Below are 53,094 nucleotides of genomic sequence, written 5' to 3' on the forward strand. Positions count from 1 at the left end.
AGAAAGGAAATTATTGAGTCCTTCAGGGCGGTTGACGGAGTGGTTATAACAAAACATCGCAGAAACCCACAAGACATGAGCGTTTGCGAAGCTTTAAAAACAGTCAGGCCGGATGTTTTTGCAAACGGCGGAGACAGAGACAAAGCGGACGCCCATAGGAAAAGTTCTTCTCTTAATCCCGAGCAGGCCCTTTGTCGGAGAATTGGCATAAAAATGGTTTTTAATGTCGGCAGGGGCGGAAAAGTTCAATCCAGTTCTTGGCTTCTAAACGGGCATGAAAACAAAATTCAAAAATTAAGGCATTTTTCTAAATAATTTTGTAACCCCTCTCATTCTTATTCTCCCTTTCGTAAAGGGAGTACCCGAGTCAGCGAGGGGGAGGGATTTTTAAATCCTCCGTCACATAAGAATGTGCCACCTCCTTTAAAAAGGAGGAATAAAGCCATTTTTCTGCAGTGTGAGGGGTTGCATAATTCCCTCTTTTCTTAAAACTTGACTGATGTTATAATTTTTTTATGCAAACAAGCCATAGAGTTCAAGCATCGTTTTACGTCGTAGTTTTGGTGGCGATGCTTATTATCGCTTATTTTATATTCAAGCCGTATTTTTCGGCTATGTTTTTGGCCCTCATATTGGCGGTGGTTTTTCGTTCAATGCATGACCGTATTTTCTTCGCGATGGGGCGCCACCGCGCCACCTCGGCGGTACTGACGCTCGGTGTCGTAGTGGCAATAATACTTTTGCCCATAGCGGGCGTCAGTTTTCTGATTTTCCAAGAAGCCGAATCGGTTCTTCAAGGCAATCAATTTGATTTTGGGGCGGTGAGAAATGTTTCTTTCTATGTTGAAAATGCCATAAACCAGTTTGTTCCTTTTGAGGCGGAGGTTGACTTTGAAAAGATGTTAAGGCAGGGGGCGGCTATTGTGGTTGAAAACCTTGGAAATATATTTACGCAGATTTTCCACGTGATATTCCTTCTGTTTATCATGCTCTTGTCTCTTTTCTACTTTTTCAGAGACGGCGACTATTTTAAGGAAAAATTTATCTGGCTTTCGCCTTTTTCCGATGAGTACGACAGGAATATAATCGGAAGATTTGAAACGGCCGTGAATTCGGTGGTGCGAGGAGTCATCTTCATAGCTATAATTCAAGGCATTGTTTCGGGAATAGGTTTTTGGATTTTTGGAGTTCCAAATCCGGTGTTATGGGGGACAGCTGCCGGTTTCTCGGCTCTTATTCCTTTTGTCGGCACGACCTTGGTAACCCTTCCTGCAATTATTTATTTACTGCTGACAAAAGGGGTCTTGATGACCATCGGACTTGTTTTGTGGTCGGCTATCGCGGTCGGTCTTATTGATAATATTTTCGGGCCTATCCTTATGAAGAGGAGCGGACTTGAAATCCACCCTCTGCTTATACTTATCTCCGTCTTGGGAGGTATAGCTTTTTTTGGTCCCGTCGGGATTTTGGCCGGACCCATAGCTCTTGCCCTTCTTATCGCTCTTTTTGACTTGTTTCCGGCGGTGGTGAAGTAACATAATCTCAAATGCGAGCTTCCAATGCAAGAGTGAATGCCTAAAATTTCTCTCCCAAAACATCGGTCGTTTTATTTAGCTTTGGCAGTTTTGGTCGTGTATGTCGCTCTTACGATAGTCATTGCTTTACATCCGTCCTTGGCCGGATATTTACAGGGGGTCATATCTGACAACTCGTTTGCGAGCGCGGTGATTTTTATCGGTCTTGTGATTTTCGGCATCGTGTTCGCGCCGGTAGCCGTTTGGCCTCTTATACCGGTCGCCGCGGTCTTGTTCGGTCCTTTTTGGACGGCGGTTTACAATATAATAGGGTGGACTATAGGCGCCGTCATCGCCTTTTGGTTTGCCAGAAAATTCGGCAAGCCGGTTCTCAAACATTTTGTTTCGCTTGAAAAAATAGAAAGGTTTGAGGCGTATCTGCCGAGAAAATCGCATTTTTGGACCATGGTTTTTTTGCGGATTGTTTTGCCTGTGGATGTTTTGAGTTACGCAGTCGGACTTCTTAGCAATGTTACTTACCCTGTTTATATTTTTTCAACTTTTTTGGGTGTTTCGCCTTTTTCTTTCATTTTCGCTTACGGCGGAGAAGCTTTTTTGACAGGCAGGGCGGGCGTGTTTGTTGTTGCCGGCTTTATCGGGGCCGTCGTGTTTGCCGTGGTGCTATTTGCCCTTCTAAAGAGGAAAGGATATACTCGCCCTATGAAGAAGACCATTGTCACTCATAGCGGTACTTTTCACGCCGATGATGTTTTTGCTTGCGCCGCCATTTTACGGCTTTTCGGCGATGCTGAAATTATCCGCACCAGAGAGGAAGAAAAAATAGAGAAAGGAGACATTGTTTTTGACGTTGGTTCGGAATATGACGCGGGCAGGTCGCGTTTTGACCACCATCAAGAGGGGGGAGCGGGAGTGAGAGCAAACGGTATACCCTACGCCTCTTTCGGTCTGGTTTGGAAACATTTTGGAAAAGAAATATGCGGAAACGACGAGGTGGTCGCTAAAAAAATAGACGAAGAATTGGTGGCTCCCATTGACGCGGAAGACAACGGCTTTGGCGAAAGAAGGCCTTTTTCAGGGGAAACATTTCCGTATTTAATACAAGATGCCGTTTCAAGTTTTAATCCGACATGGAAGGAAAAAGAAAACAGCGAAGGAGCGGACGAAAAGTTCAAGGAAGCCGTATTGTTCGCCGGACAGGTTTTAGACAGAATGATTTTTCGGCAAAAACACAAAGAGGAAGCGCGAGGTTTGGTGGAACAGGCATACAATGACTCCGCGGATAAACGTATTGTGATTTTGGACAAAGAGTACTCTTGGCAGGATGTAGTGGCAGAATTTCCAGAGCCACTTTTTGTCATAAGGCCGGACATTTCAAGTGGCAACTGGATAGTGTCTGCCGTCAGAAAAACCAGGCATTCTTTTGAAAGCCGAAAAAAACTGCCGGCCGAATGGGCGGGAAAAAGGAGTAAAGAACTTGTGGCGACTACGGGAGTAGAAGACGCGGTCTTCTGTCATAACGGCAGGTTTATAGCTGTGGCGGGAAGCAGGGAGGGGGCGACAAAGCTTGCAAAGCAAGCTATTAAGTAGAAAGTTCATCAAGTTCATAAAGTTTATCAAGTAAGATGGGGGAAGGAAGAAGTAGAAAGTTCATAAAGTTCATAAAGTTTATAAAGTTAGGATAGGTAAAAGAGTAGAAAGTGAAGAGTATAATAAGTATGAGAATAGAAAAATTTGAGGACATATTGTCTTGGCAAAAAGCGGTAAAGTTGGCTGTTTTTGTCTATAAAGTTTTTGAAAAAAATCGGGACTATGGATTTAAGGATCAAGTACAAAGAGCCGTATTAAGCATTTCCAACAATATCGCGGAAGGTTATGAACGAAGAAGCAATAAAGAATTCAAGCAGTTCTTGTATATTGCAAAAGGTTCTTGCGGTGAAGTCCGTTCCATGGCGTATGTTGCTTTAGATATGAAATACTTAAACAAAAACGATTTTGACAAAATGTATTCGGATTCGTCGGAAATATCCAGACTTCTTTCCGGACTTATTAAAACTCTTTAGTTGTTTTTACTTGATGGACTTGATAAACTCTTCTCCGTTCTTACTTGATAAACTTGTAACTTGATTAACTCGATAAACTCTTCTCTGTTCTTACTTGATGAACTTTATGAACTTTATGAACTTGATAAACTTAATTATATGCTTATTGACGAATTAAATTTGCGATTATCGGCCGGTCGCGGAGGCGACGGTGTTGTGCGCTGGTTGCACCTTAAAGGTAAAGAGTTTTCCGGTCCCGCGGGCGGAGATGGCGGTCGTGGCGCCGATGTCTATGTTTTAGGTGTTCGCGACATAGGCAAACTTTCTGACTATAGGAATAAAAAAGAATTCTTGGCTGAAGACGGCGGTAACGGGAAAAACAAAAGCCAAAAGGGAGCGAACGGCAAGGACTTGGTAATCAGCATGCCGGTCGGTTCGGTGATAACTGATATGGAGACGGGAAAAACCTGCGAGCTTTTACAAGAGGGCGAGAAAATTTTACTGCTCAAAGGAGGAAACGGCGGATATGGCAACGAGCATTTTAAGGGTTCTGTAAATCAAAGGCCGAAGGAGTGGACTGCCGGCAAAGAGGGTGAAAAAGGTAATTTTTATATAGAGCTTCGACTTATCGCGGACGCCGGATTTGTAGGACTTCCAAACGCCGGCAAGACCTCTCTTTTGAATGAGCTGACTCGCGCCGGAGCAAAAGTCGGAGCATATCAGTTTACGACATTGGAGCCAAACCTCGGCGCGTTTTACGGTTTTGTTTTAGCCGATATTCCGGGACTTATTGAAGGGGCGGCAGAGGGCAAAGGTTTAGGACACAAGTTCTTGCGCCATGTCAGGCGCACCAAGGTTATCTTGCACTGCGTTTCTTTGGAAAATGAGGACCTGCTTGAAACTTACGATGCTGTGCGCGATGAACTCTTGGCTTACGCTTCGGAACTTATGGAAAAGAAAGAAATTATCATTTTGACGAAAACAGACACAAAAACGCCGAGCGAAATAAAAAAAGCAGTCAGAATGATGAAGAAAAAGGCGAAGACCGTTCTCACTGTTTCTATTTTAAACGATGATGAACTAAAAAACTTTAAGGATGAACTTACAAAAATCTTGCGCTCCGATTGACTCGTATCAATACCTTGTATTGATACGGACGGCGGTGTTTTGTAAAAAAAACCAAAAAAAGATAGAATACAGCTCATGACTGACACTTCAAAATACAAGCCGACTATAGGTTTGGAAATACCCTCCTTCGCTAAAGCTACGGACGGGCAAGCACGCTTATGAAAACTTATTACCCAACAATTGGACTTGAAATACATGCCGAACTCAAAACAAAGACGAAAATGTTTTGCGATTCCAAAAACGATCCGGATGAAACAGTGCCCAATGTCAATGTGTGTCCGGTTTGTGTGGGTCATCCGGGAACGTTGCCGACAATAAACAAGCAGGCCGTCAAGCATGTTTTGAAATTCGGAGTGGCTGTCGGCGGAAAACTGGCGAACTTCTGTGAATTTGATCGTAAAAATTATTTTTATCCGGACATTCCCAAAGGTTATCAGATAAGCCAGTATAAATATCCGTTGGTTTCCGGAGGGGAACTGGCCGGAATAAAACTCACTCGCGTGCATTTGGAGGAAGACACCGGAACATCTATTCATGACAGGGGTGACCACACCCTGCTTGACTTCAACAGGGCGGGTTTGCCTCTTATGGAGCTTGTGACAGAGCCGGTTATGCATTCAGCAAAAGAAGCGGGCGATTTTGCCCGTGAACTTCGGCTTTTACTGCGTGTTTTGGATGTGGCGGAAGCAAATATGGAAAAAGGAGAGATGAGAGTGGAAGCGAATATAAGCGTAAAGTGTGATGCAAGAAGTGAAAAGACGGAAAATGAAGAAAAAGAAGAAGAACTGGGGACGAAAGTGGAAGTAAAAAATTTAAACTCCTTTCGCGCGGTTGAAAGGGCCGTTGAATACGAGATAAAAAGACAGACGGAAGTTTTGGAAAAAGGGGAAAAGGTTACCCAAGAAACGCGCGGTTGGGATGAGAACAAAGGAGTAACGTTTAGCCAGAGAAGCAAAGAAGAAGCCCGTGACTACAGATATTTTCCAGAACCCGATTTACCAAAACTTTTTATAAATGAAATTCCCGAATTTGGGGAGGATAACCTGCGGAAAGAACTGCCGGAATTGCCTTGGCAAAAAAGACAAAGGTACAAAGATGACTTCGGTTTAAACGATGAACAGACGGAGTTTTTCGTAACTAATGAAAGCTTTGCCGAATTTTTTGAAAATACGGCGAAAGAGCTAAATGATGTCCAAAAAGTCAAAATAGCCGCCAACTACATAATTTCCGATATTGCGGGACTTGTTAAAGCCACTTCAAAACCGTCAGGGCTTCCGTTCTCTCCTTTACAGTTTTCTTTACTGGTATCAATGATATTTTCGGCCGAAATTTCTTCACGTGGCGCGAAAGATATATTGGCTATAATGTATAAAGAGGGAGGAGATCCAAGGGCTATCGCAAAAGAAAAAAACCTTATTCAACAGTCAGACGAGAGTTCGGTCAGTAAAATGGCCGAAGAGATTATTTCAGAAAATCCAAAGGTGGTGTCGGAATACAAAGCCGGTAAAGAAGCGTCTATGCAATTTCTCATAGGTCAGGGTATGAAAAAGAGCAAGGGAAGTATAAATCCGGAAATGCTGAAAAAAATACTGGTAGAAATCTTAAAAAAATAAAGAACTCGTCTTGTATTATTTCTTCGGTTTACTCATTAGAAGCTTGAATTACGAAATACAGCAGGCGCCCCCACGAGGAAAGTCACAAAAAAGTGACCTGAGCCCAGGGCAAGCGCCCTTGGAGCGGTCACTTTTTTGGGAGCTTTCCCTCGTGGGGGGGGGAGCAGGTGTTTCGTAATTCGCAATACATAACGCTCGCTAATGAGGCAAAATTGAAAATTCCCGTATTTATTTGGGTACTCGTGTATCTTTGAGCGACATTCCGCTTATGTATTTAATCTTTTATTGACCTTATGGTCAGCTTCCGCATTTTTGGCTTCCGGCGAACCTTTATCTCTCCCGTGCCATTTTCTATTTCGGTCAAAAGCGTCTGGAGGGAGTCATATTTATAGAGGCGATAGTTGCTCATCGGGTGTCGTACCGGCTTTAGCTTGCCGGCCTTGTCCCAATTACGCAGGGTAAGGGGAGTAACTCCTAAAAACTGCGAGGCCTCTTTTATTGTCAAAAATTTAGACATAAGGCAATTATACCATCTATCAATCTTTATAAATGTTGCAAACTGGGGAAAACTCCAAACGTCTCCCTTTACGACATACACCTATTTTGGACGGCCGTCGCTAATTAGTGTATGTCGCGAGGGGTACCTGTTGAAAACTCTGTTTTTTTTGAGGTATAATGGTAAGGAGTTGTTAATAACAATAGATTATTTATGAAAAACATAAAGGTTGCCATAAACGGCTTTGGCCGTATCGGGCGGGCGTTTTTCAGGAGCGCAGAGCGGTATCCTGAAATCGCAATCATCGCGGTAAATGATTTGGCGGATAAGGAAAATATGGAGTATCTTCTGAAGTTTGATTCCGTATATGGAAAAAGCGGACTTACCTTGGATGGAGTACAATATTTGAGCGAAAAAGATCCGACCAAATTGCCATGGAAAGATTTAGATATTGACGTGGTTGTGGAATCCACGGGCTTTTTCACGAGCGCGGAGAAAGCGAGGGCGCATATTGACGCCGGAGCAAAACGTGTCGTCATAAGCGCGCCGATAAAAGACGGGGAGACGGTACTCATGGGACTGAATGAAGAAAATCTTGGCAAAGCGGAAATTACTTCTAACGCGTCTTGCACCACAAACGCCGCAAGCCCTGTCATTGCGATTTTGGATGAAGCCATCGGTGTTGAAAAAGCCGTTCTAAATACCGTGCATGCCTACACGGCAACTCAGTCACTCGTAGATGGACCGGCTGGAAAAAAAGGTCTGAGGGAAGGACGCGCGGCCGCCATAAATATTATTCCGTCTTCAACCGGAGCGGCCATCGCCGTTACCAAGGCCTACCCATCCCTTGAAGGTAAATTTGATGGAATCTCGCTTCGTGTACCGGTTCCGTCCGGATCCATCGCCGATATTACTTTCATTGCAAAGCGCGATACGAGCGTGGAAGAGGTCAATGATATTTTGCGTAAAGCGGGGGGAGAGGTCCGCTGGAAAGGAATTTTTGTTGCCTCCGATCAAGAGCTCGTCTCAAGCGATATTGTGGGAGCGAGCGAGGGTGCCATAGCCGAACTGTCCATGACGCGGGTGGTTGGAGGCAATTTGGTGAAGGTTTTGGCATGGTATGATAATGAAATGGGGTATACGAATACACTGGTCAAACATGTTTTGGAAGCAGGAAAACATGTTTGACGAGAAGGTTGAAATTATGAAAAAAGGGTTTACTCTAATTGAACTTTTGGTAGTTATCGCCCTGATCGGACTGCTTTCTTCGGTGGTTTTTGCTTCCTTAAACAGCGCGAGGGCAAAGGCGAGGGATGCGAAAAAGATCATCGATTTTAAGGAAGTGTCAAAGGCTCTTTTGTTGTATGCAGATAAATATGGAAATGTGCCCATTATAAATAACGGCAATTGCTGTTCTGGTGATCATGTAACTAAATTTAACAATATGGCACAACTTTTGGTAAATGAAGGATTTTTACCGTCAATTCCACAAGCTCCTTCTGGTAATTATCAGTATTATTATTATGGCGGCACTATCATTGGTGGGATAATAGTTACAAGTCTTGAAGCAATAGATTCAACAACTGTTCCACCGTACGGTTCCTGTAGGCCTTTTACCAACAACTGGTGTAGTTCAACCATATCTAGTAAACAGTATTGTGTTTGTCATCCGTATCAATTTTGATTTTTTGAAATGCGCATTTTTAGAGCAGTAAAATTGTTATGAAAATCTTCGTCGCCACAGACCACGCCGGGTTTGAATTAAAGCAAGCATTAACGCCTTTTTTGAAAGGGTTGGGTTATGACGTGGAAGATTGCGGGGCCTATGAGTTAAATCCTGCTGATGATTATCCGGAATTTATTAAAAAAGCGGCAAAGGGAGTTTCAAGTGATCCGGAAAATACAAAGGCGATAATTTTAGGCGGTTCGGGGCAGGGCGAGGATATGGTCGCGGATAAGTTTCCGCGTGTCCGATCGGCTGAATATTACGGAGGCAATTTGGGAATCGTAAAATTGGCCCGTGAACACAACGATGCCAATATTCTGTCTTTGGGAGCGCGATTTTTAAGCGAACAAGAAGCAAAGGAAGCTGTAAAAATGTTTCTGGAAACGGACTTTTCGGAGGAAGAGAGGCATAAAAGACGAATTGAAAAGATATGATTAAAATAATACCGGCAATTTTAGAAGAAGATTTTAAGGAAATTGAAGATAAACTCTCAAAAGTGGCGGGACTGGTTTCGTCCGTGCAGATAGATGTTTGTGATGGCAAATTCGTACCGAGAAGCTCTTGGCCTTTTGCTCTAAATAGCGGAGATTTTGAAAAGTTTAAAGAAGAGAAAAGAGAGTTGCCGTATCTTGGTGAAATGGACTTTGAGTTTGACCTTATGATAAAAGAGCCGGAGAAATCGGTTGGTGATTTTGTAAAAATCGGGGCAAGTAGGATAGTTGTACATCTGAAAAGTACCGACAATTTTCCGCAAATTTTGAAAGAGTGGGGAGATAAGGTGGAGGTGGTGGCCGCAATCTCTTCCTCCGTCGCGGCGGAAGAGATTGCGGCCCTTGAATCCCTTTCCGGCAAATTATCCGCCGTTCAAGTAATGGGAATAGAAAAAATCGGATTTCAAGGGCAGCCCTTTGACGAGTGCGCCCTTGACACGATATCCAATTTACGTGAAAAATTTCCTTCTCTCGTCATCTCTGTTGACGGCGGTGTGTCTTTGGAAACGGCGTCTCGTCTTGTTTTTGCCGGAGCGAACCGCCTTGTCGCCGGCTCGGCTGTTTTTAGCTCAAGTAATACCAAAAAAACGATTGAGGAACTTGAAAATGCGGGGTAAAATTATTTTGTGAAATATGTCCTGTTGCGCAGGTACGGAAGGGCATCTTCTATCCCGCGGCGGGATACAAAGGAATAGGAACTTTGGAGCTTGGCTCCCTAGTTCACCCTTTTCTCTGTCTACAGCACCTTAGGCGCTGTAGACACTTTAGGAAAAAGAAGAAGCGATGCAGAGATAGTGGGAGATAATGAAAGAATGGTGACTAACCACTTTATTTTATCCTGTAATCTTGTTTTTACGGATAAATACGATCACCGATAAGTACACCACTTATTACCGCCCAATCCGATTGATTTATAACACCGTTTTGGTCTACGTCATAAGCGGACTCAAAATTTGAATCGCCCTGAAGAGAACCGTATCTGCTCGCTATATCCGATTGAAATACCGTGTACACCGAATTAAATGCATCGTATGATGCCGTATATATCAAACGTACCATATTGACATCCGTAGAATTGACAAGAGTATCTCCATTAAAATCATAAGGACTGCAATTAGGGTTGATGCTGAAACAGGGGTGAGTTCGGACTAAATTTATAAGACCGTCCCAAATTTCTTGATTACTTTTTACAGCCGGATTACTTACAGCCGGACCGGCCACTGCAAAATTACTGACACAATAATTCATCCGAGAAGATGGCGGAGACGAAGTGTTGTAGTTGTCATAGTTGTCAAGATTACAGGTATTTTGTGTCTGCATCTTAGCGGTATCGGGATTTTCTAAATTGGCCCAAATGGTATATCTATCATCGGTGACGGCAATCATATATCCTGACTGATCAATACCGTTTGATGTTATCTGCCCCGATGGATCAATAAATTTAGTGCTGGCAACTCCATTATCAATAAGGCCTTGAGCTATTGAACCGGCACTGTCGGGATATGGATAAGCGAGCCAACCGGAACCTTCGGAACCATACGCCGTACCGGTACAGTTTTGTCTGACAATATAGGTACCACATTTGTCGTAATATAATTCTATTGCTTTTTGGGTCTGATTCAAATTGGAGATTCTCACAGTGTCTCTCGTCTTTTGCCTCGCCGAATTGAGCGACGCCAAAACCACCGACGACAAAAGGCCTATTATGGAGATGACCACTAGGAGTTCTATTAATGTAAACCCTCGCGTACCGTGAATAGATTTAAACACATAGTTATTATACGTCAGTTCGTAAAGGATACAAATTGTGCTTCTCACGGTGTTGTTAGGGTTTCAAGTTTTACACTGGTGTTATAATAAATAGTGTTATAATAAAATCACTGCAGAAAGTTCGTTTGAGCTTGCTAAAAGTTAAAGAAAATTGAAGTATGAAAAAAGTTACTGACGTAAACGAATTGCAAAAAATCGCGAATGAAATACGGCTTACAACAGTAGAGGCCCTTATTGAAGCGGGAAGTGGGCATACGGCGGGGCCACTCGGCATGGCGGATATTTTTACTGCCCTGTATTTTAATTTACTTAATCACGACTCTGAAAATCCACAATGGGAAAAACGCGATCGCGTTGTTCTTTCAAACGGTCATATCTGTCCCGGACTTTACGCCACAATGGCGCATGCCGGGTATTTTCCGGTAGATGATTTTAAAAAACGACTGCGCAAGTTCGGCTCGCCGTACCAGGGCCACCCACATAGAGAATGGCTTCCGGGGATTGAAACGTCTTCAGGACCATTGGGAAGCGGGCTGTCTCAAGCGGCAGGCATGGCGCTCGCGGAACGCATAGATGGAGGTAAAACCTCCGGAAAGCAGATTTACTGCCTTATGTCGGACGGCGAATTGGACGCGGGGAACTCGTGGGAGGGGGCGATGATTGCGGGAAAAGAGAAACTCCAAAATCTCACGGCCATCATAGACCGCAACAATATCCAAATAGAGGGTTTTACCGAGGACGTCATGCCGTTAGAGCCCCTCTCTGATAAATGGCGCGCGTTCAATTGGCATGTACAAGAAATTGACGGGCATAACATGAGTGAAATTTTGCGAGCGGTCCAGCAAGCGCAAGCAGAGTTTAGCAAACCATCTGTCATAATAGCCAACACAATACCGAGCAAGGGTATTCCCGAGTTTGAAAGGATGTTTGAATGGCACGGAAAACCTCCAAAGACAGATGAGGAGAAAAAAACCGCGCTTGACGCGCTAAGAACATTGGGTGGGAAGATTAAAAGCGAGCATCAATAAAACAGAATTTTAAATTTTATAATTTACAATTTTAAATTGCCTACATGATTAATCCATCCGTAAAACTAAATCCAAAACTTTTTGACGCCGATGTTGAGCAAAATCCTATCCGAAAAGGTTTCGGCGAGGGACTTTTGGCGGCGGCAGAAGCGGACGAACGCGTAGTGGGACTATGCGCGGATTTGACAGAATCAACCCAAATGCATCTTTTCGCCAAAAAGTTTCCTGAAAGGTTCGTGCAAATAGGCGTGGCGGAACAGAATTTGGCGACAGTGGCCTCCGGTATGGCATCAATGGGGAAAATCCCTTTTATTTCCTCTTATTCAATGTTTAGCCCGGGACGCAACTGGGAGCAGATAAGGACGACTGTCTGTTATAACGACCAGCCGGTGAAAATCGCCGGAAGCCACGCGGGTGTTTCCGTGGGGCCGGACGGCGGTACGCATCAGGCAATAGAAGATATGGCGATAATGCGGGTAATACCGCGTATGGTTGTGATTTCTCCTTGTGATTCAATTGAAGCGAAAAAAGCCACCATGGCGGTAGCAAAGACAAAAAATCCGACTTATATTCGTCTGGCCAGAGAAAAAACGCCAGTCATGACAACCGAAGATTCGCCTTTTGAGATAGGGAAGGCCCAAGTGTTTTACAAATCAGAGAACATGAATTCCAAGCAAAAAGTCGGGATTGTGGCGACCGGAGCTTTAGTTTATAAGGCCATCATGGCGGCCAAAAAACTTGAGGAGGAGGGGATTGAGGTAACGGTTTTAAATCTTTCAACCATTAAACCGCTTGATGAGACGATGGTTTTGGCGCTCGCAAAGCAAACAGAGGCGCTTGTAACGGTGGAGGAGCATCAAATCGCCGGAGGTGTGGGTAGCGCTGTAGCTGAATTTTTGTCGCAAAATCATCCTGTCCCGATTGAGTTCGTGGGAGTAAGGGACGAGTTTGGACAAACCGGCACTCCCGAAGAACTTATAGAACACTACGGAATGGGAGCTACTCACATAGTCGCCGCTGTAAAACACGCTTTGAGAAGGAAATAACGATAGAGAATATTCGGGTTTTTTTAACGTATTATCTTGGCAACATTTCAAAGATACTACTATACTATATAGTATAGTAGTAAAGTAAAATGCCACTTTCTTAACAAAAAGTATTTTTCAAAGCAAAAAAACAAAATATGCCGAGAAAACAACCCAAACACATAGAGCCGGCGGTTAAGGAAAAGTTACTGGATGACTTTTGGACAATGATTTCTCTTCTAAAAACAAAAGACGAAGTCAGAAACTTCTTTAAAGATTTGTTAAGCGAGACAGAGGCCATCATGCTATCAAGAAGAATTGAAATAGCGAAACGGCTTTTGAGCGGTCAGAGTTATGGGGAAATATGCAGGGAAATAAGCACAAGTCCAAATACCGTGGCTTCAGTGCACGGATGGTTACAGAGCGGTTTTGGAGGTTATGAAAAGTTAATTCCGCGATTGGATAACAAGGTTGTTAAACAAAGAGGTGGGGAAAGAAGTGTGAGAACATACAGAGAACCGTTCAGCTGGCCTTGGATTCGCAAAAAGTACCCTCTCCATTTTCTTTTAGTTAACATGCTTTTAGGGGATGACCTTGTTAAACCAATAGAAAAAGGAAAAACTGAAAAAAAGAAAAGGTTTTAATGGACATTGACCATGAAGGTTCACCCTCACCTTTTTCTTGATTTTGGCAATTTTTGAGACGAATTTAAATACTACTATACTATATAGTATGATAGTATTTAAATTCTTTGAGAAAGTGAACTAAAGTTTAAATGTAATATAAAAGTTTAATAGAAACAATTCCCCGTAAGCTTGCTTCGGGGTAAGATTGGGGAATGGTTGACCACATAAATAGATTTATACGATACTCAAGAAAAAATGAACTCAGGGAAATAACTCATGAAAAAAAGAACTCAGGAAAAAATGACTCAAGAGAAAATGGTTAGATAACAAACCCGTGAAAAATTAGTCAGAGAAAAATCAGTTAGATATCAGCGCGTTCTCTTTTTCTCGGCAAAGTCAGAGTTTTCTTGGCCTATAGTCAGCCGGAGCATTTGAGAGAAATTCCAAAAGCTTTTTTCGTGAAAGAAGGCCTTTTTGGGCGCCTATTTCTTGCACAACCGACATGGAATTTATCGGGCCCCAAGAAAGAGCGGTGGGAATGTCAAATCCAAGCGCCAGAGCCGCCGTGAATGTGCTTGAAAAAGAATCACCAGCGCCGGTTCTGTCAACCGGCGGCGCCGGATCGGGATACATTGGCATACTCCAGAATTCTTTGCCGTCATAAGCATAAGCGCCGTTTGGGCCGTCTGTGATAACCACTTTTTTCGGTCCCAGTCCGTGCATGTTTTCAATGAGACGCTTTATATTGTCTTCGGTTGAATTCAAAATTTTCTGGGCCTCTTGTTTGTTGCAAAAGAAAAGTTCTGAAGAGGCGTATAGCCGTTTCAATTTTTCATAACCGAGTTTTATCTGAAAAGTCCCCGGTTGAAAAGCCAGTTTACACTGCGGATTTTTTTCCAAATAGGTCGCGATTTTCTCGTGATAAGGAAAAGAATTTTCAGACAAAGAGGACAAGTAAACCCATTTGGGAGCAGGGTTTATTTCAGGCATTTCATAAGGGTATTCGTGGTGTTTTACCAGAATTGTCCGTTCTTCTTTGAATCGTAATACAAAATGGTAATTTGACCCGATATTTTTATGGACACGTGCGTATTCGTCTGAAACACCCTCTTTTTTAAGAGAGGTAAGCATCTCTTTTCCGTAGTCGTCATCTCCGAGGTCGGTCAGTACGGCCGATTTTAAACCCAGCCGAAAAGCGGAAACGGCGGCGTTGGGACTGTTTCCCACAGCCGGAATTACAACGACGTCGCGATAAGGAATTTTATCTCCAAAACGCATGCATAGTTCTTTTGTCTTTTGGGGATTGTCGTCTTCTACCCAAGCGTCTTCAAGCTCTATAAAAGCGTCGGTAACTATGTCGCCTATGGCGAGGAAATCCAATTGGTTTGACATGGTTGTTATTGTAACAGTAGAGATGTTATTATGTACAGTGGATTCTGCATTATTACTAATTATGTAACATGGAACTTGTAACATAGAACACAGGGGAGAGAATCCTCTCTTTCTTGTATTTTAGGTTGTTACATGTTTCGTGTTCCATGTTCCATTGTGTATGCCAAAAATTTACATCACTCGAAAAATTCCTGAATCTGGCACGAAAATGCTCAAAGAAAAAGGCTACGAGGTTGACGTGAGCCAAAAGGACGGCGTGCTTACCAAAGACGAGCTTAAAGATGCTTTGTCAAAAAAGCCATATGACGGAGTTTTGTGTCTTTTGACCGATACTATAGACGCCGAAATTTTTGACGCGTCGGAGGCGACGAAAATATTTGCTAACTATGCCGTCGGTTTTAACAACATTGACGTTGATGAGGCGAAAAAAAGAAATATAGTTGTTACAAATACTCCCGGCGTGCTTACGAATACGGTGGCGGAGCATGCTTTCGCGTTGATTTTGTCTATGGCGCATAGAATTGCCGAGTCCGACGCTTTTACCCGCGCGGGTAAATACGTGGGCTGGGCGCCGGAGCTTTTCTTGGGTACGGATGTCAAAGGCAAGACACTCGGGATTTTGGGCGCTGGCAGAATAGGAAACAGGGTCGCTGAGCAGGGCAAAAAAGGTTTTGATATGCCCATCATATATTACGACATCAAGCAAAATGACGACATTGAAAAGGTGTGCGACGCAAAGTTTAAGGCCACTCCGGAAGAGGTGATGAAAGAGGCCGATTTCGTTTCCGTCCACGTGCCACTTCTTGATTCTACGAAACATTTGATAAACAAAGAGATGCTCGCGCTTATGAAGCCGACGGCCTATCTTGTAAACACTTCTCGCGGGCCGGTTGTGGACGAAGAGGCGCTGGTGGAGGCATTGAAAAACGGTGTGATAAAAGGGGCGGCGATTGATGTTTTTGAGAACGAGCCGGCTCTCGCTTCGGGCCTTGCCGAACTGCCTAATGTCATACTTACGCCTCATACGGCATCCGCTACCATAGAGACCAGACAGGCAATGTCTAAAATCGCGGCTCAAAACCTGATTGATTTTTTTGAAGGAAAGGAACCGCCGAATAAGATATAGTCCGTCAGTGTCGGTGTGGAAAACGTGGCCACCACCTTTTTCTGGTGATTTTTGTGGTGTGATTTCTATAAGAAAACACGGGCTACCACCAACTTCAAAACAAATTGTGAGCACGGCGCTAAACGGCTAATACTGGTAGTGTTAGCCGTTTTAAAGTCCAGTACATTCATTGTGGGCATTGATGCTCTGTATTCTTTGACTTTTTCGTCCTTTTATATATAATTCAGGACTATGTTATCGTTAAATATTGAAAAACGCGCTCCGGGAATAAAGGCGAGTTCTTTGAGAAGGCAAGGGAAAATGCCGGCTGTTTTCTATGGGCGCAAACGCGCTTCCACGCCAATCACAGTAAGCGAAAAGGATTTCATAAAAATATGGAAACAGGCGGGAGAATCCACCATCGTGATATTGAAAGACGGCAAGGAAGAAGTAGAGTCGCTGGTGTATAGCACACAGAGAGACCCTGTGACAGAGAGGCCTATACACGCGGATTTTTATACTTTTGACAAAGGCCAGAAAATGAAGGTTGGCGTACCGATTGAATTTACGGGAGAATCGCCAGCGGTGAAGAACCTCGGCGGGGTACTGGTCAAGGTATTTCACGAAGTTGAAATAGAAGCGGAACCGAAAAATTTGCCACCCTCTCTTGTTTTGGACATTTCGTCGCTTGAAACTTTTGACAGCGTGGTTCTTGCAAAAGACATAAAACTACCGGAAGGAGTCACTCTCGTGACCGACGGTGAAGAAGTGGCCGCGTCCGTGTACGAGCCGAAAGAAGAAGAGGAAGAACCGGTGGCGGCAGAGTTTGACCCGAACGCCATAGAGGTGGAAAAGAAAGGCAAGGAAGAAATCGCCGAAGGAGAGCAGACGGGAGAGGATAAAAAAGAAGATAAATCCGACAATCAAAAATAGCAAATTTCGCGTCCACGCGTACGAAAAACACGTTCTTTTAAAGAACGTGTTTTTCGTAATAAGTAGAGGAGTTTTTCCGTCTTCATATATGATTTGCTTGTGGGCGTGGTATAATTTACTCAACTAATGAATCTTAAAAGTATAAAAGTTCAACTTTTCGTCTTTGCCGTTTTGTCGCCTGTTTTGGTTCTTTTTTCTTACGTTTCCGCTCAAACAGCGCAGGAGGCGGTTTTGGAGCGTGAAGCAGAGCTCAGAGAGGAGTTGGCGAAATTGGAGGCGGAAATTCTGGAACAACAGGAAATCTTAAAAGCCAAACAAAGAGAATCTGTTTCTTTGGAGCGGGATATCGCTATTTTAAATGCCCGCATTAAAGAAGCGCGACTTACCATTCAGGCAAAAAACATACGCATAAACAACCTTGCGGGAGATATTTCCGTAAAAACAAAAACCATCGGAGAATTGGAGGAGACGATAGACAGAAGCAAAGAGTCATTGGCCCAGCTTATCAGAAAAGCCGACGAACTTGACACTTACAGTATTCAGGAGCTTGTGTTAAGCAGTCAGGATGTTTCCGATTTTTTCTCGGACGTTGACTCTTTCGCTTCCATTAAAATGTCTTTACAAGTGCTGTTTGAAGATTTAAGAAGCACCAAGAACAAAACGGAAAGCGAACGCACCGTTTTGGACCATACCCGTAAATCCGAAATAGACGCTCGCGTGGATGTTGAAAGAGAAAAAAGAATAATAGAAAAAAGCGAAGCTGAAAAGAAGAAACTTCTGGCTTTAAGCAGAAATCAGGAAAAAGAGTACGAGTCAGTCCTCAAAGAAAGAGAGAAAAAAGCGGCAGATATAAGAAGCGCTCTTTTTGCATTGCGTGACACGGCGGCCATTCCCTTCGGAACGGCTTTTGATTTAGCCACAAAGGCCTCGGAGAAAACCGGTGTGCGTCCGGCTTTTATATTGGCGATACTTACTCAAGAATCAAACATGGGAGCAAATGTTGGAACCTGCAACCGCCCTCAGGATACAAAAAAATGGAATGACATAATGCCGGGGCCAAATGATAACTCTTGGAGAGACGACCAGACCGTTTTCTTGCGTCTTATGGACGAACTCGGATTTAACCCCGAAGGTATGCCTCTCTCGTGTCCGATAGGTGGCGGTTGGGGAGGGGCGATGGGTCCGTCTCAATTTATCCCGACAACATGGGAGTCCTACAAAAACCGCATTGGAAACGTTACCGGCAACAATCCGCCGAACCCATGGAATCCCGAAGACGCCATTACTGCCACATCGCTTTTTCTTAAGGACTTGGGCGCCGCGGGCGGAGGGTATAGCGCCGAACTTGAAGCGGCTCTCCGCTACTACGCGGGTTCAAATTGGAAAAAGCCGCAAAACGCTTTTTATGGTCGGCAGGTTTTGGCCCATGCTCAAAATATACAGGAAAACATGATAGATCCGCTGAATTTTTAGCTTGGAACATGGAACAGTAATACAGATTCGGGGTTCAAAGTGTTTCATGTTACAAGTTGTATGTTACATGTCGCATAAGCAGAATGCTGTTGCAAAAAACGGAAAATCTGTTATATTAACCGCATTATGAAGAAAGATATTCACCCTCAATACCACCCGGCCGCCAAGGTAACTTGCGGTTGTGGCAACAAGTTTACCGTTGGTTCCACGCTGTCTGAAATCAGCGTGGAAATTTGCAGTTCCTGCCACCCTTTTTACACGGGTACGGAAAAAGTTTTGGACGCCGCCGGACGAGTGGAACGATTTAAGGCAAAACAAGCAAAAGCCGTTTCTAAAAAAGGAGGAGTTAAAAAGTAGCTTTGTCGGTACGGCAAAGTCGGGGCAGAACGCTCCGGCTTTTTAAACTTTGAGTTTTACCGGTGTATAATGGCATTATGGATTTAACCAAGTACAAATCAAATACAAAGACCCAATACCTTGCCGAAAGCTACGATAGATTGATTAAAGAAGAGTCGGAAATAAACGCCATGAGGGCGAGCGACCCGTCTTTTGAAGAACTTTCCAAAGACGAGCTCGTATCCATTGCTACTCAAAAAGAGGCCATAGAGAAACAGATGGAGGATATTTTGACGGAAGAAAAACAAGAAGAGCTTTTTCCAAATGAGCTTGTTTTGGAAGTGAGAGCCGGAGTGGGAGGAGAAGAGGCATCTCTTTTCGCGGAAGAGCTTGCCAATATGTACGGCAGATATGCCACTAAAAAGGGCTGGCAATTCCGCTCTTTAAACGAATCCCAAAGCTCGCTTGGCGGATATAAAGAAGCGGCGTTTGAAATAAAAGGTAAAGACGTTTTTAAAAAACTCCGCTTTGAAACCGGAGTTCATAGGATACAGCGAGTTCCCGCTACGGAAAAATCAGGTAGAGTTCACACGTCTACCGCTTCCATCGCTATTTTACCGATAAGAAAGAAAACAAACTTTGAAATAAATCCAGCCGATATTGAAGTGGAATTTTCACGTTCCGGTGGCGCCGGCGGGCAAAATGTAAACAAGGTGGAAACGGCGGTTCGGCTTGTACATAGACCGACAGGTATTGATGTCCGATGTACGTCCGAACGCAATCAGCTTAAAAACAGGGAAAAGGCCTTTGCCATACTTAGCGCCAAACTTGAACAGTTAAAAGAAGAAGAGGAAGCCAAAAAGTTTGCTTCAGAACGAAAAGGGCAAATAGGCACGGCCGACAGGTCGGAAAAAATCCGAACTTACAACATTCTGCAGGACAGAATTACCGACCATAGAGTCAAAGAGTCCTGGCATAATATTGACAAAATATTTCAAGGAGAGCTTGACCCGATAATTGAATCAATGGAGGAGAGAAGCGGGGAGTAAATTTTCAAACATGCTCTAATCTTTTAAGGGCCTTGAGCAGTGGAGGTTTAGGGGAAGTCGGCGATTCAGATTTGACGGTTGTATTTTTAATGGCCGTATGCTAAAATCCTCTTTTATATGACGGAAGAAACCGTAAAAGAAAAGACGCCTGTTATTGACCGCATGTTTGCGGCCGGAGCGCATTTCGGTTTTGGCAAGTCACGCCGACACCCGAGCGCCAAATCCTATATTTTCGGAAGTAAAAACCGAACTGAAATTTTTGACTTGGAAAAAACAAGCGAGCTTTTGGAAAAAGCCAAATTCGGCATTTCCTCATTTGGGAAGGAGGGCAAAACGGTTCTTTTTGTCAGCGGAAAAAACGAAGCTAAAGAGGCAGTCAAGTCGGCGGCGGAAAGTTTAGGCATGCCCTATGTCGCGGGCAGATGGATAGGCGGAACAATCACCAATTTTTCCATTATCCGTTCCAGAGTTGAAAAATACTTGGAACTGGTGTCGGCTCGGGAAAAAGGAGAGCTCGCGAAATATACGAAAAAAGAGCGTCTTCTTATAGACAGGGAAATAGACCGCCTGCAAAATCTTTTTGGCGGACTTGTGCTTTTGACGAAAAAACCTGACGCGCTGTTTGTTATTGACGCCAAACAAGAATACACCGCCGTAAACGAAGCAAGGCGAATGGGAATACCCGTGGTGGCGCTTTTAAGTTCGGACGGCGATTCTTCCAGAGTCACTTATCCTGTTTTTGGCAACGATTCGGCAAAAAAAAGCATAGAGTTTTTTGTGAATGAAATGAAAGAAGCGTATGAAGAGGGCAAAAAAGCCCAGAAAATCGCGTAGCATCCGGCTAATTTGTAAAAATCATGGCGGAAATAACCACTGACCAAATAAAACAACTGCGCGACCAGACCGGCATCTCTGTAATGCAGTGCAAGAAAGCGCTTGAAGAGGCGCGTGGAGATATGGAAAAGGCCGCTATAATTCTCCGAAAGCAGGGGGCCAAAGTGGCAGAAAAGAAGAGTGACAGGACTTTGGGTTCCGGCGTTGTGCAAGCGTACATTCATGGCGGAGGGAACGTCGGGGCAATGGTGGAGATCGCGTGCGAGACGGACTTTGTCGCTAAAAATGATGAGTTTAAAAAATTAGCTTACGATATTGCCATGCATGTGGCGGCCATGTCTCCGAAGTATTTGAAAATTGAAGATGTCTCCGAAAGTGACAGACAAAAGGCCTCGGATGTTTTTCGCGCCGAAGTCAAAGACAAGCCGGAAAATATTCAAGACAAAATACTGGAAGGCAAGCTCAACTCGCATTTTAAGGAAATGGTCCTTCTTGAACAGTCGTTTATAAAGAACCCGGAACTGACCATTAAGGACCTTGTGCAGGAGGCGGTTTTTAAATTCGGCGAAAAGGCCGAGCTTGTAAGGTTTGTAAGGTTTGAAATTCTGAAATAATTCCACGTAAACATTCGCAAAACCAGTGCGAGGATTTGTTTGGTTTGCTTTGAAATCTTGTGGTAATATATTGGAATGAATCTTGCAATAATTTTATTTGCCGTTTCCTTGTCCGGTATGGCGGTTCTCGTAATTTTAAAAATGCGGTCGCTGTCCGCCGGCAGAGTCGGGATTTTTTCCGGAACGGAGAAAGTTGAAAAAAACATAGAGACCTTTTTAAAGTCGTACCGTTTGTTTGTCAGCCGTCTTAGGCAGGGTATTAGACACCTTTTTACATCTGTAAAAGAAGTGGCTATTGCCAAAACTGGGGAAGCGCGGAATAAAGGAAAGAGCATGATGATACCTTCTGTTTCAAAAAGACGCAGATATTCAAGAAAGAGAGGGGCGGTATCTTTCTTTCTCAAGGACGTGGCCGAGTACAAAAAAGAGATAAGTGGCAAAGAAAACCGTAGCCACTGATTTTGTTTTAAGGTCATTTTCTTTAGTTTGCGTGACAGGTTCTATTTAGTTTAGTGCCGATGTAGCTCAGTTGGCTAGAGCAGCCGTTTTGTAAACGGCAGGTCGTCGGTTCGAACCCGACCATCGGCTCCAAGATTAGACGTTTTGGTTTTTGACCAACGGAAGCATGGGCGGCGCACAGCGTCGCCCTCAAAGTTTTCGGGCAGAGTGGCGGGTCTTGAAGAAAAAATTTAGGCACACTGTTTGAGAAATGTTAAAATCAGAGAATGAATCGAGTTCAAAACCACGAAGACGGTTATTTCACGATATTCTATTTACCGACCATTACTATATTTCTAATTGTCGTGAATGTGTTAATTTTTCTGATTATTCAAAATCAAACAGTTATTCATCCTCAATCTGATAAAAATATATATCAATGTATTGTACAGAAATTTCCAGAATGCTTGGTGCGAGAAAAAGATCAGAACAAATATTTTGATTGTGCTACTTCTCAAATTCAAAGAGGTGATGTCCGGCCCGAAGTCTGTTTGTATAACATAAGGGAAAGTTGTTTGAATAACCGCGAATTTTTGACACAATGTTTCCCTTATGATGCTGAGATATCACGCCATTTTGGATTCGTGCCAAATAATCTAAGGAACAATCAAAATATTTTTTCCATTTTGACCTCTGTCTTTCTTCACGGCAACTGGGCGCATTTGATCAATAATATGATCTCATTGCTTCTGGTGGGAGTATTTGTTGAAACTAGATTGGGTAAAACTAAATACATAGCGCTTTATCTCTTTGCTGGCATATTTGCAAACCTATTCTTTTATTTTTTCAATTCAGGCAGTATTACACCCCTGATCGGAGCTTCTGGAGCAATATTCGGTTTGATGGGGGCAAATTTAATTCTTAATTTTTATAAGTCGAAAAGCAATCTTGTACCGCATATTTTCGGAATCGATTTTTACGGGCTTCCTTCCCGCTACCTCATAGTTGCTTTTCTGTTGCAATTTATGTATACGCTATTCAGTGGTGAATCAGCGATAGCTTTTAGCGCTCACATTGGAGGATTTATCGCCGGAATAATATTGATTCTTTTTCTAAAAAACAAAAGTGAAAGTTATACACCTACACCTGTAAATTAGGTCATTCTATCCATTTTGTGTTATAATGTAAAACATGACCACTTCTGGAATGATAAATTTCATATTAGTTGCGCCCAAATTTTTTCTCCAAGCCCCGCCATCACCCTCGTTTGCATGGCGTCCGACCCTGCCCGCTATCACCAATCTTTAGATTTGGCAGGTGAAGCGAAGATGAAACAAAGAGGCAAATACCATTTTATTTTCTTCTTAATGAAAACTTCATAATAGTCAAACTATAATTACGATAAAATAAAATTACGCTACGACATTCAACTCTGAAGAAAATAGCGGGAGCGTTTGAAATAAGTTCAGACGATTAGACGAATAGAGTAATTAGCATTATGCACTCCTATGCCCGGAAGCAAAAATCAAAAAAATAGTAAAAAATCGGCGCGAAAAAATACGAGAGGGGAAAAGAGTCAAAATGCTAAAGGCGATTTTTACGTCGTGGGGGTGGGAGGGTCTGCAGGTGGCTTACCCGCGTTCATTGAGCTTTTACAGAACATACCCACTGACGCGGGCATGGCTTTTGTGATAGTTCAGCACCTTCTCGCCGATGCTAAAAGCAACTTAAGCGAAATTCTTTCTGTTAACACAGAACTACCTGTCAAAGAGGTTTTGGGTGATACGCCCGTTCTACCTAATCATGTATATGTTATTCCTCCCAATAAAAATATTGTCCTTAAAGATAATAAGCTCCATCTTTCACCTCGGGCGCGTGGAGGGCTTAATTTATCAATTGATGAATTTTTTGTTTCTTTGGCAAAAGGCAAAAAGCAAAATTCTATCGGAGTAATTCTCTCCGGAACCGGCTCGGATGGCACTCTCGGCATGAAGGCGATACGAGAAGTCGGGGGTATTGCTTTTGTACAAGACAAAAGCGCGGCATTTCCCGCCATGCCCCAGAGTGTAGTGGCGGCCGGTTTTGCCGATTATATTTTAAATCCGACAAAAATCGCGGAAAAACTGGTAATCATCGCGAGCGATTCGGCTTATTATTTTGGAAGAGGAGATGAAAAGGACTCTTATATATCAAAACCGGAGGAGAAGGATTTCTCTAAAATCCTAAAACTGTTACTGGATTCAAGCGATGTGGATTTTACTTATTACAAACAAGGAACACTCAAAAGGCGTATCATGAGGCGCATGAGTTTAAAAGACATCGCGAACTTTACCGAATATGTGGAGTATCTTCAAAAAAATCCCAAAGAAGTGGAGTCGCTTTATCAGGATATTCTCATAAAAGTAACTAACTTTTTCCGTGACCAAAGCGTATTTAACTTTTTAAAACTTAAAATCTTGCCCGAAATTTTTAAACATGAACCGCAGTCCGTGAGGGTATGGGTACCGGGCTGTTCAACAGGGGAGGAGGTGTATTCGTTGGCGATAACTCTCACTGAATTCATGGAGAAACAAAATAGGAGTGTTCCCGTACAGATATTCGGTACCGACCTTAGCGAGACCGCCCTAAACACCGCTCGTAGCGCCTTCTACCCCAAGAGCATTGAATCAAACGTGCCATCAAGACATTTAGATAAGTTTTTTACCAAAAGGAAAGATGGCTATGAGGTTAACGCGAGTGTCAGGGCAATGTGTATTTTTTCCAAGCATAATGTCGTTAGAGACATCCCGTTTACCAAAATGGATATCGTCAGTTGTAGAAACGTGCTGATCTACTTGGACTCCATGTTGCAGAAGAAAGCATTCCCTATTTTCCACTATGCTCTAAAGCCAAAAGGATTTCTTATTTTAGGCACAGCCGAAACCGTCGCGACATTTCGTGACCTTTTTTCAGAAGTGGACAGAAAACAGAAAGTATACTCAAAAAAAACGACGCCTTCTCCTCCCCTCATAGATTTTTCCCTTCCCAATCCTCCAACATCAAAAGAAATAAAAAGTCCTGAAATAGAATTGATAAGCATAGAGAACAAAGCGGACAAAATTGTGTTGTCGCGACACGCACCCGCGGGTGTCATAGTCAATGACGACTTGGCGATAGTTCAATTCCGGGGAGACGTGAGCCGGTATCTTAAACACCCTTCGGGACGGGCTACTCTTGATCTTATTAAGATGGTTCATCGGACACTGCTCGCGAAATTATTGGACATGATTGAAAAGGTTAGAAAAAACGGAATCACAGTCAAAAGCGCGCATTCGGGCCTCAAGGTAAACGTTGAGGTTATACCGCTTGGCGGTCATTCAACCCAAGAAAAGCATTACCTCATTTTATTTGAAGAAACCGGTACGTTGAAAGGGCTTAAAGATGATAGGGCAGGGAAAGGTGACGAAAGAGCCATGGGGGTTTTACAAGCAGACGAGGAACTTTCTTCCACTATTGATCAGCTTCAGTCGCTCATAGAAACGCGCGATACGGCAAACGAAGAGTTACGTTCCGCCCACGAAGAAGTCATGTCAGCCAATGAAGAGCTTCAGAGTACGAACGAAGAACTGGAAACCACGAAAGAAGAATTGCAGTCAACCAACGAGGAACTGGCGACGTTAAATTCCGAACTTCAGCATCGAAATAGCGCTTTGCTTAAGGTTGAGGAGTCCCACAAAAAAATGGCTCCGCGGTACAAGGTGCGCGGAGAAGAACTTCGCCGTAAAGACGAATTTATTTCAATATTGGGACATGAACTGCGTAACCCTCTCGCTCCGATCATAAATTCTTTGGAGCTCGCTAATCTGCACGGTATAAAAGACCCGGAACTCAAGCATCTAATAGGGGTGATAGAGCGTCACGCAAAACTGCTCAATAATATTGTCAACGGCCTGTTAGACGCGGCGCGCGCCATGAGTGGCAAAATTGAGCTCCGACTGGAGCATGTTGATTTCAACACCGTCGTAAAAAACGCGATTGAAACCACTGAAGTCGCGGTCAAAGCTCGTGAGCACAGATTAGAATTTTTTCCTTCTAAAAAACCGATTCGCATGGCTTTGGATCCGTTGCGCGTGGAGCAGATTATCATAAATCTAATAGATAATGCCACTAAGTACACACTGCATCGCGGTGAGATTAATATCAAAGTCACGCAAGAAGACGACAAAGTCGCGCTAAGCGTAAAAGATAATGGCATAGGCATTTCCGAAGAAATGCTTCCAAAAGTTTTTGGATTATTTTCACAATCTGCTCAGCCACTGAATGATTTTAAGGGAGGACTGGGGGTAGGACTCATGCTCGCGAGAACTCTATCAGAGCTTCATGACGGGTCTTTGACGGCGTCAAGTTCCGGTCTCGGCAAGGGAAGTGAATTTATTTTAGAGCTTCCCATTAAAGAGGACGCGGATAATCTGCACGAGCCGGCGGAAGAACGCAATCTGCGGAATGGAAAACTTAAGAAAATGAAAATTATCGTGGTGGATGATAATGCCGCGCTGGCGGATCTTATTGGGAAAGTACTCACTATATTAAATCAAGATGTAACAGTGACGTATGACGGCCCTTCCGCTATTGCAGTAGCGAAAGTTGATAAACCAAACATTGTTTTTATAGATATTTCCATGCCGGCTATGAGTGGTTATGAACTCATTAAAATTCTCCGAAAAGATCTCGGCCTGAAAAAAACTAAAATGATAGCGTTTAGCGGATTTGGAGAGGAGTACGGAGAAAGAACAAAGGACGCGGGATTTGATGGTCACCTAACAAAACCTGTAAGCATTAAAGATATGCAAAAACTTTTGGCGAAGTTGGGAAAAGAAGTTTAGCCCTCTCCATCCATATTCGGCGAATCCGCAAACCCAAAAGAGGGGATGGCGGAAGGAAGTGTTTTTAGAATGTGAATTACTAAACACCTGTTTTACCTACCCCACAAGGGAGAGCTCCCCAAAAAGTGACCGCTCCAAGGGCGCTTGCCCGGTCTTAGTCACTTTTTTGGGAGCTCTCCCTTGTGGGGGGCGACTGCCGTATTTCGTAATTCAAGATTTTAGAATAAAACCGACGCGGGATATTTTTGCTGGAAAAAATGCCGGTTTTGGAGTATATTGTTGTTGCCAATGGAATACACAAAGACCCCTTATTTTCATGTCGGATACGCGAGAGACCTTTCGGGTACAGACAGATGGATTTATCGCGCTCTTGAAATTCTTCCCGGGGTGCTATCCTGGGGAACAATCATTGCCGCGGTTGTTTTATCGCGATTCACGCCTGTCGTGGCGGCGATTTTTATTATCGCCTTTGACGTTTACTGGCTTTTGAAGACCATATACCTTTCCGCCCACCTGCGACAAAATTTTAAAAGGATGAAATACCATCTGTCTTTGGACTGGCAAAAAATGTTATCTTCGCTTCGGTATGAAGATATTGTCCAAATGGTCATATTTCCATACTACAAAGAAAATCGCGACGTGGTTGAAAAAGCCATTCTGTCGCTGACTTTGTCAAAATGGCCCAGTAAAAAAATAATTGTCGTGCTTTCGGGGGAGGAAAGGGCGGGACGCGAAGCTTTTCTTTTGGGGGAGGAGTTGATGTCTAAATACGGAGGCAGTTTTATGGACTTTTTACACGTTACTCATCCGAAAGATGTGGCCGGTGAAATGCCGGGCAAGGGTTCAAACATTTCTTTCGCGGCCAAAAAAGTCAAAGAGGATGTGTTGGACAAAAAAGGCATATCATATGAAAACGTTTTGGTGTCGGCTTTTGACATAGACACTATTCCGTACCCTCAATATTTTCACTGTCTGACTTGGCATTTTCTGACCGCGCCGGATAGATTTCGTTGCTCTTTTCAGCCGGTGCCGGTATACGACAATAACATATGGGACGCGCCGGCTCTTTCTCGTGTTTCCGCTTTGTCCGCCACTTTCTGGCAGATGATACAGCAGGAGAGGCCGGAAAAACTTTCCACTTTTTCTTCTCACGCGGTAAGTTTTAAGGTGCTTGAACAAATCGGCTATTGGCAGAGGAACATGGTTTCGGAGGACTCGCGTATTTTCTGGAATGCTTACTTGGCCTATGACGGTGATTACAGGGTGGTACCTATTTCCTATCCGGTATCCATGGATGCCAATCTCGCGCCTTCTTTTTTCCATACAGTTAAAAATATATATAAGCAACAGAGGCGCTGGAGTTTTGGAGTTGAAAACGTTCCCTACGTCATTTTTGGATTTATAAAAAACAAAAAAATCGGTTTATTGAAAAAAATCAAGATGAGTTTCGCGCAAGTGGAGGGGTTTTGGTCGTTGGCCACCAATCCTCTCATAATATTTTTCTTGGGATGGCTTCCGATATTTTTGGGCGGGCATGATTTCAACGCCACCATACTTTCTTACAACTTACCCGCGATTACCAGAAACCTGATGACTCTTGCCATGTTTGGGCTTGTGCTATCGGCTGTTATTTCCTGGAAACTTTTGCCACCGGCGCCTAAAACGGTCGGGTTTTGGAAACGAGTGTCCATGATTTTGCAGTGGGTTTTGGTTCCTTTTACTCTTATAATATTCGGTTCACTGCCGGGACTTGATGCCCAGACACGACTTATGTTGGGGAAGTATCTGGGCTTTTGGGTAACGCCCAAACATCGTAAATCCTGAATCATCTGATTTTCTTTTTCTTGAAGGACGATTTACCATATGTATTATATAAATGGTCAATATTCACCCGTTTTAATGACGTATTCCTATATTCATAGATGTGATGTATAATCAAGGTTTATGGAGCCGATGTCCAAAAAACGCAGGTTTGTTTACTTGTCGCTGTGCTGGGCGTTCTTTTTTGCCTTGCTTCCCTTGGTTTCGCTTTACGCCAGTGGCTATCGTTTAGGGGAAGGTTTCTCCATTACGAGAACTGGCGGAATATATATACACGCGAGAACCATGGGCGCTGTTTTAAGTATAGACGGCAGTCCTGTAAAAACATTAGGCGCTCTTGACCGCGGTTTCTTTGTTCAAAACTTAAAACCAAAAATCTACGAAATAGAGGTCGCCAAAGAGGGTTTTGTCACATGGAAAAAAAAGGTCTTTGTTGAAGAAGGTATTGTCACGGAAAATTCCTCATCACTTTATCCAGACAGGATAACGTTGCGGGATATCCCAAAAATTATAACGGAAAATTCCAAAGGGCAGAGTCGAGAGAATCCAGAGTATATTAAATTAATCGCTCTTTTTGAAGAAAAAGAAAACGATTCTACCGAGCCCGAAGTTTCTAAAGAAAAGTTTTCCGCGAACTTTCCGCTCCAGTCCGGAGACGTATCCATTTGGCAGGAAAACGGAGAAGTCATCGCCAGATTTAAAGACCGAGACATGAGTAACATTCCGTACTTTTTCTGCAGTTACGGAGAGTGTAAGAGTGAAATTTCTGTTTTTTCAATCTCCGGAGTCGTAAAGCACGCTGATTTTTACCCAGGCAAATCCGATACGGTCATCTTCACTCTGCCTGAGGGGGTCTACATAGTGGGGCTCGACATTACGTCGCCTCAATTCACCATGCCTCTTTACGAGGGAGAAGATGCGGACTTCAGGGTGGACAACGGTTTAATATATTTGAAGGACAAAGATGTAATAAGCAGAGTAGAGATGTGACATCGAAATTGGCTCAAGACCCGTCTCGTACCCTCAAGTGCGCTACCAAACCGCGTATCGGCGACGTCATTTTTAAAGACGCAATATGTTACCTGAAATGAAAAATACGAAAAACCTTCATCCCATAACGCAAATAATTTTAAAGTCGGCCAGCATATTTGAAGAGTTGGGGTTTACTGTTGCCGAAGGTCCGGAAGTGGAAAGTGACTGGTATAATTTTGAGGCATTGAATTTTCCCAAAGACCACCCTGCGCGCGATATGCAGGACACTTTCTGGTTGAAGCAACCAGAAAGTGAACCAGAGGCAGATTCCTTGAGTAAAGGATTAAAGATTAAGGATAAAGGATTATTATTAAGAACTCATACAAGTCCTGTTCAGATACGTTATATTGAACAGAAATTGAAAGAAGGAATAGAACCACCGTATAGAATTATCGTGCCGGGAAAGGTTTTCAGAAATGAAGCCACGGACGCAACTCACGAAGCCCAGTTTCATCAGATAGAGGGGCTTTACGTTGATAAAAATGTGTCACTGGCGCACCTTAAAGGAACTCTCGCTTTTTGGTTTCGCAAGCTCTTCGGAGACAAAGTGGAAATTCGTTTTAGACCGAGTTTTTTCCCTTTTACCGAACCGTCCATGGAAGTGGATGCCAAAATCGGAAACAAATGGGTGGAAATGGGAGGTTCCGGCCTTGTCCATCCGAACGTTTTAAGGAACGCGGGTCTTGACCCGAAAAAATGGCAAGGTTTCGCTTTTGGAGTGGGAGACCGGCTGGCTATGGTCAAATGGGGTATACCGGATATCCGGCTTTTTTACGGCGGAGATTTGAGGTTTTTGAAACAGTTTTAAGACGCAGACAGGACGCCGACTTCACGCGGACAAAACGCTGAAAGTAAAATTTGGATTAAAAACAAGCCGGCACCGAGATTTTTTTGTTTCTGATTTTATCGAAATATGAATAAAAATTTTCAAGAATGGAATAGTAGAAAAGATGACTTTGGATATTTAAAGAAAAAATTCAAGGCTCTTTTGCCTTGAATTTTTGTTTTTTTACCTCTGCCTTGTGGCAGAGTCGGGCCGAAGCCGTTTGTGCTAATATAGTATCAAATGGGGAGTGAAAGTCAAATGAAGGTGGGTACGCTTAACGAATAGCGCGCACGAATTAGGGACAAATTAGAGTTCTTAAATTAGAGATTGATTAGAGATTATGCTTATATCTTATAATTGGCTACAAAATTATTTTGACGAAAAATTGCCGGAGCCCCAAAAGCTCGCGGAGATTTTGACGTTTAGCGCTTTTGAAATAGAAGGAATCACCCCCCTAAGTCCCCCCTCAAAGAGGGGGGAAGGAGAGGGGAGTGCTGGCGATACTGTTTTGGATGTAAAGGTATTGCCGGACAGGGCATGCTACGCTTTATCTCACAGAGGTGTCGCGTACGAAGTTTCGGCAATTACCGGACTCAAGCAAAAAGAGATGAGGTGGCCGCAGCCGGAAATTTCAGAAGTGAGACCTCTTGAAGTAAAGGTGGAAGCGCCACAGTTTTGTAATCGCTATACGGCGCGGGTTATTGAAGGTGTAAAACAAAAAGAACAGCCGTGGGTCAAAGGACATCTGGAAGCGATAGGACAGCGTTCCATAAATCCGATAGTGGATGGGGCGAATATCGTGATGTTTGACATGGGACAGCCACTGCACGCCTTTGATGCCGATAAAGTCAAAGGGGGAATTACCGTGCGTATGGCGCGAGGGGATGAAAAGATAACGACGTTGGATAATAAAGAAATCAATCTTAATGATTCCATACTCGTAATAGCAGACGATGAAGGGCCTCTGGCGCTTGCGGGTATTAAGGGGGGCAAGAAAGCGGAGGTCACGAACGAAACCAAGAATATTATTTTGGAATCGGCGAATTTTGACGCTTCCTATATCAGAAAAACCTCGGAGAAACTCGGCATAAAAACCGATTCTTCCAAGAGATTTGAAAACAACTTGACGCCGGAATTTGCGGGGAGAGGCATGGCTGATTTTAGCACCTATCTGTATGAAATGGACAAAGGCATAAAAGTCGGGGAAATATTTGATTCACGTCCGGCCGACAGCGAAACGAAAAGCGGAAAATGCAAAGTGGAAATGGCGTTTCTTGAGGTCAAGCTCGGGGTTTTTATTTCCCCGAAAGAGGTTGAGGACATATTTGCCCGTCTTGAATTAAAGTTTGAAAAAGAAGGAAACGGCTGGATTGTTTCACCTCCCGTTTTTCGACGGGACTTAATCATAGCTGAAGATATAGCGGAAGAAGTGGCGCGTTTGTACGGTTATGAGAAGGTGCCTGAATCCTTGCCTCCATCCGCAAAAGCAAAAGAAAATAACCGTTTTTTTGCCGCTAAAATGCTCGCCAAGAAGGTTTTGACCAATCAGGGCTTTTCTGAAATTTACGGATATACTTTTAAGCCGGAAGGGGACTTGGAAATTGCAAAGCCACTTTCGGCAGACAAGGCGTTTTTACGCACCGAACTTTTTGGCGGTCTTAAGGAAGCTCTTTCTAAGAATCTTGAGCATGTTCTTTTGGACGCCGAACCTGTCGCTTTGTTTGAGCTGGGAGACGTCTTTACAGTAGAGGGCGAGAAAACATTTCTTGCCGTCGGCATAAAATACAAAAAGAAAAAATTTAACAAAAGCCAAGAAGTCATAGCGCACGCTTTAGGCAATGTTTTTCAGACGGTGGGGATTTATGAAAAATGGAATGATTTTGTAACATCCAAAACCCACGAAACAATGACCAAAATAGAGGAAGATGAAACCGGAATGTTGGTGGAAATGGACTTCGGAAAACTCTTTGAACTGTCCGATAAAAACTGGCCGATTGAGATTCCCGATTTTAAAATTTCGGAAGGCGGGTATAAACCGATTTCCGCTTATCCTCGGATTGTCAGAGATGTCGCGCTTTTTGTGCCGTCCGATTGCACGGCGGAGGAAGTGTCTGCTGTCATAAAAGATAACGCCACAAATCTTCTTTCCGAAGGGCCTGTGATTTTTGACCAGTTTGAAAAAAACGGCAAAAAATCGTTGGCTTTCCGTTTCGCCTTTCAGGCATTTGATAGGACACTTTCGGACGACGAAGTAAACAAAGTGGTTGAGAAAATTCATCTTTCGCTCCAAAAAAGAGGGTGGGAAGTAAGATAGAGTTTAAAGTGAAAAGTCAAAAGTGTAAAGGTTGGGAAGTTAAAAAACGGCTAAATTTAATTTAGCCGTTTAGCGTCTCTGTTTCCGTGGGTGAAAGAGCGTACACGCATATACAAGCAAGTACAAGCAAAACTCAAGCACATACACAGATTTTTCCTATAGGAAAAATCTGTGTATGGGTGAAGTGGGAGAAGAGGGAAAGGCAAGTGGGGGCATGGGTGGCGGGAATTTTGGAAAAACTTTTTCTCAACATACACAAATTATAAGCGACCGCCACAAATAGGTGTATGGAGCAGACATAGGGTTTACTCTCCGCCGGATCAAAGAATGCAACATCAAGCCGCCGAAAGGCGGCTTTTGTGGCTCAAAAGATGGAATTTTGATGAAAAAAGTGGTATTATGTAAGTGAAAAGTAAAAAGTGGAAAGTTATAAAGTGTATGAAATTAAAGGATTTGCCGGATTTTGACCGGCCGAGAGAGAAACTCATAAATAAAGGACCGCAAGCGTTGAAAAAAGAAGAGCTCTTGGCGATTTTATTGCGGACAGGTGTTAAAGGCAAGAATGTTTTGGAAGTGGCCAATGATATTTTGAAGAAATATGGCAATAAGAAATTATTAGACGCTTCATATGAAGAACTTCGAAATATGCACGGCGTGGGCTCAACCAAAGCTGTGCATATTTTAGCCGCGCTGGAACTCGGCAAGCGACTCTACAAAGAAAAGCAGGAAAAGGAAGTTTACATAAATTCGCCGGAAGATGTGGTCAAGGAAGTGGAACACATTAGAGAAAACAAAAAAGAGAATTTTGTTGCTCTCTATTTAGACGCTCGCAATCGTCTCATTCACAAAGAAACGATTTCTATAGGCACGCTAAATGCCTCTCTCGTCCATCCACGTGAGGTCTTTGAACCGGCCATCCTCCACCACGCCGTTTCAATCATAGTCGCCCACAACCACCCTTCCGGAAATCCCGAACCGTCCAAAGACGATAGGGAAATCACCGACCGTCTCAAAAAAGCCGGCGAATTGCTCGGTATTTCGCTGGAAGACCATATAATCACTGCGAGGAACGACATTTTTAGCTTTAGAGATAAAAATATTTTGTAAACTTGCTTTTTATGAGGTGTACGCTATAATGTACACATGAAGTCAAAGACAACAATTTCAATTTCAGAGGCGAGGAAAAAGATTTTTGATATAGCGGAATATGTGCAGAAGCCGAATAACTATTACACCCTAACAGAAAAGGGCAGACCAAAAGCGGTGCTGATGTCCGTACGTGATTTTGAAGATATTATGGAAGACTTGGAAGTGTTGAGCGATCCAGGATTGATTCAGCGGATAAAAGAAGCCGAGGACGAGATCAAAGCCGGCGATTATGTGACATTGGATGAGCTTGAAGAACAGTTTCAGTATAAGCCAAAAGGAAATCATTCGTTAGTTGCAGATAAAGGAGGAAAAAATTATCAGCCAACCAAAAACACCCGGCATATTAAAAAGAAAAAATAACATGCCGTATAGTGTATACATAGCAAATAACGCCAAGAAGGAGTTGAAAAAAATTCCACTGCCGTGGAGAGATAGGATTATTGAAGTGTTAAGAATAATCGCTAAAAATCCGCTTGCAGGTATTCCAATGACAGGAGAATTAAAAGGGAAAAGAAAGGTGAGAGTATGGCCGTACAGGATAATTTATGAATTTGATAAGAAAGAAAAAATTGTAAACGTATTGGAAATCGGCCATCGCGGCGGAATGTCGTATAAATAAAAATATAAAGCAAAACAATGCCCGAGGATATCAAAAAACTGGAACAGAGATTGTGGAGCGCGGCGGATCATCTGCGTGCCAATTCTTCACTGTGGCTTAACGAATCAGCTCAATCTGCAAATGTCTCCCCAAGCATCATCGCCGGTCGAGCTTGTAATCATGTGGATCATAAAGGAGCCTGGCGACTTTTCAGTAAATACTGTCCGGTTATCAATGTCAAAATATCGGCGGAGTAGGAATAGAGAATAAACAGAATAACCTTTTAGAAAGTACGCAGAAGGTTGCAAGGATGTTAAGTATAGAAATGATCTCATTTAAGATATATGTTTGATTATAAAAAATTGAAAGAAGTTGATATTGGAACTCTTAATCGACAAGAATTAGGGGTAGATTTGAACTTCAATGCAATCATCCCGAATTTAGAGAGAATTAAGAGCTATCTTCTTTTCTTTGAGGGAAGGGAAAACTCCTTGGATAAGGATATAGAAAAACCGTCAATAGTGGACATTTTTAATAAGCTAACCGAACTGATTAATCTTGTTAAGACTTTTTCTGTGGATCCAAATGAGAGTCATGAGCAGACGCGCGCAAAGAGAACAAATATTTTGAAAAAGATTAGAGCATTACATAGTTTATCTAATGAAAAATTGCTCCCCTTAATTACACATCTGAAGTTTAACGACACTAAAATACAGGAAACAATATTAAGCACACAAAATAAACTTACTCAAATTGATAATCAATTCACCTCTAAATTGGAGAATTTTGATAACAAAGTAAAACAAAAGATATCTGAATTTGATGCTAATATAGCAAAAGCTAATGGTGCTGTGAGAGAGGCTAATCGAATAAAACAGGAAGCAGAAAATTTTACTGTAGACAAATTAGTTGCAAAATATGGGGAGATTTTTTCGGATCAGGCAACAAAGAATAAGATCACGGCCTTTATAAGCTTGTTTATATTTATTCTATCATTATTGGCTCTGCTATTTTTTACTAATTGGCTTTTTGATCACCTGCTGGAGCTGATTGCAGAGAATGGATTTGAAACTAAATACGTTGTGGTCAATACGATATTTCGTCTAACATTAATAGGACTGGCCTCAATTATAGTGAAAGAAAGTCTCAAGAGTTTCAACATAAATATGAATCTTTACAATTTGAATTTACATAGACAAAACTCCCTTCAATCTTTTGAGATTTTGATTGCGAATACAAGGAACTCTGAAACACGCGATTTCATTATTAGAGAAATCGCCAAAACAATTTATTCTAATCAGGAAAGTGGATATTTACAAAAAGACAAGAAAATTAATATTTCTGATATGGGTGAGTTAATTAAATCAGTAAAATAATATGCCCCTATTTACTTGGATAGGAAAAGATAAGGTAGTAAATCACGATAAGGATGTGCCTTTTAGGCTACTCAAGAAAAACAAGGGGCTGTCGCTGGGAGAGAGAAGTGAAAACCTAATCGTGGAGGGGGATAATCTGGAGGCGCTTAAAGCGCTCCTACCTTTCTATTACGGACAAGTTAAGTGTGTTTACATTGACCCACCATATAATACTGGAAATGAAAAATGGGTTTATAACGATAAGGTTAATTCGCCAGCTATTCAAAAATGGTTAAAGAAAACTGTTGGGCAAGAAGGGGAGGATTTAGAGCGACATGATAAATGGCTATGTATGATGTATCCGCGGCTGAAATTGTTGCATCAGCTTCTCCGTGAAGATGGAGTAATTTTTATTTCCATTGATGATAACGAGCATTGCAACTTGAAAATGATAATGGATGATATCTTTGGAACGGAGAATTTTGTGGCGAATATTATTTGGCAGAAAAAGTTTTCACCTCAAAATGATGCCAGGTATTTTTCTGATAACCATGATTTTATAGTGTGCTATGCAAAAAAGAAAAATTACAATGGAATCGAAGATGGATGGAAAAGAAATCTACAACCTAGAAATGACGAAATGAATGCACGTTACTCTAATCCAGATAATGATACTAGGGGGGTATGGACTTCAGGGGATATGTCAGTCAAAACATATACACCGAGCACAGATTACCCAATAACCACCCCTTCCGGGAGGGTTGTTAATCCTCCAAAGGGATATTGCTGGAGATTTTCAAAAGAAAAATTCACGGAACTGGTCAAGGATAGTCGTATTTGGTTTGGGGAAAATGGGTCAAATGTCCCTCGCCTTAAAAGATTTTTAACTGAAGTTCAAGAGGGTTTAGTTCCATTAACAATTTGGCTTCATACTGAGGTTGGTCATAATCAAGAAGCAAAGCAGGAAATCAAGAATATCTTAAAATCAGAATCTCCATTTCAAACCCCGAAACCGACAAGACTGATTAAAAGGATTTTACAAATAGCTACGAGGAAAGATGATATTATCTTAGATTCTTTTGCTGGTTCAGGGACAACGGCTCAAGCTGTATTAGAGATGAATGAGGAAGAAAAAGACAGCAACCGAAAGTTTATATTGGTTGAAATGGAAAAGAAAATCGCGCGGGAAATCACACAGGAGAGAGTGCGACGAGTTGCTAAAAAAATAGGTGGTGGCGACTTTGAATACGTAGAGCTCGGTGAGCCGCTTTTCAGGGCGGATGGAAATATAAATGACAAAGTATCATTTGAAGAGATGGCGAGCTATATCTATTTTACCGAAACGCTTTCAAATATTGATAAAAAGAAAATCAAAGGAAATTGTATCGGAGAGTATAACGGCACAGAATATTATCTGCTGTTTAGGCAAAAAGGTGAAAATATCTTGAGTCGTAGCGCGTTAAAAGGAATAAAAAAGAACGAAGAAAGAAAGGTCATTTATGCGGACAAGTGTCTTTTAGGCGAGGAGACCTTGGGGCAGTACAATATTGTTTTTAAACAGATACCATATCAGGTGAGAGTATATTAATTATGTCTGCTGATCTAAAAAAACTAGTTGAGGATAGTGGTATGATAACCCACTATAAAACAATGAAAGCCTTAGAAAAACGATTGTGGCCATTTTTGGTAAGCCCTTATTATTACGATCATATAGGGGAGAATATCAGAGAGATGGACCTGATTGCAGAAAGGCAGTTTTGTTCGGCAGACAGACCCAGTCATTCAACGGCGCAAGTGAATATGCAATTGTTTATTGAATGTAAATACATAAAACAGGAAATCGTTTTTTTGTTTAATAAGATCAATAAGAGCAGAGCGGTTTCAAGTCTAGAAAGGGAATCTGAACTTGTTTTGGCTGATAAAAGAAGTGGGGATATCTTACCTACTGATTTTCACTACATAGATAACGGAGGCCTTGTAGCAAAGTTGTTCTCCGCTAACACTAATAAGGAAGATGTTATCTACAAGGCAATTAGTCAGTGTTTGCATGCACTCCTTTCTTATCGTTCAGATATCAAGAAGCCCATTTTCCATGAATTTAACGGACGATCTGAGGTTAATTCAAGAATTATACAATACCCTATTATTGTCTGTGACAATTTTGAGAAACTGACTAGAATAACATTTGATGAGCAGATTCAATTTTCTGTTGAAAAGATGGACCCAGCTTTTCTTTTAGAAGTTGATTACAGAGGGGACTATTTTTTGATAGATGTTGTAGATATAAACTACCTCGCAACTTTTTTGGACAAGATGGAAGATGAAGCGGGCCGTATCGTTAAAGCATTAAGTTTTAGACGTTGAAAATTATGCAACTCAAGAAATACCAAACAGAATGTCTGAATAAACTGCACGAGTATGCCACAGAGTGCAGAAAACATCCACCGGAAGACGGCGCGGCTTTCGCTTGGATGAAGTTCCAACCGGAAAAAGGATATCACCGCTTTTCTCCAGAAAACAACGCGCCAATCGTGTGTCTTAAAGTTCCAACCGGCGGCGGGAAGACGCTTATCGCCTCACATTCAGTCAGTGTGCTTTTTGAGACATTTTTGAAAGAGCGGGCCAGCAGAGGCCTGGTTATGTGGTTTGTGCCTTCCGACTCTATCCGGACGCAAACGCTTAAAGCTCTTAAAAATCGCAATCACGCTTTCCGTAAATCGCTTGACAGTAATTTTGACAACAAAGTCAGAGTATTTGATATAACGGAAGCGAAACAAATTAGAAAAGGGGACTTATCGGAAAATGTTTGTATTGTTATCTCCACTTTAGGCGCATTCCGCAGAGAAGCACGGGACACGCTTAAGGTCTTTCAAAATAACGGCGCGTTGCTGGAGCATTTTGAAGAATTGCCTGAAGAAGCGAAAGAATTTTTGGAAAAAGACAAGAACAAGGAAATTATAAACTCTCTTGCAAACGTCATTCGTCTGCATAATCCGCTTACTATTGTTGATGAGGGGCATAATATAGATACCGAACTGTCGCTTCAAATGTTGGAAGTCCTTAATCCATCTTTTGTCTTGGAGTTTACGGCAACGCCGAGAAAAAGCAGTAATGTGCTTGTAGAAATCGGGGCGCAAGCTTTGAAAGAGCAGAAGATGATAAAGATGCCGATACTTTTGCATCCTGTTTCGCCGTGGCAGGAAGCGATTTATGCGGGTATCAAGAAGCGAAAAGAGCTTGAGACAATATCCGATAAGAATCAGACCGGATATATACGGCCGATAATGCTTATTCAGGCAGAGCAGGAAAAAGAAAGCGAAAAAAGGGTCTTTGTGGAGCAGATAAAAAAGTTTTTGGTCAACGACGCAAAGATTTCAGAGGATGAGATTGTTGTGAAGACAGCGACAAAGAATAACTTGCCAGATGCTGAAACATTAGCGGATGATAAATGTCCGATTCGCTATATTATTACAGTCAATGCTCTGCGCGAAGGGTGGGATTGCCCTTTTGCATATATTCTTGTTTCCGTTTCAAACTTGGGCGCGGCTGTTTCCGTAGAGCAGACAATCGGCAGAATTATGCGTTTGCCGTATGTAAAAGAGCACAAAAGCAAGGAACTTAATCAGGCGTATATATTTGCTTCAACAAGCAATTTTACCCAAACAGCTGAAAATGTTATTTCCGCTCTTAAGAAAAATGGGTATGAGGATATCTCTATTGTCGGTGGTGGTGTAAATGTTGAGCCGAAAACATATAAAAAGTTGGTTAAAGAGAAAATAGCTATTTCATATATCAATATAAAGGACGAATCAGGCAAGGTGCGGAAGATTGATTATGTGGCGGACTTGATAAGCGAACAAAAACTTCTTCAGGGTCTTTCAACCGAAATCGGTTTTGAATTGCCGAAAGAAAATAATGAAATTGTGCGTATAGATGTAAGACACGGAGGACAACTGGTGAAAGAAAAAGGGGGAAATTATGCGATTATGTATCACGCTGATATAAATACAAAAGAAGGATTGCTTTCATGGCTTCGTTTCCGCGTGCATAGAGAATATATTGCAATGAAAGAGATTAGTGATTTCTTGAATCGGCTTTTCGCTTCTTTGTTACAGAGATATCCAGTAGAGAAATTGGGCCCCGCGTGTTACTCGCTTAAGGATGTGGTGGAGAGGGTGATTGATTCGGCTGTAAATAAAGCGACACAAAAGCGGTTTGGGGAGTTAGAGAAGCGAGGGTTATTACAAACAGACGGAGAGGGCTTTGAGTTTGGCGATGAAATGACGCTTACTGCCACATCAAAAGAGCCGTTTGAACGACATGCGTACGAGAAGGTGGCTGATATAAACAGGGAGGAATTGCAGTTTGCAAAGAAAGTTGACGCGTTACCAAATGTAAAGTGGTGGTTGCGTAATCCTGAAAATGGAGGGTTTGGAATACAGGGGTGGAAAAAAGACAAATTCCGTCCGGATTTTTTGCTAAAAACTAAAAACAATGATCTTATCGTGATTGAATATAAGGGCGCGCATTTAGCGACAGGGGAAGACACAGATTATAAAAGAGCCTTGGGAGAGAAATGGGCAAAATTGAGTGGCGGTAAACATCATTTCTTTCTTGCGGAGAAAAATAACACAGATAAGATTGTTTCTGGGATTTCGGAATTATAGGCGGGGATAAATCATCGCCGTCAATCACCGCCTTGTTGAGCTAATGCAGGGGAAATCGCTAAATTTTAGAGGGTATATGAAATTACATAACCACATACAGATAGAAAAAGCATTGGAGATAGCATTGGATGCTCATAGAGGACAAGTGGATAAAGCAGGGAAAGCATACATTCTGCACCCTCTTCGACTTTTGGTTGAAGCAAAAACAGAAGAAGAGCAAATCGTGGCGTTGCTTCACGATGTGGTGGAGGACAGCGATGTTACACTAGACGGTTTACGAACGGCCGGATTTTCTGATTCCATAATCAAAGCGATCAACCTTCTGACTCGTAGGAGTGAAGATACATACGAGGATTTTATTGAAAAAGTAAGAACAAATGAGTTGGCGCGACATATAAAGATATTGGACCTCAGAGACAATATGCAGATTGACAGAATACCAAATCCTTCTGAAAAAGATCTTGGGCGTATTGAGAAATATAAAAAAGCTGCGGTCTTTTTGGAAGCAGGATAATATTATGACCATCTTCAAATTAACTGCGCTTCGACCCTTTTCCATTCCTATTCCATACACCACTAACCACCCAACAACATCCTTAAAAAACTGAAAAATCGTGAAAATCGTGGCTGCTTAAATTTTTACTCATACAACGGAGTTTAATCCATATATAAAATTTCTACTTTTGTAGATTTCTTGACTTCTTCACTCGGTTTCGTTATGATTTTAGTTAAAGAACTTGTTGACCGCTTCCGAAGAGCAGAAAGGCTTGCTGCCAAGTTGCCTTCGGGTAAGAACGATGAGGGATCTGCCGCCCCTCCGGAAGCGATCAATCGGTTTTTTTTATTTTCTCAAATTGTTTACTGCGTTTGGTTTAATCCATATATAAAATTTCTACTTTTGTAGATTAAATTGATGTTGTGGTAGTATGTGACCATGTCTCTTCCAATTGATCTTGTTTTGATAAGGCACGGCCAATCAGAGGGTAATGCCGCCAAGCGCCGAAGCGAAAAGGGTGATAACAGCGGTTACGAACTTCTTAGCGGTCGGCACACAAGAAGTTTTAGGCTTTCTGAAAAGGGTCGAAAACAGGCGGCGCTTGCCGGCAAATGGCTTGCCGAGGAATTTCCCAAAGATGAAAATGGGATGGTTTTTGACCGATTCATAACTTCCGAATATGCGAGGGCTATGGAAACTGCCGCTCTTTTGGGGTTGCCCGAGGCGATATGGTATCGCAATTTTTACCTTACCGAGAGAGATTGGGGAGATCTGGAACAGTGTCCCGAAAATGAGCGTATGGAAAAATACGGAAAAGCACTGCGAATGTATAACACCGAACCGTTCTTTTGGAAACCGCCGAACGGAGAATCTTTCGCGGAACTTTGCTTGAGGCTAGACAGAGTCCTTTTCACTCTCCATCGCGAATGCAGTGATATGCGAGTCATAATAGTTTGCCATGGAGAAGTGATGAGGGCTTTCCGTGTTCTTATTGAGCGCATGTCACAGCAGAAATTCAAGCAGTTCTATCACTCAAAAAAGACCGAGCACAGAGTCAATAATTGCGAGATTCTGCATTACACCAGACGGGATCCGGAAACTGGACATATTTCATCAAGAGCGGACTGGATGAGGAGGATCCGACCATCCAATGAACCGTTTTGGACCACGGGTTGGAAAAAGATTTATCGGCCGAAATATTCTAATGAAGATTTATTGGAGACGGTTGATATGTTCCCGGCGATTTTGGCGTAAGAAATCGTGGCCACCACGTTTTTGGGGCGATTTTTGTGGTCTAATAATTTGGGCGAGTCGGGCATGGGTGTTTGACATCAGAATTGATTGAAATTGAGGTGGAAATTTTGGGGATAGGGTTGTAAAATAAACTTATGGAAAAGATACTAATATTTATCGTGGGGGTGGCGCTCGGAATTTGGATTGGCAAGTTACGCAGGGCAGATGGGAAAGACGACACTGCTTCCGAAATTTCGGCGGGCAAGGCCGCGCCTTTACATAAAGCTACGGCGGGCAAGGAGGATAGGAAAGAAAGGATAATGCGACTTTTTTCCGAGAAATCGGAAATACAAAATGATGATGTGGAGAAACTGCTTGGAGTTTCGGACGCGACAGCAACCAACTACTTAAGCGAGCTGGAGGCGGAGGGAAAGGTTGAACAAGTGGGGGAAAGAGGACGTGGCGTGTTCTACACAATAAAAAACGGCTAAATTTAATTTAGCCGTTTTAAGATACAGAGTCATCCCCAATAGAGCTTTCTTTTAAAGCGTCTTTTTGGTATAATAACTGTGTGAAAAAGTGCTTATAAAAGGCATTTTTTGATTTCAAATATGGCAACAAAAGACGATAAAAAGACGGCAAAAAATGGCTCAGGGCATCATTACAGCGCGCAGGACATTCAGGTTTTGGAAGGGTTAGAGCCGGTACGGAAACGCCCGGGTATGTATATCGGCACGACAGGGCCCGACGGACTTCATCACCTTATAACTGAAATATTTGATAACTCACGCGACGAAGCGATGGGTGGCTATGCCAATGATGTAGAAATCGTTTTTTTGCCGGGCAATCGCATTCGGGTAACAGACAATGGGCGCGGTATCCCCGTAGACACTCATAAACAAACGAAAGTTTCCGCTCTGGAGACGATCATGACGACGCTTCACGCGGGAGGTAAATTTGGAGGAGAAGGATACAAGGTCTCCGGAGGTCTCCATGGAGTAGGCGCCTCTGTTGTAAACGCTCTTTCTGTTTATATGAGAGTGATTGTGCACAGAGATGGCGGTATATACATGCAGGAGTATTCAAGGGGCAAGAAAAAGGCGGCGGTCAAAAAGATCGGCTCGTCAAAGCTTCATGGCACCATAGTAACTTTTGAACCGGATGAAGAAATTTTTAAAGAAATCAAATTCAGTTTTGAAAGAATAGTAGGTCATATGCGTCAGCAGGCCTATCTGGTCAGAGGTCTTAACATTTCCGTAATAGACGCCCGAGAAGGGGCTAAGGGGTCAGACGGAGACGACGTGTTTTATTTTCACGAGCTTGGATTGGACATGCCATCACAGTCGTTTTATTTTGAAGGCGGATTGGTTTCTCTTATCAAATTCTATAACGAGCTTTTCAAACCGATTCACAAAAAAGTTTTTTATGTTGAAAAACCCGGCGATGGAGTTGAGTCGGTTGAAGTGGCCATGCAGTACGTTGATGACATGTCGTCCCGTATTCTCGCTTTTGCCAACAATATTTACAATCCGGAGGGAGGCACGCATATAACCGGTTTTAAAACCGCTTTGACTCGCACTTTAAACACCTATGCCCGCAAAAACAATATAGTAAAAGAAAGCGAAGAAAATTTTACAGGCGAAGACGTGCTTGAAGGGTTGACCGTGGTGATTTCCGTAAAACTTCGGGAAATTCAATTTGAAGGTCAAACCAAAGCCAAGCTCGGAAGTGTGGAGGCCCAAGGCGCGGTGGCAACTGTTTTTGGAGAGGCCTTTTCGGAGTTTCTGGAAGAAAATCCCGATGAAGCCAAGGCAATGGTACAGAAGTCGCTCTTGGCTCTCAAGGCGCGAAAAGCGGCCAAGGCGGCAAAAGACAGCGTCCTTCGCAAAGGGGCGCTTGAAGGAATGACGCTCCCCGGCAAACTGGCCGACTGCGAGACGAAAAATGCATCGGAGTCCGAGCTCTTTATAGTGGAGGGAGATTCGGCCGGTGGTAGCGGAAAAATGGGAAGGGATAGAAGGACTCAAGCAGTATTGCCTCTTAAGGGTAAAATCTTAAACGTGGAAAGGGCGCGTCTGGACAGGATTTTGGGCTTTGCCGAGATAAAAGCTTTGGTAATAGCTTTAGGCACGGCAATAGGAGACACTTTTGACGTATCAAAACTTCGCTATCACAAAATTATAATTGCCACGGATGCCGATACGGACGGAGGACATATACGCACTCTGCTTCTCACTCTTTTTTACCGATATTTCAAACCGCTTATTGAAGGTGGATACATTTACATTGCCCAGCCACCTCTTTATAAAATTAAAAGAGGGAAAGACGCTTATTATTTTTATACCGAAGAAGAGAAAAATCGGTTTTATAAAAAAGAGGGAATTGAAATGAAAGAAGAGGCGGAGTCGGAAGGAGATGACGGTCAACAACCGGCAACCGACAACGAGGAAACGCAAGAAGGGGAGGAAGACGCACCGGCCTCAAAAGGCAAAACGCAGAAAATACAGGTGCAAAGGTACAAAGGTCTCGGAGAAATGAATCCGGAAGAGCTTTGGGAAACCACTATGGACCCATCAAAGCGAATTCTAAAGCAAGTGAGCATAGAAGACGGCACAGAGGCCGATAAGGTGTTTGACGTTCTTATGGGGACGGATGTTCCGGCGCGCAAGTCGTTTATCCAGACCAATGCCACCAAGGCGACGTTGGATATATAAGATACATAAACAGAACAGAAGCAGTTTAAATATTTTTCAGATGTTCTGTAAGTTCCGAAAGTAAAATTTCCTTTTTTTCTCCCTGACGCGACTCTAAAGTAACCGTTTGGCCGGAAGATTCTTTTTCACCGACTACGATCCAATACGGCACTTTCTCCACTTTCGCTCCACGGACTTTTTTGCCAAGTCCTTCGCTTGAATCGTCAAGCTCCGCTCGTATATCGGCTGATTTCAACTCGTCAAAAACTTTTTTGGCATATTCAAATTGTTTTTCGGATACCGGCAGGACTTTTACCTGCACGGGCGAGAGCCAAAAAGGGAAGGCGCCGGCGAAGTGTTCAATAAGAAAGGCGACGGCTCTTTCTATGGCTCCAATTGAAGAACGATGTACTACCACTGCTTGTCTTTCTTTTCCGTCTTCGGCGGTGTAGTTTAAACCGAATCTTTTGGGCATACACAAGTCGTATTGAACGGTAAAAGCGGTGTCTTCTTTGCCGTTCACGTTTTTCATCTGAATATCAATTTTCGGTCCGTAAAAAGCTGCTTCATTTTTCGCTTCAACAAAATCGCTACCCCTTTTATTCAGGACGTCTCTAAGCAGTGCTTCACTTCTATCCCAGCCACTGTCATCGTCATAATAATTCCTGTTGCTCTCTTTACTTCTAAGCGAGAGGCGGAAGTGGTAATTTTTGCCGTTTTCCAATCCAAAAACACCAGCCATGTATTCTATAAGCTCAAGCGCTTTCTCTATTTCAAGAGCCGCCTGAACTTCATCGGCGCATATGATATGAGCGTCAGCGAGGCAAAAACCCCTTGTTCTTTGAAGCCCCATGAGTTCTCCAGATTGTTCGTATCTGTAAAGTTTGGCGAGCTCGGCTATGCGCATGGGAAGCTCACGGTAGCTTCTGGGTTTTGAAAGGTACATCTGAAAATGATGCGGGCATGTCATCGGACGAAGCATAAATTTGTCTTCGTCAATTTCAATTGGAGCGTACATTGAATCCTTGTAATAAGGATAATGTCCGGATTTTTCGTAAAGTGAGAGTTTGGCGATATCGGGAGTACAGACATGTGAATATCCCCGTTTGATTTCCTCGTCAACTACAAAACGCTCTATTATACGTCGCAAAGTGGCGCCTTTTGGAAGCCACATGGGGAGGCCTTTTCCGACTTCCTCGTCAATGTAAAAAAGGCCGAGTTCTTTTCCGAGTTTTTTATGGTCCCTGTCTTTTAAAGTGTTTTCTGCCTCTTCCATATATATGGTAATACTAACAGCAAAAAGGACTGTTATCAACAGGCCTCAAGTCAGTTCTTTGACTTTTTCCGCTAAGATACTGATTTCGTCGTTTCTGTTTGAGACCTTGCCCTTTATGGCCACGCATTTTTCCGGCTCCAAAAATTTTTTAAATTCGGCAAAAACTTTCGGGAAAACAACCACCTCAATGGCGCCGGTAAAGTCCGCAAGACGCATAAAAGCCATTGCTTGGTTTTTTTTAGTTATTATCGGTTTCAATTCTTCCACAAGCCCGCCCAAAACCACCATCATTCCTTCTTTGGCTTCCTCTTTTATTTTCTTGATGTTATCTTCTCTTTTTTCCAAAACGGCGCGGTATTTATCAAGCGGATGGCCGGAAATGTAAAGTCCCAAAAGTTCTTTCTCCCAGGCCAATTTCTCACTCTGCGTCGCTTTGGGGACATCGTCAAGACGAATGTCTTCAGGAACTCCGCCTGAAAGCGCTCCGAAAAGCGAATCTTGACTTCCGTCATTTTTAGAACTCTCCTTGTTGAATGCCAGAATTTTATCCAAGTTTCCAAGCATTACACCGCGGTCAAAAAAAGCATCCAAGGCGCCGGCTTTCACCAGAGCTTCAATTGATTTTTTATTTAAATTACGGTCGTTTATTCGCGACAGAAAGTCGCCGAGCGACTTGAATTTTCCATTTTCCTCCCGCTCTTTGATAATCGTGTTTGCGATTCCTTCTCCAAAGTTTTTAATTGTGGTCAGTCCAAAGCGAATACGGTCAGAGGGTTCAGGGCTTTCTTCTCCTGAATCTTGAATCTTAAATCTTGAATCTTCTGATTTCACTACAGTGAAATCAGAATAGCTTTCATTGATATCCGGTGGCAACACCGGTATTCCCATCCTGTCGCATTCGGCGATGATTTCGCCGATTTTTTCAACCTCTCCAGAATCGGCCGTCAAAACCGCCGACATATATATGGCGGGGAAGTTGGCCTTCATATATGCCGTCTGATAGGCGACTTTTCCATAGCTTGCGGCATGGGCCTTGTTAAAGCCGTAGGCGGCGAACGGTTCTATGAGTTTCCATAGGCGTTCGGATTTTTCCGGAGTGAGTTTTCCGAAGTTTATAAATCCGTCAATAAGTTTTTTCTTTTGAGCTTCCATTTCCTTTGGAATTTTTTTGCCCATGGCTTTGCGCAGTTTGTCGGCTTCAAGCCAGGAAAGGCCGGCAAGTTTGATGGCAATCATAAGGACGTCATCTTGATAAGTGATGACACCGTATGACTGTTCCAAAATTTCCTTTAGCCGAGGGTCCAGATATTTCACAAGTTCCGGATTGTGCTTGCATTTTATATATTGCGGAATTGACTCCATCGGCCCCGGACGGTAAAGAGCGACCATGGCGTTTATATCATGAATTCGCGACGGCTTCAGGTCTTTCAAGAATTTTGTCATGCCGGAGCCGTTTAGCTGAAAGAGACCGACCGTCTCTCCCTTGGCAAGAATCTCAAAAGTTTTTCTGTCATCAATGGGCACGTTTTCTATGTCTATTTCCGCGCCTTCGTGTTGTTTAGCCAGTTCCACCGCTTGTGCAAGAATAGACAAGTTTTTTATTCCAAGAAAGTCAAATTTTAGCAGTCCGGCATTTTCTTCGTCTATTGAATACATATCGTACTGGGTGATGACTTTTCCTTCGCCTTTGGGGTCAAGCTGAAGAGGGGTCACTTCGGTAAGAGGAATGGGAGAAATGACAACTCCAGCGGCATGAACCCCCATATGACGAGCGCATCCTTCTATTTTTTTTGCCGTGTCTATTATTTCTTTTGCTACCGGCTCTTTTTTGTAAATTTCCGCGAGTTCGGAAACCATTTCCATGGCTTTTTCTATGGTCATGGGGAAACCTTGCGAGCCCATGGGAATGAGCTTGGCGATACGGTCTCCGACTGAATATTCGTGGCCGAGAGCTCTGGCGACGTCGCGCACACTGCCACGAGCCATCATGGTGCCGAATGTGCCTATTTGAGCCACTTTGTCCGAGCCGTATTTTTGGCGGGCGTACTCTATCATTTCGTCACGGCGGTTATCGGCATAATCCATGTCTATATCCGGAGCGGTAGGGCGCTCCGGATTTAGGAAACGCTCAAACGGTATTTTATATTCCAACGGGTTTACGTTTGTAATACCGGCAAGATAAGTAACCATGGAACCGGCCACCGAACCTCGGATGGTGGTCAAAATTCCGCGTTCGTGCGCTTCTCTTAAAAGATCTCCTACTACCAAAAAATAAGGAGCATAACCCTTGGTTTTTATAATGGAAAGTTCGTATTCAACACGCGCTTTGACTTCAGGTGTTTCTTTTATCACTCTTCGATGCATCCCGTTAAGTACGATTTTTTTCAGTTCTTCGTCGTGGGAAAGTCCCGACTCTACGATAAAGTCGGGGAAAAGCCATTTGCCGAGAGAAAGCTCAACATTGCACATTTCAGCAATTTTATTCGCGCTGACAATGGCCTCCGGAGTGTCTTTGAAATATTTTTCCGCCGTGGGGCCGTCTATAAAGGAGAAGTCGGCGCCGAGAGACCCTCTTTCGGACAGTTCTCTGTCGCTCATGACCAGAGTCAATGTTTCTCGGGCTTTGCGGTCTTCCGGTTTCAGATAGTAAACGTCGTGGGCGGCTACAAGAGGGACATTTGACGATTTTGAAAAAGCAACCAGTTTCTCCATCGCTTCCTCGTGTCCTTCAATTTCAGGATGGTGGGTAATTTCCAAAAAAAAGTTTCCCTCGCCAAAAGTTTTCTTGTACCAAAGAGCAATCTCGGACGCTTTTTCCGCGTCGCCCATTTTTAAAGCGTTTAGAATTTCCGAGCTGAAAGATGGAGAAATAGCCACAATGTCTTCGCTGTATTTTTCCAAAAGTTCTCGGTCAACGCGCGGTTTGTAATAAAAACCGTCAAGATGCGATTCGGTAACGAGTTTCAAAAGATTTTTGTATCCTTTTTCACTTTTTGCAAGGAGCAAAATACGAGTTCGGCGGTTGTCTATGCCGGCTTGCTTGTCGTGACGGGTTCTCGCGGCCATAAATCCGTCAATGCCTATGAGCGGTTTTATTCCGTGTTTTTTGCATTCTTTGTAGAATTCTATGGCGCCGTAGAGGTTGCCGTTATCCGTAAGAGCAAGGGCCTTCATGCCTTTTTCTTCGGCCGATTTCACAAGTTCCGGAATTTTCGGAAGGCCGGAAAGAAGGGAATAATGGCTGTGGACGTGAAGATGGATAAATTCCGACATGGGTGTAGTATACTATAAGGAGGGGAACAAGAAACGTGTAACGTGAAGCGTGTAACGGGGAACATTCAGAATCGGGGAGAAGAAATACAAAAGATAGATGACAGATGAAAAAAAAGAGGTCGCTTTGAGGGGACTTTTTTGCTCTGCGTTTTCAACACTACGTCCTTTCCTTGCGCTTGCTTTTGCGGGTGGTAAAATGAGATAAAGAATATAAAATATCATGAAAAAGAAGGATAAAAATATAACAACAATTGAAGGGCTGGGAAAAGACGTGAAGAAATTAGCCGTGACTATAGATGACATGGCTAAAGCCGTGAATAAGGGCTTTACTGCCGTGCAGAAGCAGATAAATGGCATGGATGGCCGACTTGATCAGATAGATGGCCGGCTTGACCATATGGATAGCCGGCTTGACCATATTGATGGCCGGCTTGATCAGATGGATGGCCGGCTTAATAATTTGGAAATGACGACACGGGAAATGAATCAGCGTCTTGATAGGATGGAAGAGTCCTATAAGGAGCTCACTGACACTTTGGATAAATTCCTAAAACGCCTTACCGATAGGGAAGAGGAGATGATTTTGATGAAAGAGGAGTTGAAGCAGATAAAGAAAGCTTTGAAAGAAAGGTTTGACATTGATATTGGGATTTTGAAGTGAATTTATGTTTTGGAACATAGAACATGTAACTTGTAACATGGAACATTTAGGAACAGGATAAACGTATGAAAAGAGGATTTACCCCGTTAGAAAACAAAGAGAAGATATCGCGTGAAGAAAACACGCGTCGTTTGCAGTGGTTCGGTTTTCACAAAGGAAAAGATGTCAATTTTCTAACGGGGTTCACTCTCATTGAACTCCTCGTCGTCATCTCCATCATCGGACTTCTTTCGTCTGTGGTTTTCGCGTCATTAAATAGCGCGAGGGAGAAGGCACGGATCGCGGCGGGACTTCAGTTCGGCTCGCAATTGTACCGCGCCTACGGCGCGAATGCCGTTGGAACCTATAATTTTAGCGAGGGAAGCGGAACTTCCCTCGGTGATATAAGTGGCTATAATAACAACGGCACTATTACCGGAGCGACATGGAGCACGGATGTTCCTCATTCAGGCAAGACGCGCTCGCTCTTTTTCAACGGGTCTTCTTTTGTGAGAGTTCCGTACAAGTCCTCTATGGCCATAGGACCCGGTGGGTTTACGTACATGGCATGGATAAAGCCGACTGTTGTGGCTGGCCAAAGCTATAATATGTTTATGGGGCAGTATCTGCCTTATTTTTGTATTAGGGAAAGTGGGCGCCTTTTCACAAATCTTGGAAGCGTAGGTGGAGGAACGCAAAAGACCTTACAGGGAAATTCTGTCGTATCTCTAAATCAATGGCATCATGTAGCTCTAACCTACGACGAAACCGGGTATATTAAGATATATTTGGATGGTAAAATTGACGCTACCTCACCACAATATTCAGGAGCAGTCCCACCCAGTTCTAATGATTTTTACATCGGCCAATGGAATTCCGCCGGGACATATAAGTTTAGAGGATACATAACTGATGTTGTGGTAATAAATAGCGCCGTCGGTATCGCCGAAATCAGAGAGCATTACGCGCGAGGTATCGCGCAAGGTATCGGAGTGGACGAGTAAAAGCCGTTTAAGTAAATATCAAAACGGTTAGGATTGAAAAAACCAACGCTATTCAAATTTGTTTTCCGTATGAACCATATACATCTTGTCGGAGTGGATGAAGCGGGGCGCGGTCCGATCGCCGGGCCGGTGGCCGTCGGTATCTGCTTTGTACCCCGCAAGTTTTCGGCCAAGCTTGGGCGAAAATTTTCCGATTATCCCTTTGGAAAAGATTCCAAAAAACTGACTGGCGCCTTAAGGGAATTGTGGTTTAAACGCATGACCCTGGCAAAAAAAGAAGGCGTGCTTGATTTTCATGTTTCATTAGTCGGCCAAAATATTATAGATAAAAAAGGCCTGTCTTGGGCGGTGAGAAAAGCCATGGCGAAGGCCCTAAAAAAGCTTCCGTCCTCGCCTGAACGTTGCCGTGTTCTTCTTGACGGAGCTCTTTTTGCCCCGCGAAATTTCACCAATCAGAAAACCATAATAAAAGGAGACGAAAAAGAATTTATCATAACTTTGGCAAGCATCGCGGCCAAGGTTACGCGCGACCGGTACATGACAAAATTTTCACAAAAATTTCCCGATTTCGGTTTTGAAAAACATAAAGGTTATGGGACGAGGGCGCATTATGAGGCGATCGGAAAACACGGCCTTTGCAAACTGCACAGGAGAAGTTTTCTGAAAGGGAGTAAGACAGCATGGAACATGGAACATGCAACATAAAACACAAGAGAAGAATAATTTTTTTCTTTACACATCGAAAATGTTATATGTTTCGTGTTACATGTTCCATGAATCAACGGCTTGTCTTTATAAACCATATAATGTATATTGTATAAATCATGGTAGTTAGAATGCGACATACGAGGGGACAGAGCCGGAGCAGACGTTCCCATCACTCTCTTGAATCGGTGAGAACCGGTCTTTGTTCCGATTGCAAAATGCCAAAGATACGTCACGCGGTCTGCCTGAATTGCGGTAAATACCGCGGTAAACAGATTATTGACGTACAAGCCGAAATTGACAAAAAGGCAAAGAAAAAGAAGGAAAAACAAAAATCTAAGGTATAATGCAAATACTACGAAAGCCCTCTTCTTGTTCGTAGTATTCGCATAGTTCGCAGGTTCGCATTATAGATTTCCGTAGTATTCGCATGATAATTCGCAGGTTCGCATTGTAGATTTATGGCTAACAGGCACCTTGCAAGATCAATCATTCTACAAACACTCTTTGAGTGGGATTTTAACGGTTCCGTCTCTTTAAAAACCGGTCTGCCAAAAGTGTCGCCGATAGAAATACTTGAGCGCAATATCAAAGAGTTCGGCTCCGGTATGGGAGGAGCCCCTTTTGTTCAAGTTCTTTTGAAAGGCATCGTTGAAAAAAAGACGATTCTTGACGAAATAATAGCAAAAGCCGCTCCGGACTGGCCCATAGATAAAATCTCCATAGTAGACAGGAATGTTTTACGTATCGGGCTTTACGAGCTGTTGTTTTCCGACAAAGGGGAAGTTCCGGCCAAAGTGGCGATAAACGAAGCCATTGAGCTCGCTAAAACATTCGGAGGCGATAGAAGCGGGAAGTTTGCAAACGGAGTTCTCGGTTCTGTTTACAAAGAAATGGGGGAGCCGGGCAAAGATGACGGGCCGAGCAGAGTCAAAAAAGCGGACAGAGACATCCCTTTTGATAAAATGCCCATCAAACACCTTGTCGGTTCGGTGGTTTACGGCAAAAAAGACAAGGACATTTATTTGGCTCTCGTACACGACATTTTCGGACACTGGACTCTTTCCAAGGGAAAAGTTCGTGAGAGCGAGGAAATAGAGGCGGCCGCTTTAAGAAAAATAAAAGAAGAACTGGGCATAGGAGCCACGCTCAAAGACCGTCTTGGCGAGAACGAATACGTTGCTTCCGACCCCGAAGAGGGCAAAATACGAAAGCAAGTGATATATTTTCTGGCCGAGGCGGATTTTGAACCGCTGACACTTGGCACATCCGGCGGACTTGACGATGCTCAATGGTTTAGAATTCAGGATATTTTGGAACTTAATTTCTACGGGGACATACTGCCGATAGTTACGAAAGCAATCAACCTTTTATTAAAAAAGTAACACGACACTAATGACACGAATGTAAAGTACGAATTACACGAATAAAATACAACCATTGGATTTTATTCGTGTCATTCGAATCTTCTATTTGTATATTCGTGTCGTGTATAAAAG

General features: G+C 43.0%; 48 protein-coding genes, 1 tRNA gene and 1 pseudogene. 45 read left to right on the top strand and 5 right to left on the bottom strand.

Annotation, left to right across the window (positions count from 1 at the left end):
• The 6 genes from Q8P86_00005 to gatB form a co-directional block, all read left to right on the top strand.
• On the top strand, positions 1 to 315 hold a 315-nt coding region (locus Q8P86_00005; protein MDP3996066.1), incomplete at its 5' end, for a hypothetical protein.
• 200 nt (positions 316 to 515) lie between these two features.
• Positions 516 to 1,535 carry an AI-2E family transporter gene (locus Q8P86_00010; GenBank protein MDP3996067.1) on the top strand — a complete coding sequence of 340 codons (1,020 nt, stop codon included), beginning with the start codon at positions 516 to 518 and terminating at the stop codon, positions 1,533 to 1,535.
• A 36-nt stretch (positions 1,536 to 1,571) separates the two neighbouring features.
• A complete protein-coding gene (locus Q8P86_00015; protein MDP3996068.1) occupies positions 1,572 to 3,122 on the top strand; it encodes an MYG1 family protein in 1,551 nt (516 codons plus the stop codon).
• Positions 3,123 to 3,250: 128 nt separating this feature from the next.
• Positions 3,251 to 3,595 (top strand): four helix bundle protein, encoded by a 345-nt coding sequence (locus Q8P86_00020; GenBank protein MDP3996069.1) that lies wholly within the window; start codon positions 3,251 to 3,253, stop codon positions 3,593 to 3,595.
• A 60-nt stretch (positions 3,596 to 3,655) separates the two neighbouring features.
• A complete protein-coding gene (obgE, locus tag Q8P86_00025) occupies positions 3,656 to 4,702 on the top strand; it encodes a GTPase ObgE (protein MDP3996070.1) in 1,047 nt (348 codons plus the stop codon).
• A gap of 158 nt (positions 4,703 to 4,860) precedes the next feature.
• Positions 4,861 to 6,315 carry an Asp-tRNA(Asn)/Glu-tRNA(Gln) amidotransferase subunit GatB gene (gene gatB, locus Q8P86_00030; protein MDP3996071.1) on the top strand — a complete coding sequence of 485 codons (1,455 nt, stop codon included), beginning with the start codon at positions 4,861 to 4,863 and terminating at the stop codon, positions 6,313 to 6,315.
• 274 nt (positions 6,316 to 6,589) lie between these two features.
• Here gatB and Q8P86_00035 read toward each other — a convergent pair whose 3' ends face one another.
• A complete protein-coding gene (locus Q8P86_00035) occupies positions 6,590 to 6,832 on the bottom strand; it encodes a MerR family DNA-binding transcriptional regulator (GenBank protein MDP3996072.1) in 243 nt (80 codons plus the stop codon).
• A gap of 192 nt (positions 6,833 to 7,024) precedes the next feature.
• Between Q8P86_00035 and Q8P86_00040 the strand changes: the two genes are divergently transcribed.
• From Q8P86_00040 to Q8P86_00055, 4 genes are read left to right on the top strand one after another with little or no spacing between them, the layout of a single operon-like run.
• Positions 7,025 to 7,999: a glyceraldehyde 3-phosphate dehydrogenase NAD-binding domain-containing protein gene (locus Q8P86_00040; GenBank protein ID MDP3996073.1), complete on the top strand. Its 975-nt coding sequence runs from the start codon at positions 7,025 to 7,027 to the stop codon at positions 7,997 to 7,999.
• On the top strand, positions 7,992 to 8,495 hold the full coding sequence (locus Q8P86_00045; protein MDP3996074.1) for a type II secretion system protein: 504 nt from the start codon (positions 7,992 to 7,994) through the stop codon (positions 8,493 to 8,495). Before Q8P86_00040 ends, Q8P86_00045 begins: the two co-directional genes overlap by 8 nt.
• Positions 8,496 to 8,533: 38 nt before the next feature.
• Positions 8,534 to 8,971, top strand: coding sequence for an RpiB/LacA/LacB family sugar-phosphate isomerase (locus Q8P86_00050; protein ID MDP3996075.1), 438 nt, complete (start codon positions 8,534 to 8,536; stop codon positions 8,969 to 8,971).
• Positions 8,968 to 9,645, top strand: a complete 678-nt coding sequence (locus Q8P86_00055; protein ID MDP3996076.1) for a hypothetical protein — start codon at positions 8,968 to 8,970, stop codon at positions 9,643 to 9,645. The genes Q8P86_00050 and Q8P86_00055 overlap by 4 nt, the downstream gene beginning before the upstream one ends.
• A gap of 235 nt (positions 9,646 to 9,880) precedes the next feature.
• Here Q8P86_00055 and Q8P86_00060 read toward each other — a convergent pair whose 3' ends face one another.
• Positions 9,881 to 10,798: a type II secretion system protein gene (locus tag Q8P86_00060; protein ID MDP3996077.1), complete on the bottom strand. Its 918-nt coding sequence runs from the start codon at positions 10,796 to 10,798 to the stop codon at positions 9,881 to 9,883.
• Between the two features lie 158 nt (positions 10,799 to 10,956).
• Here Q8P86_00060 and Q8P86_00065 point away from each other — a divergent pair, with 158 nt between their 5' ends.
• The 3 genes from Q8P86_00065 (at position 10,957) to Q8P86_00075 (ending at position 13,495) form a co-directional block, all read left to right on the top strand.
• On the top strand, positions 10,957 to 11,826 hold the full coding sequence (locus Q8P86_00065; protein MDP3996078.1) for a transketolase: 870 nt from the start codon (positions 10,957 to 10,959) through the stop codon (positions 11,824 to 11,826).
• A gap of 44 nt (positions 11,827 to 11,870) precedes the next feature.
• Positions 11,871 to 12,872 carry a transketolase C-terminal domain-containing protein gene (locus Q8P86_00070; protein MDP3996079.1) on the top strand — a complete coding sequence of 334 codons (1,002 nt, stop codon included), beginning with the start codon at positions 11,871 to 11,873 and terminating at the stop codon, positions 12,870 to 12,872.
• Between the two features lie 137 nt (positions 12,873 to 13,009).
• Complete coding sequence (locus Q8P86_00075) at positions 13,010 to 13,495, top strand: Trp family transcriptional regulator (protein ID MDP3996080.1); 486 nt, start codon at positions 13,010 to 13,012, stop codon at positions 13,493 to 13,495.
• A 378-nt stretch (positions 13,496 to 13,873) separates the two neighbouring features.
• Here the strand turns inward: Q8P86_00075 and Q8P86_00080 are convergent, their stop codons facing one another.
• On the bottom strand, positions 13,874 to 14,869 hold the full coding sequence (locus Q8P86_00080; protein ID MDP3996081.1) for a carbohydrate kinase family protein: 996 nt from the start codon (positions 14,867 to 14,869) through the stop codon (positions 13,874 to 13,876).
• Positions 14,870 to 15,029: 160 nt separating this feature from the next.
• Between Q8P86_00080 and Q8P86_00085 the strand changes: the two genes are divergently transcribed.
• The 27 genes and pseudogenes from Q8P86_00085 to Q8P86_00215 all read left to right on the top strand — a co-directional run bounded on the left by Q8P86_00085 (position 15,030) and on the right by Q8P86_00215 (position 44,718).
• On the top strand, positions 15,030 to 15,995 hold the full coding sequence (locus Q8P86_00085; protein MDP3996082.1) for a D-glycerate dehydrogenase: 966 nt from the start codon (positions 15,030 to 15,032) through the stop codon (positions 15,993 to 15,995).
• Between the two features lie 231 nt (positions 15,996 to 16,226).
• Positions 16,227 to 16,907 carry a 50S ribosomal protein L25 gene (locus Q8P86_00090; protein ID MDP3996083.1) on the top strand — a complete coding sequence of 227 codons (681 nt, stop codon included), beginning with the start codon at positions 16,227 to 16,229 and terminating at the stop codon, positions 16,905 to 16,907.
• 126 nt (positions 16,908 to 17,033) lie between these two features.
• On the top strand, positions 17,034 to 18,380 hold the full coding sequence (locus tag Q8P86_00095) for a lytic murein transglycosylase (GenBank protein ID MDP3996084.1): 1,347 nt from the start codon (positions 17,034 to 17,036) through the stop codon (positions 18,378 to 18,380).
• A 126-nt stretch (positions 18,381 to 18,506) separates the two neighbouring features.
• A complete protein-coding gene (gene rpmE / locus Q8P86_00100; protein ID MDP3996085.1) occupies positions 18,507 to 18,737 on the top strand; it encodes a 50S ribosomal protein L31 in 231 nt (76 codons plus the stop codon).
• A gap of 77 nt (positions 18,738 to 18,814) precedes the next feature.
• Positions 18,815 to 19,765, top strand: a complete 951-nt coding sequence (locus Q8P86_00105) for a PCRF domain-containing protein (protein ID MDP3996086.1) — start codon at positions 18,815 to 18,817, stop codon at positions 19,763 to 19,765.
• A gap of 117 nt (positions 19,766 to 19,882) precedes the next feature.
• Positions 19,883 to 20,599, top strand: a complete 717-nt coding sequence (gene rpsB / locus Q8P86_00110) for a 30S ribosomal protein S2 (GenBank protein ID MDP3996087.1) — start codon at positions 19,883 to 19,885, stop codon at positions 20,597 to 20,599.
• Between the two features lie 23 nt (positions 20,600 to 20,622).
• Positions 20,623 to 21,213 (top strand): translation elongation factor Ts, encoded by a 591-nt coding sequence (locus Q8P86_00115; GenBank protein ID MDP3996088.1) that lies wholly within the window; start codon positions 20,623 to 20,625, stop codon positions 21,211 to 21,213.
• A gap of 75 nt (positions 21,214 to 21,288) precedes the next feature.
• Positions 21,289 to 21,672 carry a hypothetical protein gene (locus tag Q8P86_00120; GenBank protein ID MDP3996089.1) on the top strand — a complete coding sequence of 128 codons (384 nt, stop codon included), beginning with the start codon at positions 21,289 to 21,291 and terminating at the stop codon, positions 21,670 to 21,672.
• A gap of 55 nt (positions 21,673 to 21,727) precedes the next feature.
• A tRNA-Thr gene (locus Q8P86_00125) sits at positions 21,728 to 21,804 on the top strand.
• 134 nt (positions 21,805 to 21,938) lie between these two features.
• The gene (locus tag Q8P86_00130) at positions 21,939 to 22,808 is read left to right on the top strand and encodes a rhomboid family intramembrane serine protease (GenBank protein MDP3996090.1); all 870 of its coding nucleotides are present in this window, start codon (positions 21,939 to 21,941) and stop codon (positions 22,806 to 22,808) included.
• A 351-nt stretch (positions 22,809 to 23,159) separates the two neighbouring features.
• The gene (locus Q8P86_00135) at positions 23,160 to 26,513 is read left to right on the top strand and encodes a CheR family methyltransferase (GenBank protein MDP3996091.1); all 3,354 of its coding nucleotides are present in this window, start codon (positions 23,160 to 23,162) and stop codon (positions 26,511 to 26,513) included.
• Positions 26,514 to 26,801: 288 nt separating this feature from the next.
• Positions 26,802 to 28,337, top strand: coding sequence for a glycosyltransferase family 2 protein (locus Q8P86_00140; protein MDP3996092.1), 1,536 nt, complete (start codon positions 26,802 to 26,804; stop codon positions 28,335 to 28,337).
• Between the two features lie 120 nt (positions 28,338 to 28,457).
• Positions 28,458 to 29,324, top strand: a complete 867-nt coding sequence (locus Q8P86_00145; GenBank protein MDP3996093.1) for a hypothetical protein — start codon at positions 28,458 to 28,460, stop codon at positions 29,322 to 29,324.
• A 106-nt stretch (positions 29,325 to 29,430) separates the two neighbouring features.
• Positions 29,431 to 30,174: pseudogene (pheS, locus tag Q8P86_00150) on the top strand (phenylalanine--tRNA ligase subunit alpha).
• Between the two features lie 358 nt (positions 30,175 to 30,532).
• The gene (gene pheT, locus Q8P86_00155) at positions 30,533 to 32,506 is read left to right on the top strand and encodes a phenylalanine--tRNA ligase subunit beta (GenBank protein MDP3996094.1); all 1,974 of its coding nucleotides are present in this window, start codon (positions 30,533 to 30,535) and stop codon (positions 32,504 to 32,506) included.
• Between the two features lie 438 nt (positions 32,507 to 32,944).
• A complete protein-coding gene (gene radC, locus Q8P86_00160; protein MDP3996095.1) occupies positions 32,945 to 33,613 on the top strand; it encodes a DNA repair protein RadC in 669 nt (222 codons plus the stop codon).
• 36 nt (positions 33,614 to 33,649) lie between these two features.
• Positions 33,650 to 34,015: a type II toxin-antitoxin system Phd/YefM family antitoxin gene (locus tag Q8P86_00165; GenBank protein MDP3996096.1), complete on the top strand. Its 366-nt coding sequence runs from the start codon at positions 33,650 to 33,652 to the stop codon at positions 34,013 to 34,015.
• Position 34,016: 1 nt separating this feature from the next.
• The gene (locus Q8P86_00170) at positions 34,017 to 34,274 is read left to right on the top strand and encodes a type II toxin-antitoxin system RelE/ParE family toxin (protein MDP3996097.1); all 258 of its coding nucleotides are present in this window, start codon (positions 34,017 to 34,019) and stop codon (positions 34,272 to 34,274) included.
• Between the two features lie 17 nt (positions 34,275 to 34,291).
• A complete protein-coding gene (locus Q8P86_00175) occupies positions 34,292 to 34,510 on the top strand; it encodes a hypothetical protein (protein MDP3996098.1) in 219 nt (72 codons plus the stop codon).
• An 87-nt stretch (positions 34,511 to 34,597) separates the two neighbouring features.
• A complete protein-coding gene (locus Q8P86_00180) occupies positions 34,598 to 35,629 on the top strand; it encodes a hypothetical protein (protein MDP3996099.1) in 1,032 nt (343 codons plus the stop codon).
• 1 nt (position 35,630) lies between these two features.
• The gene (locus Q8P86_00185; GenBank protein ID MDP3996100.1) at positions 35,631 to 37,196 is read left to right on the top strand and encodes a DNA methyltransferase; all 1,566 of its coding nucleotides are present in this window, start codon (positions 35,631 to 35,633) and stop codon (positions 37,194 to 37,196) included.
• 2 nt (positions 37,197 to 37,198) lie between these two features.
• Entirely contained in the window at positions 37,199 to 37,972 is a 774-nt protein-coding gene (locus Q8P86_00190; protein ID MDP3996101.1) for a hypothetical protein, read from the top strand.
• A gap of 5 nt (positions 37,973 to 37,977) precedes the next feature.
• On the top strand, positions 37,978 to 40,275 hold the full coding sequence (locus Q8P86_00195) for a DEAD/DEAH box helicase family protein (protein MDP3996102.1): 2,298 nt from the start codon (positions 37,978 to 37,980) through the stop codon (positions 40,273 to 40,275).
• 76 nt (positions 40,276 to 40,351) lie between these two features.
• On the top strand, positions 40,352 to 40,789 hold the full coding sequence (locus tag Q8P86_00200; GenBank protein ID MDP3996103.1) for a GTP pyrophosphokinase: 438 nt from the start codon (positions 40,352 to 40,354) through the stop codon (positions 40,787 to 40,789).
• Between the two features lie 420 nt (positions 40,790 to 41,209).
• Positions 41,210 to 42,025 carry a phosphoglycerate mutase family protein gene (locus Q8P86_00205; protein MDP3996104.1) on the top strand — a complete coding sequence of 272 codons (816 nt, stop codon included), beginning with the start codon at positions 41,210 to 41,212 and terminating at the stop codon, positions 42,023 to 42,025.
• A gap of 134 nt (positions 42,026 to 42,159) precedes the next feature.
• Complete coding sequence (locus Q8P86_00210) at positions 42,160 to 42,495, top strand: FaeA/PapI family transcriptional regulator (GenBank protein ID MDP3996105.1); 336 nt, start codon at positions 42,160 to 42,162, stop codon at positions 42,493 to 42,495.
• A 120-nt stretch (positions 42,496 to 42,615) separates the two neighbouring features.
• On the top strand, positions 42,616 to 44,718 hold the full coding sequence (locus Q8P86_00215) for a DNA topoisomerase subunit B (protein MDP3996106.1): 2,103 nt from the start codon (positions 42,616 to 42,618) through the stop codon (positions 44,716 to 44,718).
• A gap of 25 nt (positions 44,719 to 44,743) precedes the next feature.
• On the opposite strand, the gene thrS is transcribed toward Q8P86_00215, so the two are convergent.
• The gene (gene thrS / locus Q8P86_00220; protein MDP3996107.1) at positions 44,744 to 45,973 is read right to left on the bottom strand and encodes a threonine--tRNA ligase; all 1,230 of its coding nucleotides are present in this window, start codon (positions 45,971 to 45,973) and stop codon (positions 44,744 to 44,746) included.
• A 45-nt stretch (positions 45,974 to 46,018) separates the two neighbouring features.
• Complete coding sequence (gene dnaE, locus Q8P86_00225; protein MDP3996108.1) at positions 46,019 to 49,246, bottom strand: DNA polymerase III subunit alpha; 3,228 nt, start codon at positions 49,244 to 49,246, stop codon at positions 46,019 to 46,021.
• Between the two features lie 220 nt (positions 49,247 to 49,466).
• Here dnaE and Q8P86_00230 point away from each other — a divergent pair, with 220 nt between their 5' ends.
• The 5 genes from Q8P86_00230 to nusB all read left to right on the top strand — a co-directional run bounded on the left by Q8P86_00230 (position 49,467) and on the right by nusB (position 52,980).
• Positions 49,467 to 49,907 (top strand): DUF4164 family protein, encoded by a 441-nt coding sequence (locus Q8P86_00230; GenBank protein MDP3996109.1) that lies wholly within the window; start codon positions 49,467 to 49,469, stop codon positions 49,905 to 49,907.
• Between the two features lie 65 nt (positions 49,908 to 49,972).
• A complete protein-coding gene (locus Q8P86_00235) occupies positions 49,973 to 50,890 on the top strand; it encodes a LamG-like jellyroll fold domain-containing protein (GenBank protein MDP3996110.1) in 918 nt (305 codons plus the stop codon).
• A gap of 69 nt (positions 50,891 to 50,959) precedes the next feature.
• Complete coding sequence (locus tag Q8P86_00240; protein ID MDP3996111.1) at positions 50,960 to 51,595, top strand: ribonuclease HII; 636 nt, start codon at positions 50,960 to 50,962, stop codon at positions 51,593 to 51,595.
• Positions 51,596 to 51,726: 131 nt separating this feature from the next.
• Positions 51,727 to 51,942: a 50S ribosomal protein L32 gene (gene rpmF / locus Q8P86_00245; GenBank protein MDP3996112.1), complete on the top strand. Its 216-nt coding sequence runs from the start codon at positions 51,727 to 51,729 to the stop codon at positions 51,940 to 51,942.
• 114 nt (positions 51,943 to 52,056) lie between these two features.
• Positions 52,057 to 52,980 (top strand): transcription antitermination factor NusB, encoded by a 924-nt coding sequence (nusB, locus tag Q8P86_00250; GenBank protein ID MDP3996113.1) that lies wholly within the window; start codon positions 52,057 to 52,059, stop codon positions 52,978 to 52,980.
• Positions 52,981 to 53,094 lie beyond the last annotated feature (114 nt).

The organism is bacterium (assembly GCA_030699905.1).
GTDB lineage: Bacteria > Patescibacteriota > Minisyncoccia > Phycocordibacterales.

What these genes read in the sequence shown, in the direction of transcription:
- Q8P86_00010 (MDP3996067.1), top strand. Translation starts at nt 516, where the DNA reads ATGCAAACAAGCCATAGAGTTCAAGCATCGTTTTACGTCGTAGTTTTG.
- Q8P86_00015 (MDP3996068.1), top strand. Translation starts at nt 1,572, where the DNA reads ATGCCTAAAATTTCTCTCCCAAAACATCGGTCGTTTTATTTAGCTTTG.
- Q8P86_00020 (MDP3996069.1), top strand. Translation starts at nt 3,251, where the DNA reads ATGAGAATAGAAAAATTTGAGGACATATTGTCTTGGCAAAAAGCGGTA.
- gatB (MDP3996071.1), top strand. Translation starts at nt 4,861, where the DNA reads ATGAAAACTTATTACCCAACAATTGGACTTGAAATACATGCCGAACTC.
- Q8P86_00035 (MDP3996072.1), bottom strand. Translation starts at nt 6,832, where the DNA reads ATGTCTAAATTTTTGACAATAAAAGAGGCCTCGCAGTTTTTAGGAGTT.
- Q8P86_00040 (MDP3996073.1), top strand. Translation starts at nt 7,025, where the DNA reads ATGAAAAACATAAAGGTTGCCATAAACGGCTTTGGCCGTATCGGGCGG.
- Q8P86_00045 (MDP3996074.1), top strand. Translation starts at nt 7,992, where the DNA reads ATGTTTGACGAGAAGGTTGAAATTATGAAAAAAGGGTTTACTCTAATT.
- Q8P86_00050 (MDP3996075.1), top strand. Translation starts at nt 8,534, where the DNA reads ATGAAAATCTTCGTCGCCACAGACCACGCCGGGTTTGAATTAAAGCAA.
- Q8P86_00055 (MDP3996076.1), top strand. Translation starts at nt 8,968, where the DNA reads ATGATTAAAATAATACCGGCAATTTTAGAAGAAGATTTTAAGGAAATT.
- Q8P86_00065 (MDP3996078.1), top strand. Translation starts at nt 10,957, where the DNA reads ATGAAAAAAGTTACTGACGTAAACGAATTGCAAAAAATCGCGAATGAA.
- Q8P86_00070 (MDP3996079.1), top strand. Translation starts at nt 11,871, where the DNA reads ATGATTAATCCATCCGTAAAACTAAATCCAAAACTTTTTGACGCCGAT.
- Q8P86_00075 (MDP3996080.1), top strand. Translation starts at nt 13,010, where the DNA reads ATGCCGAGAAAACAACCCAAACACATAGAGCCGGCGGTTAAGGAAAAG.
- Q8P86_00080 (MDP3996081.1), bottom strand. Translation starts at nt 14,869, where the DNA reads ATGTCAAACCAATTGGATTTCCTCGCCATAGGCGACATAGTTACCGAC.
- Q8P86_00085 (MDP3996082.1), top strand. Translation starts at nt 15,030, where the DNA reads ATGCCAAAAATTTACATCACTCGAAAAATTCCTGAATCTGGCACGAAA.
- Q8P86_00090 (MDP3996083.1), top strand. Translation starts at nt 16,227, where the DNA reads ATGTTATCGTTAAATATTGAAAAACGCGCTCCGGGAATAAAGGCGAGT.
- Q8P86_00095 (MDP3996084.1), top strand. Translation starts at nt 17,034, where the DNA reads ATGAATCTTAAAAGTATAAAAGTTCAACTTTTCGTCTTTGCCGTTTTG.
- rpmE (MDP3996085.1), top strand. Translation starts at nt 18,507, where the DNA reads ATGAAGAAAGATATTCACCCTCAATACCACCCGGCCGCCAAGGTAACT.
- Q8P86_00105 (MDP3996086.1), top strand. Translation starts at nt 18,815, where the DNA reads ATGGATTTAACCAAGTACAAATCAAATACAAAGACCCAATACCTTGCC.
- rpsB (MDP3996087.1), top strand. Translation starts at nt 19,883, where the DNA reads ATGACGGAAGAAACCGTAAAAGAAAAGACGCCTGTTATTGACCGCATG.
- Q8P86_00115 (MDP3996088.1), top strand. Translation starts at nt 20,623, where the DNA reads ATGGCGGAAATAACCACTGACCAAATAAAACAACTGCGCGACCAGACC.
- Q8P86_00120 (MDP3996089.1), top strand. Translation starts at nt 21,289, where the DNA reads ATGAATCTTGCAATAATTTTATTTGCCGTTTCCTTGTCCGGTATGGCG.
- Q8P86_00130 (MDP3996090.1), top strand. Translation starts at nt 21,939, where the DNA reads ATGAATCGAGTTCAAAACCACGAAGACGGTTATTTCACGATATTCTAT.
- Q8P86_00135 (MDP3996091.1), top strand. Translation starts at nt 23,160, where the DNA reads ATGCCCGGAAGCAAAAATCAAAAAAATAGTAAAAAATCGGCGCGAAAA.
- Q8P86_00140 (MDP3996092.1), top strand. Translation starts at nt 26,802, where the DNA reads ATGGAATACACAAAGACCCCTTATTTTCATGTCGGATACGCGAGAGAC.
- Q8P86_00145 (MDP3996093.1), top strand. Translation starts at nt 28,458, where the DNA reads ATGGAGCCGATGTCCAAAAAACGCAGGTTTGTTTACTTGTCGCTGTGC.
- pheT (MDP3996094.1), top strand. Translation starts at nt 30,533, where the DNA reads ATGCTTATATCTTATAATTGGCTACAAAATTATTTTGACGAAAAATTG.
- radC (MDP3996095.1), top strand. Translation starts at nt 32,945, where the DNA reads ATGAAATTAAAGGATTTGCCGGATTTTGACCGGCCGAGAGAGAAACTC.
- Q8P86_00165 (MDP3996096.1), top strand. Translation starts at nt 33,650, where the DNA reads ATGAAGTCAAAGACAACAATTTCAATTTCAGAGGCGAGGAAAAAGATT.
- Q8P86_00170 (MDP3996097.1), top strand. Translation starts at nt 34,017, where the DNA reads ATGCCGTATAGTGTATACATAGCAAATAACGCCAAGAAGGAGTTGAAA.
- Q8P86_00175 (MDP3996098.1), top strand. Translation starts at nt 34,292, where the DNA reads ATGCCCGAGGATATCAAAAAACTGGAACAGAGATTGTGGAGCGCGGCG.
- Q8P86_00180 (MDP3996099.1), top strand. Translation starts at nt 34,598, where the DNA reads ATGTTTGATTATAAAAAATTGAAAGAAGTTGATATTGGAACTCTTAAT.
- Q8P86_00185 (MDP3996100.1), top strand. Translation starts at nt 35,631, where the DNA reads ATGCCCCTATTTACTTGGATAGGAAAAGATAAGGTAGTAAATCACGAT.
- Q8P86_00190 (MDP3996101.1), top strand. Translation starts at nt 37,199, where the DNA reads ATGTCTGCTGATCTAAAAAAACTAGTTGAGGATAGTGGTATGATAACC.
- Q8P86_00195 (MDP3996102.1), top strand. Translation starts at nt 37,978, where the DNA reads ATGCAACTCAAGAAATACCAAACAGAATGTCTGAATAAACTGCACGAG.
- Q8P86_00200 (MDP3996103.1), top strand. Translation starts at nt 40,352, where the DNA reads ATGAAATTACATAACCACATACAGATAGAAAAAGCATTGGAGATAGCA.
- Q8P86_00205 (MDP3996104.1), top strand. Translation starts at nt 41,210, where the DNA reads ATGTCTCTTCCAATTGATCTTGTTTTGATAAGGCACGGCCAATCAGAG.
- Q8P86_00210 (MDP3996105.1), top strand. Translation starts at nt 42,160, where the DNA reads ATGGAAAAGATACTAATATTTATCGTGGGGGTGGCGCTCGGAATTTGG.
- Q8P86_00215 (MDP3996106.1), top strand. Translation starts at nt 42,616, where the DNA reads ATGGCAACAAAAGACGATAAAAAGACGGCAAAAAATGGCTCAGGGCAT.
- thrS (MDP3996107.1), bottom strand. Translation starts at nt 45,973, where the DNA reads ATGGAAGAGGCAGAAAACACTTTAAAAGACAGGGACCATAAAAAACTC.
- dnaE (MDP3996108.1), bottom strand. Translation starts at nt 49,246, where the DNA reads ATGTCGGAATTTATCCATCTTCACGTCCACAGCCATTATTCCCTTCTT.
- Q8P86_00230 (MDP3996109.1), top strand. Translation starts at nt 49,467, where the DNA reads ATGAAAAAGAAGGATAAAAATATAACAACAATTGAAGGGCTGGGAAAA.
- Q8P86_00235 (MDP3996110.1), top strand. Translation starts at nt 49,973, where the DNA reads ATGAAAAGAGGATTTACCCCGTTAGAAAACAAAGAGAAGATATCGCGT.
- Q8P86_00240 (MDP3996111.1), top strand. Translation starts at nt 50,960, where the DNA reads ATGAACCATATACATCTTGTCGGAGTGGATGAAGCGGGGCGCGGTCCG.
- rpmF (MDP3996112.1), top strand. Translation starts at nt 51,727, where the DNA reads ATGCGACATACGAGGGGACAGAGCCGGAGCAGACGTTCCCATCACTCT.
- nusB (MDP3996113.1), top strand. Translation starts at nt 52,057, where the DNA reads ATGGCTAACAGGCACCTTGCAAGATCAATCATTCTACAAACACTCTTT.